This is a genomic window from Enterobacter cloacae complex sp. IR53041, assembly GCF_049238285.1.
GTDB classification, from domain to species: domain Bacteria; phylum Pseudomonadota; class Gammaproteobacteria; order Enterobacterales; family Enterobacteriaceae; genus Enterobacter; species Enterobacter roggenkampii.
The window spans coordinates 1-57,671 of sequence record NZ_JBMKHB010000008.1 but is presented as its reverse complement, the minus strand read 5'-3'; the positions used below and the strand labels follow the sequence as shown (position 1 = coordinate 57,671).

Below are 57,671 nucleotides of genomic sequence, written 5' to 3'. Positions count from 1 at the left end.
GCCACCAGGCTGGCAATCTCTTTCGTGTGGCCCGGCCTTGCCAGCGGGATTTCCGGCATGGAGCCTTCCTTCACTTCGCTGTCGTCCATGTCGTTCATCGGCGTGGCAATCGCACCCGGCGCGACGGCGTTCACCAGAATGTTGTGCTTCACCAGCTCCATCGCCATGGATTTGGTTAAGCCGCCGAGCGCGTGTTTTGCCGCCGTGTAGGCGCTCGCTTGCGGCAGAGGCGTGTGTTCATGCACCGAGGTGATGTTCACAATCCGTCCCCCTTCCCCCTGCTTCACCATCTGCCTTGCGGCTATCTGTGAACAGAGAAACGCCCCGTCCACGTCGACGGTGAAAATATTCCGCCAGTCGTCAAACGGCATCTCGAGGAACGGCGCTTTGGTCATCGCCCCTGCATTATTGACCAGCACGTCCAGCCGGCCAAAGCGCGCAATCAGCGTCTCTATGGCCTCAGCGCCTTCCGGCAGGGTGCTTAAATCAAGATGGACAGCCTCCGCGCGCTGCCCCTGCGCTTCGACTTCACGGCAGGTTTCCAGCGCCCCTTTCTCATCCGAGTGCCAGGTGACGCCAATATCAAACCCGCGCTCTGCCAGCATCAGGGCCGTGGTTTTACCGATGCCGGAATCCGATGCGGTCACAATCGCTACTCTGGTCATACTCACCTCCTGAAAAACTGCAAAGAGGTAAGTATAGTTAATGACCTTTTTTAGCCATGATGATAGCCACCCCCCAGCGCGGAGGTCAGCTGCAGCGTGGCGTCCACATACTGCCCCTTCAGCAGCAATCCTTCGAGGTGCTCTTTAAGGGCCGGTATTCTGGCTTCACTGACCCGGGAGCCCGCAACGATCCCCGCGCTGAAACGCGCCTGCGCCAGCGCTACAACCCGTGCCGCATCTTTTTCAACCTGCTGCTGGTGGCTGTTTTTCGCCATCAGCGTTTCGACTTCACTGGCCGTGTGTGCCACCTGATTGACGGCCTCTACCACCGCTTTGTTGTAGTTGGCTACTGAAAGGTTGTTCTGCGCCTGAGCGATATCCAGCCCGGCGTTAAGCCTGCCGCTGTCGAAAATCGGCAGCGTCAGCCCGGCGGTCACGCCCATCTGCTGCGCGGACGAACGGAACAGATCGCTCAGATGGAGGGCATCCTGCTGTAAGAACGCCATCAGGTTCACGTCAGGATAAAACGCCGCTCGGGCGGCCTCCACTTCGCTCATGGAGGCTTCGATATACCAGTGCGCCTCCTGCAGATCCGGACGGCGTGCCAGCAGTTCATAGCCGAGCGTCGACGGTAGCGAGGCTTCCACCGTTGGCAAGTCGTGCCGCGTCAGCTTCACGGAGGAGGCGTTCGTCAACGCAACCAGACGCGCCTCAATGGCTTTCATTTTCCCGTTGACTTCGGCCAGCTGCTCTTCGGTTTTGCTGGCGTTGATATCCGTTTCAACGCCCTCCACGGAGGAGGTGATCCCGTGTTGATACAGCTCGCGATCGGCACCGATAATATTGTCCTGCTCATGTTTGATCTCCGCGAGGACCTCCCCAATGGCGGCCTGCGTTTGCCACTCCCAGTAGAGCCGCGCCACGCTGCTGGCCAGCAGCTGACGGGTCTGCTCCAGCTCCTCTTTTTGCGCATTCACTTTGCCAATCCGGGCTTCGACCTGCGCGCGATTTTTTCCCCACAGATCGAGATCCCAGCCTGCCGTCAGGCCAAAGGTGCCGTTGGTGTACCACGGCCCGGTCGTTCCTGCCGCCGGGTCGGTAATGGCAAAGGGCCCCATCAGCCCCTCGGCGGACATTTTCTGACGTTCCGCATCCGCTGAAAAATCGATCTGCGGACCGTCGGCAGCCATAGCCGCTTTGGCCTGGGCTTCCGCAAGCGTAATGCGCTGACGGGCAATCTGCATATCCGGCGCATCGCTTAATGCTTTCGCAATCAGCGAATTAAGTTCAGGATCGTTATATGCTTTCCACCACTCATTTTTCGGCCAGTCCTGTTGAGCCAGAACCGTCTTTACCGACGCCGCCGTGGTTTGCGTTTTAATGGGAGATACCGTGGCATGTTCAGGCGCGCAGGCAGCCAGAATAAATGCAAAGGGAACACTCAGAGATAAAATAAGAGAACGTTTCATGACGCCATAAACTCAAAAAATAAAGGCGCAAATTACGCTTGATTCTCTTTATTTTTTTAGTAATGCGTGGCAATGCGTAAATTGTCATAGATTTAAATATACGGAAAAATATTCACCAAAATTATTATTTAAATTGAATTATGCAAATAAAAAATAATCAACCCGACAGGGTGAACATCCCCTGTCAGGTTGATCGCTTTATTAAACTTTCAGCGAAGCGCCTTTTGTCGCAATAACCTCTTTATACCAGTAGAAACTTTTCTTACGGCTGCGCGCCAGCGTGCCTTTCCCGCTGTCATCGCGATCGACGTAAATAAAGCCGTAGCGCTTAGAGAGTTCAGCTTTTGATGCGCTCACCAGGTCGATGGGCCCCCAGCTGGTGTAGCCCATCACCTCAACGCCGTCTTCGATCGCTTCCCGCACCTGCACCAGGTGATCGTTGAGATAGCTGATGCGGTAGTCATCCTGCACCGTGCCGTCTGCGTCCGGTTTATCCTTCGCCCCGAGGCCATTTTCCACGATAAACAGCGGCTTCTGATAGCGATCCCAGAGCACGTTTAGCAGAGTACGCAGGCCGATGGGGTCAATCTGCCAGCCCCATTCGGAACTGGCCAGATGCGGGTTTGGCACCATGCTCAGGATATTGCCGCGCGCCTGCTGGTTGAGGGCGTCATCCGCGGTGACGCAGCCCGTCATGTAGTAGCTGAAGGAGATAAAATCGACGGTAGATTTCAGCGCCTCGCGGTCGGCGTCAGTGACCTCTAGCTGAATGCCGTTGTCGCGGAAGAAGCGCTGCATATACCCCGGGTAGGCGCCGCGGCACTGCACGTCGCCAAAGAATTGCCACGCGCGGTTTTCCTGCAGCGTCTCCAGAACATCTTCCGGCTTGCAGGTCAGCGGATACATCAGGCCGCCCAGCAGCATGTTGCCGATTCTGGCATCCGGGATAATCTCATGGCAGGCCTTCACCGCCAGCGCGCTGGCCACCAGCTGGTGGTGGATCGCCTGGTACACCTCCCCTTTGCTGCTGGTTTCCGGCAGACCGACGCCGGTCATCGGCGCGTGCAGAGACATATTGATCTCGTTGAAAGTCAGCCACAGCTTAATCTTCTCTTTGTAGCGCGCAAACACGGTACGGGCATAGCGCTCAAAGAAGCCGATAGTCTGACGGCTGCCCCACCCGCCGTACTGCTTCACCAGCCCCCACGGCATTTCATAGTGCGACAGCGTCACCAGCGGCGTGATGTTGTGCGCGGCCAGCTCGTCAAACAACCGGTCGTAAAACGCCAGCCCCGCCTCGTTCGGCTGCTGCTCGTCACCGTTCGGAAAAATGCGGGTCCAGGCAATGGAGACGCGCAGGCAGCTAAAGCCCATCTCGGCGAACAGCTTGATGTCTTCCGGGTAGCGATGATAGAAGTCGATGGCGACATCCTTGATGCCGCTGTCCCCAGGGACGCGCTCAACTACCGGGCCGAAGACACCCTGCGGCTGAACGTCAGAGGTGGACAGCCCTTTCCCCTCCTCCAGATACGCACCCTCTATCTGATTCGCGGCAACCGCGCCGCCCCATAAAAAATCGTCCGGGAAAGTTTTCATCACATTCTCCTGTTATTGATGACTGACGCTGAGTAACGGCGCACCGGCAATGACGGACGTTGCCGCCAGGGTCGCCACCTCGCGATACTCGTCGCTGTTACTGATAATAATCGGGGTCGCCAGGTCGTATCCGGCATCGATAATCGCCTGTCGGTCAAACTCCAGCAGCAGATCGCCGGGCTGCACCTTGTCACCGACCTTCACATGGGTGGTAAACGGCCTGCCGTCGAGCTTCACGGTGTCGATACCCACGTGGATCAACACTTCAATCCCGCTGTTACTGAGCAGGCCGATGGCGTGTTTGGTCTGGAACAGCGAAGCCACCACACCGGCAAATGGGGCAACCACTTTGTTATCGGAGGGAATAATCGCGGCGCCGCTGCCCAGCAGGCCGCTGGCAAACGTGGTATCCGGCACCTGGTCGAGAGCAAGAACGGTACCGGTCATCGGCGATAGCACATCGTTTTCGCCCGCGGAGACCACATTCTCTGGCGCGGTGTTTCCTGGCATACCGGCGAGCAGCGTCAGGCCGCAGCTCAGCACCAGCGCCACCACCGTGCCGATAATGCCTCCCCACAGCGTGGCGTCCACGCCGCCCGGCGGAATCATCTGGGCGATGGTAAAGATATTGGCGAAGCCGAAGGAGTAAACGTGGGTGTCACTGAAGCCGACAATCGCCCCACCGATAGCGCCAGCCACGCAGCCAAAGATAAACGGACGGCGCAGCGGCAGGTTTACGCCATACACTGCGGGTTCGGTGATACCAAAAATACCTGCCGTCACGGATGAACCGGCCAGCATTTTCTGACGCGCATCGCGGGTACGCAGGAAAATGCCCAGCGCCGCCCCCACCTGGCCAAACACCGCAGGCAAAAGCATGGGCAGCATGGAGTCATGCCCCAGCACCGCCAGGTTGTTGATCATCAGCGGCACCAGCCCCCAGTGCAGGCCAAAAATAACGCAGACCTGCCACAGCGCGCCCATCGCCGCGCCCGCCAGCCACGGTGCCAGAACGTAAATAGTCTGATAGCCGTTCGCCAGCATCTGGCTCAGCCAGGTCGCCAGCGGCCCGATGACGAGGAAAGTCAGCGGCACGGTCACGGCCAGACAGATCAGCGGCGCGAAGAAGTTTTTCATCGAGGAAGGCAGCAGCCTGGTGCTCTGTTTTTCCAGCCAGCAGCTGACCCACGCGGCGAGAATAATCGGGATCACCGACGCGCTGTAGTTGAACCACGTGACGGGGATGCCCAAAAAGGCTTCCGATACCGCCCCCGGCTGCTGGCTGGCGTTAAATGCCGCAATCATCACCGGATGGGTGAGCGCCCCGCCGATCACCATGGTAATAAACGGGTTGCCGCCGAACTTTTTCCCGGCGGTATAGCCCAGCACCAGCGGGAAGAAGAAAAACAGCGCATCGCTGGCGGCAAACCAGATTTTATACGTGCCGCTCTCGGTCGTGAGCCAGCCGCAGACCACGGCCAGCGCCAGCAGCCCCTTCAGAATACCGGACGCGGCCAGAATGCCGATAAATGGGGTAAAGATCCCGGAGACGATGTCAATCAGGCGGCCCAGCAGGTTCCCCTTTTCGCCCTTCTCTTCCACGACAGGGGCGTCGTCGGTCAGGCCTGCTTCATTGCGCACTGCCTGCCAGACGTCGTGAACGTGGTTGCCAATCACCACCTGAAACTGGCCGCCGCTTTCGACCACCATGATCACGCCCGGGTTTTTCTTGAGCCCTTCCGCATCCGCCCGTTGATTCTCTTTCAGTTTGAAGCGAAGCCGGGTCGCGCAGTGCACAAGACTGACGATGTTCTCTTTTCCGCCAACGTGGCCGAGAATATCCTTCGCTAACGCCTGGTATTCCATCTCGATTTCCTTACATCCGATGCCCGCAGGCACCTGTTGACTGAGTACAAAAATAAAAAAACCCGAGAACGACCTTCTGACGAAGGCCGCGCTCAGGTTTTGCCTGCGTGATGCAGTAACAATCCTGTTTTGAGGCTTAACGCCCCTCTTTTCTCACCCGCTCGATATGAATGGCGAGGAACATAATTTCTTCGGTTGTCAGCTCACGCTGATAGCTTTTGTTCAGGTGCTGCGCAATTTTCTCGGCGCATTTCCACGCCTTCGCGTAGTTGTCTTTGACTGCCGTATGCAGGGAGACATCGTCATCTTCCACCACGGTGCGGGTGAGCATCCGCTGGGCAAAAAACTTCAGGTGGGTGACAAAACGCTGGTAGCTGAGCGACTCTTCGTCATACTCAAGCTGCAGCTGATACTTCACCAGCTGCAGGATCTCCTGCATCACCCGCGTCACGTGCATCACCTCCGGCATTTCGCTGTTGAGCTGCGCGGTAACCAGATGCAGCGCGATAAAACCGGCCTCATCCTCCTCCAGTTCGACATTAAGGCGTCTGGCGATAATGGCCCGCGCCTCCTGCCCTAGTTCGAACTCCTTCGGATACAGCCGTTTAATATCCCACAGCAGCACGTTTTTGATGGCCAACCCGTTCTTCTGCCGCTCAATCGCAAAGTAGCAGTGATCGGTGAGGGTGATATACAAGCTCTCCTGCAGCTTGCCCAGCCGCTGCGCCGCCAGCCCGATGATGCGGTCGCAGGTGGTCATCACCTCCAGCGGAATCTGACTCAGCAGCTCGCCGAGCCGACGCACCAGTTCATCGCTTTGTAACGCAAACACCTTTTCAACCCGCGCGGTATCCAGCGCTTCACCGACGCGCTTCTGAAAGGCCAGCCCACGGCCCATCACCACCTGTTCGCGCCCGCGCTCATCCTGAACAACCACCACGTTATTATTGAGTATCTTGGCGATTTTCATCTGAACCCCAGAAACAAAAAAACCTGACCTCCGGCAGATGCCAGAAAATCAGGTTTTGCCTGCCTAAGCAGTAACAATCCAGTTCTGGCACTCTAACAGTTTCATTCGTAGCCTCAATGCGTCACGCGTCAGAAACGTGACGCGGATCGAACTTGCTACCGTGATATCAGAAGGTCACCACCGTTTTCAGCTCGGTGACCCAGGCATCCTGGGTGCGACTGACCCCGCCGGGATGGTGCCAGTACTGAATGCCCGGCTGCAGTTCAAGCCATGACACCGGACGAAAGCGGTAGTAAAACTCGCCGTTCAGGGAATGGCCCGGCACCGGGTGCCAGGCCGGATTGTTGTAGTCGCTCACGCCGCTCAGGCTGTTCAGGTAACGCTGGTTGCGGGCGTACTGGCTGCTCATATCAATCCAGGTTAAGCCAAAGCCAATCCAGTCTTCCGGTCGCGCATCAAACAGCCCGCGGTAGCGCAGCGAGGCGGCATAAACCTGATGCATGTAGTTAGTGCTCTGATCCGCAAGGCTCATGCTGAACGAGGTGCTCACCCCGCGATTCGGGTCATCCTGATGCTGCGTAAGCTGCTGGTTCAGCCCGGCGTACATGAACCAGGTCCGGCTGTGGGTATCGAATCCGTCCGGGTCCGTCGCGCCCGCCCCGCCGGATTTGCCGCGATAGAGATCGGTTTGCGGCGCGTTGGTAAACACCACGCCCAGGTTGTACGCGCCCGGCAGGCCGTTAATCAGCGGACGCGCTTCGATTTCAACCGGCAGTAAGACCCCTTTGCTGCCCTTCGTCGACCAGCTCCAGGCATGGCTGCGGCTGGCGGCCTGCGGATTCTGCTCCATCACGCCGCCTTTTAAGGTCAGCGTCGGCGTGAGTTTATAGGCAAGCGTGGTGCCCCAGGTGTGCACGTTCCAGTTGTTCCAGGTCAGCGAGTTGGCTGACTTTCCGCCGCACTGGGACAGCAGCTGAAAATCACAGGGGATAATTTGATCGAAGGTTTGCACCTTGTTCATCATCCCGATGCGCCAGGTCAGACGCCGGTCGTCAAAGCTGCGGGCAAAGGTCAGCCAGCCCAGACGGGTAATCGACTGCCCGCCCCAGCTCTCCTGGGTCAGATCGTTGAAGTTGACGCGCGGGTCCTGCACGCGTTTGGTGGTGAGATCGTCATTGTGGTTGCGGTTGACGATGTTCCCCTCGATACGCGCGTCCGGGATACCGGTCCAGCGCTCCAGGTCCTGGTTGAAGGTCAGCGCGAACTGGTCAATATAGGCCACGTGGGAGTCGTGGTTATATCCGCCACCGCCGTTCCAGCCAATTTCATTCAGGTATCCGAGGTTATAGGTAAAACCGTTATCGTTAAGGATTTTACGTATGCCGAGCATTTCGCCCAGCACAGGCTCCGGCGGAGCTTCAAACCCTAATACCGTACCGTTCCAGTCTTGCGCCATCGACAGCGGGGATATCGCCAATAAGGCGAACGCATAGAGTTTATTTTTATATGCCATGATAACAACCTGTGATTGAGTATTGAGTGCGTAACCGGCCGCAGGAAATTTTTCTATTTCCTGTCGCTATTTCTTTTTTTAAAAATCATTAAAAAGCGCTAAGCCAAATATCTCTCCTGCGTAAATGACAGGCAAAAAAAAACCTAAGCGCCCCACAGCGAAAATGCTGTGGAACGCTTAGGTTTTGCCTGTTAACCAGTCACAATCCTGCGTTGAAAACAGTGGCACCTTAACACCGTCGCGCCACGTTGAAAACCTGAACTGTTTTCTGTTTTAAAAAAGTGTGAGCAATTTAACGCTTATTATTTGGACTGAATCACCCGCGCAATATCAGCCGACGTCTGTAAAGTACGAATCTCCTGAAATAATTCCAGCGCTTCCTCGTACTCTTTGCGTAAATAACTCAGCCACTGCTTAATACGCGCGACGTGATACAAACCGGTGTCGCCCTGCTTTTCCAGACGGCTGTATTTTTGCAGCAGCGTGACGACATCTGCCCAGGGCATACGCGGTTCGTTATATTTCACCACCCGGCTGAGGTTGGGCACATTCAGCGCGCCGCGGCCGATCATTACCGCATCGCAGCCGGTGGCCTGCAGACAGGCCTGCGCGCTCTCGTAGTCCCAGATTTCGCCGTTGGCGATCACCGGAATGGAGAGGCGTTTGCGGATCTCACCGATCGCCTGCCAGTTTATGCGATCGGCTTTGTAGCCATCTTCTTTAGTGCGGCCATGCACCACCAGCTCGGTGGCCCCGGCCTGCTGCACCGCATCGGCGATCTCGAACTGTCGGGCATCGCTGTCCCACCCCAGGCGCACCTTTACCGTCACCGGCAAATGCGCGGGCACGGCCTCGCGCATGGCTTTCGCGCCGCGGTAAATCAGCTCAGGATCTTTCAGCAACGTCGCCCCGCCGCCGCTGCCGTTCACCAGCTTCGACGGACAGCCGCAGTTGAGATCTACCCCGTAAGAGCCCAGCTCAACCGCGCGGGCGGCGTTTTCCGCCAGCCATTCAGGGTACTGGCCGAGGAGCTGAATCCGCACCAGCGTGCCGGAAGAGGTCCGGCTCTGGTTGTGCAGCTCGGGGCAAAGCCGGAAGAAGGATTTTACCGGCAACAGCATATCGACCACGCGCAAAAACTCCGTCACGCAGAGATCGTAGTCGTTCACCTCGGTCAGAAGCTCGCGCACGAGGGAGTCGAGCACGCCTTCCATTGGGGCCAGTAAAACACGCATAGCAGTACCTGTGAAAAAAGACGCGCTATAGTAGCCGCTCTCTATATCGCTGGGAAGCGCTTCTGTTCAGGCAGAAAGTCACCCGGCGTTGCCCCAACAATGGCGCGAAACGCCGCCGCAAATGCCGCCGGGCCGGAAAACCCCAGCATCCAGGCCACCTGCTTAACCGGGTATCCGTTGGCGAGGAGATCCAGCGAGGCACAAATCCTTGCGCGCTGTCGCCAGGCCCGGAAGCTAAAGCCGGTATCGTTGATAAACGCACGTGAAAATGTGCGTTCTGACATCGCGGCCCGTTCCGCCAGCCTTTCCAGAGAGAGATCCCAGAGATTGTTGGCAATGAGGTCACAGGCCACGCGATGTAAGCGCTCATCCACGGGCATCGGCAGTTCGACTGAAATCTGCTGCGTCTCGCTGAGGATGTCGAGCAGCAAAACGGCCATGCTGCGCTGGCTTGCCGGCCGGTATTCCGCGCTGAACAGCCCGGCAATCAGCTCTTTGAACAACGCTGTGGCCATAATCACGTGAACCTCGTCTTTCCGCTTAAAAGGTTCGCATTGCGAAATCAGTGCCGGGCTAAACCAGACCGCGCGAAGCTCCGTTGCGGATAACACGCTGTAGGTATGCTCCTGAAAGGGAGGGATCCACAGCGCGCGCTGCGGCGGTATGACCCAGCGTTTGCTGCCGGTTTCGACCAGCATGACTCCTTTGATGGCAAACAAAAGTTGTCCCTGCGAATGCTGGTGAGGCGGATCGATTTCGCCGCGCGTATAGCGAATTGCCCCTCTTGACCATCCGATAGCATCGTCGTGAATTGGCGTTTTATCGATAACGGTTGGCATTTCACATTCCTCCCTTCCTCTTATGATGCTGCTTGTACACGTAACCAGAGAGAGACGCAATGCACATCCATTTTATTATTCATGAACATTTCGAGGCGCCAGGCGCCTATGAAATCTGGGGGAAAAGTCGCGGCTGCAGTCTGAGCTACACCAGAGTGTATCAGGGCGATCCGTTACCTGAGGCGCTGGGGCACACAGACCTGCTTATCATCATGGGAGGCCCGCAGTCCCCCGCCACCACGCGTGAGGAATGCCCCTGGTTTGATGCGCAGGCGGAAAAGGCACTCATCAGCCGCGCGATAGAGGAAGGTAAAACGGTGATAGGCGTTTGTCTGGGCTCACAGCTTATCGGCGAAGCGCTGGGCGCCGCGTTTTGCCACAGCCCGGAAAAAGAGATCGGCAAATTTCCCGTCAGGCTCACAGATGCAGGCAAGGCGAACCCGCTGTTTGAGGACTTTGGCAGCGTGCTGAACGTCGGTCACTGGCATAACGACATGCCTGGGTTGACGCCGCAGGCTAAGGTTCTGGCATACAGCGAGGGCTGTCCCCGCCAGATCGTGCAATACAGCGAACGGGTTTACGGTTTCCAGTGCCATATGGAGCTGACGCCGGAGGTGGTAGAGTTGCTGATTGAGCATTCGCAGAATGACCTCCTCCGTGCGGGTGAATTCCGTTTTGTCGAAACGGCGGAAAAACTCCGCTCGCATGATTATCGCGAAATGAACCAGGTGCTGTTTTCTTTTCTCGATAAACTGACCGCCTGACGCTGATGCCTTCTCTGGCGCGTTACTTCGCCAGCGCAATCCCTTTCCTCTAAACTGTAGCCTGTACCAGTAAGGTGATACCGGACGTTCCATTCCGGAATGTCTGGTATGCTCAAAATTCATGATGTGATCCGTGGCACATTTTTAGGTTTAATTGTATGATGAATGCGTTTCAGCAAGGACTATCACCATGAGCAAATCATTGAACATTATCTGGCAATATCTGCGCGCATTCGTCCTGATTTACGCCTGCCTGTATGCCGGGATTTTCATCGCGTCGCTGCTGCCCATCACCATTCCCGGCAGCATTATCGGCATGCTGATCCTCTTCGTGCTGCTGGCGCTGCAAATCCTGCCTGCAAAGTGGGTCAATCCCGGCTGCTTCGTCCTCATTCGCTATATGGCGCTGCTTTTCGTGCCTATCGGCGTCGGGGTCATGCAGTATTTTGATTTGCTCAAAGCCCAGTTCGGCCCGATTGTTGTTTCCTGCGCGGTGAGTACGCTGGTGGTTTTCCTGGTGGTGAGCTGGAGTTCACATCTGGTGCATGGCGAACGTAACGTGATTGGGGAGAAAACAAAAAAATGATGGACAATATCTGGTGGTCCCTGCCGCTCACCCTTGCAGTCTTTTTCGCCGCACGTAAGCTTGCCGCGCGTTTCAAAATGCCCTTGCTGAACCCCCTGCTGGTGGCGATGGTGGTGATTATTCCGTTCCTGCTGCTCACCGGCATTCCTTACGAACGCTACTTTGCCGGCAGCAAAATCTTAAACGACCTGCTGCAGCCTGCCGTCGTGGCGCTGGCGTTTCCTTTATACGAGCAGCTGCACCAGATCCGCGCCCGCTGGAAATCCATCATTACCATCTGTTTTGTGGGTAGCCTGGTGGCGATGATCACCGGCACGTCGGTGGCGCTGCTGATGGGCGCTTCCCCACAGATTGCGGCGTCAATCCTGCCTAAATCGGTGACCACGCCTATCGCGATGGCGGTTGGGGGCAGCCTCGGCGGCATTCCGGCCATCAGCGCGATGTGCGTCATTTTCGTCGGTATTCTCGGCGCGGTGTTTGGCCACACCCTGCTGAACGCGATGCGTATTCATACTAAGGCGGCACGGGGGCTCTCGATGGGCACCGCCTCGCACGCGCTGGGCACTGCCCGCTGCGCGGAGCTGGATTATCAGGAAGGGGCGTTTAGCTCCCTGGCGCTGGTGATCTGCGGGATTATTACCTCCCTGCTGGCCCCGTTCATTTTCCCGCTGATTCTGGTAGTGATGGGCTAAAATTTGCGATGCGTCGCGCAAATTTCATTTTGATTTCATAAGTTGCATACATAATGAGAAGTGGATCACATATAAAGCCCTGACGGCTCCGTAAACTACCGATCCATTAACCTTTATGAGGCAAACGCCATGCACCCACGTTTTCAAGCTGCTTTCGCCCAGCTTGCAGAGAATTTGCAGTCAGCCCTTGCTCCCGTTCTGGCAGATGCGCACTTCCCCGCCCTGCTGACCGCGGAGCAGGTCACGATGCTGAAACAGGCAACGGGACTGGACGAAGACGCGCTGGCTTTCGCACTGCTTCCTCTGGCTGCCGCCTGCGCGCGAGCCGATCTCTCCCACTTCAACGTCGGGGCCATTGCGCGCGGCGTCAGCGGCACCTGGTACTTCGGCGGCAACATGGAGTTCCTGGGCGCAACCATGCAGCAGACCGTGCACGCCGAGCAGAGCGCCATCAGCCACGCCTGGCTGCGCGGTGAAAAAGCCCTGAGCGCCATAACCGTTAACTACACTCCGTGCGGCCACTGCCGTCAGTTTATGAACGAGCTGAACAGCGGGCTGCAGCTGCGCATCAATCTGCCGGGTCGCGCGCCGCACACGCTGGCGGATTACCTGCCTGATGCGTTTGGCCCGAAAGATCTGGAGATCAAAACCCTGCTGATGGACGAGCAGAACCACGGTTTCGCCCTGTCCGGCGATGACCTGAGCCAGGCGGCGATTACCGCCGCCAACAAGAGCCACACGCCGTACAGCAAATCCCCAAGCGGCGTGGCGCTGCAGTGCCGCGATGGCCGAATCTTCACCGGCAGCTATGCGGAAAACGCCGCGTTTAACCCAACGCTGCCGCCGCTGCAGGGCGCACTCAACCTGCTGAGCCTGAACGGCTATGATTATCCTGACATTCAGCGCGCTATTTTGGCAGAAATTGCTGATGCGCCGCTGATTCAGTGGGATGCCACTGCCGCAACGCTTAAAGCGCTGGGCTGTACAACGATTGACCGCGTGCTGCTGGCGTAACCCTTCCGGCGGGCAGAAATGCCCGCCAGTTTGTTGAAAAACCCCTCAGTTGAGTCGCTGTTTCTTGCGCTAACCAGGCGGGTAAAGTAGCCTGAGTTAAATTTCACCTTCGGTACGAGCCATCTGCATGTTAAAGCGCGTTTTTTACAGCCTGTCTGTCCTGGTCGGCATACTGCTGTTGATCGTGCTCGGCCTCGACCGCTGGATGAGCTGGAAAACCGCCCCCTATATCTTTGACGACCTGCAGGACCTGCCCTATCGTCAGGTTGGCGTGGTGCTCGGCACCGCCAAGTACTACCGCACCGGCGTCATCAACCAGTATTACCGTTACCGCATTCAGGGCGCGCTGAACGCCTACAACAGCGGCAAGGTGAACTACCTGCTGCTGAGCGGCGATAACGCTCTGCAAAGCTATAACGAGCCGGTGACGATGCGTAAGGACCTGATTGCCGCGGGCGTGGATCCTGCCGATATCGTGCTCGACTACGCGGGCTTCCGCACCCTGGACTCCATCGTCCGCACGCGCAAAGTCTTCGACACCAACGACTTCATCATCATCACCCAGCGCTTCCACTGCGAGCGCGCGCTGTTTATCGCCCTGCACATGGGCATTCAGGCGCAGTGCTACGCGGTGCCGTCGCCAAAAGATATGCTGAGCGTGCGCGTCCGCGAGTTCGGCGCCCGCTTTGGTGCCCTGGCCGATCTGTATATCTTTAAGCGCGAACCGCGCTTTTTAGGCCCGCTGGTGCCGATTCCGGCGATGCACGAAGTGCCGGAAGACGCGCAGGGTTATCCGGCCGTCACGCCCGAGCAGCTGCTGGATATGCAGAAAAAAGAGAAATAACGGGACCGCCTTTATACTTTCTTTACGCCGGGCCTGACGCTTTTTATCTCCCCTTTACGTCGGCTCTTTTAAGCTGAGTTCACTGCCGCTACGGCTTCATTGAAGAATGACTATGAACTCGATAATGAATGCGTTTTTCCTCAAAAGTCTCCGCCCGTACTTTAACTTTCCCGGCTTATCACTCCCTGGCGCACTTAATTCTGGCCTCTGGCTGGATGAAAAAATTGACGCCCTGCAGCACAACGTTGCCGTGGAAGTGGCCGATTATCTGGAACGTTACCCGCAGACGAAACATGTTGACGTTTACCTGAACGATATCAACGGCACGATGCGCGGCAAGCGCCTCTCGGTAGAGAGCATGCTGAGCCTGGAAAAAGGCTGTTATTTTCCGCTTTCCGTCTACTCCATGGACCAGAAGGGAAACATCGCCGCCCCGCTTTATGATGAACCCGACCGGCTGTGCGTCCCTGTCGCCGGCTCTTTGCGTCCCTGTCCGCAGGATCCAGAGCACACGGCGCAGATCCTGCTGACGATGAAGGACAGCGACGGTAACCCCTGCCCGCTTGAGCCGCGCGCGATACTGCAGAACGTCGTGGCCCGCTTCCACCAGCACGGCCTCTTCCCGGTGATTGCCCCGGAAATCGAGTTCTATCTGACGGGACAGGGCGATCGCGATCCGCAAAATCAGGGCTGTTTTCACATGGATACCTCGTCGGCGCACGCGGCGCTGTTTGACGAGCTGGAACAGCTGGCGCACCTGCAGCGCATCCCGCTGTCAGGGGTGGTAGCGGAAGCCGAGTCCGGACAGTACGAATTAAACCTGAAGCACAGCCAACGCGTCGTAGAGGTGTGTGATAACGTGCTGGCCCTGCGCCGCCTGACCCGCTATGTCGCTGAAAAGCACGGTCTTCAGGCTAACTTTATGGCTAAGCCTTTCAGCCAGCTCTCCGGCAGCGGTTTGCACATCCATTTCAGCCTGAACAACAGCCGTGGCGAAAACGTTTTTGCCTCGCCGGTGAACGCGCTGAGCAGCATGATGCGTTTGTGCATCGCGGGCCAGCTGGCGCTAATGCCCGCCTCCGTCGCCATTCTTGCGCCGGGGGTCAACGCGTTTCGTCGCCTGCGTAAAAACCTGACGGAACCCGTCTTTAACTCCTGGGGCTATAACACCCGCTCCGCCGCCTTGCGTATTCCCTGCTCGGATGACGGCAACCGTCGTATCGAGTACCGGCTGGCCGGGGCCGATGCGAATCCGTATCTGGTGGCGGCCACTATCCTGACCGGCATGCTGTACGGGCTGGAACATATCGACGAGGGGGATCTCCCTGAACCGCAGCACGACCAACCCGAACTGCCGCTGTTCCAGCAGGAGGCGATTGAGGCCTTTGCCCGCTGTCAGTATCTCACCGACAGCCTGGGCGACGCCTTTTCCGAACAGTGGGTCGCCTGCAAGCTTTCTGAACTCGACTGGTTTGAGCGGATTGTGACGCAGGAGGAGTCCCATCTGGCATAGGGCATAAAAAAGCCCGCTCGGTGAGCGGGCCGGGTATGGCGAGTGACGATTACTTCTTACGGGCGTACTTCAGTGAATCCAGCGCAACCGCGAAGATAATGATGGCGCCCTTGATGATGTACTGCCAGTACGGGTTCACGCCGATGTAGGTCAACCCGTAGTTGATGACGGTGAAGATGATCACACCGGTTACCACGCCGAGTACGGTACCCACGCCGCCGCTGAAGGAGACGCCGCCCACCACGCAGGCTGCGATCGCATCCAGCTCGTACATGAAGCCAAGGTTGTTCGTTGCAGAGCCGATGCGGCCCGCTTCCAGCATCCCGCCGAAGGCGTAGAACACCCCGGACAGGGCATAGATGATGAGCAGATTCAGGGCAACGTTTACGCCGGAGACTTTCGCCGCTTCCGGGTTACCGCCGATAGCGAAGATGTTTTTGCCAAAGCGCGTTTTGTTCCACAGGATCCAGACGAAGGCGACCGCAATCAGCGCATAGAAGGTGATATACGACAGGCGGAAGCTACCGAGCGCGATAAACCCTTGCGTAAAGGTCGAGAAGCCGCTGTCAAAGCCCGAGATGGGCGAAGCACCGACGAAGTCGTAGTACAGGGAGTTGATACCGTAAACGATGATCATCGTGCCCAGGGTGGTGATGAATGGCGTCACGTTCAGATAGGCGATGATAATACCGTTGATCAGACCAATCACCGCACCGATGGCGCAGACAATCAGGATCACCACGAAAATCGGCATGGTGGCCATTTCCGGGAAGACCTTGTTGGCGTTTTCCATCGACTGCAGCAGGGTTGCCGCGATAACCGCCGCCAGACCTACCTGACGACCGGCAGAAAGGTCCGTCCCCTGGGTCACGATCAGGCCCGCCACACCCAGCGCAATGATAATACGCACGGAGGACTGGGTCAGAATGTTACTCAGGTTCAGCAGGCTTAAGAACGTAGGGTCCTGGAAAATGATGATTGCCAGCAAGACTAAAAGAACAACGTAAATACCGCCTTCTTTCAGGTAAGTGAGAAAACTTTTTTTATTTAACGCACTCATGAGGAGCCCCTGATCTTAAAGGTGCAAAGACGCAAGACGCAAAATTTCGTTTTGCGTTGTCGTTTTGGTGTCAACAATACCGGCGACGAGACCATTGCTCATAACCAGAATACGGTCTGTGATCCCTAACAGTTCCGGCATTTCGGAAGAAATGATAATGATCCCTTTATTCTTTTTCGCCAGCTCGGCAATCAGCTGATAAATTTCAAACTTCGCGCCGACGTCAATACCGCGGGTCGGCTCATCCAGCATCAGGATTTCGGGCTGCGTTAATAACCAACGGCCAATAATCACTTTCTGCTGGTTACCGCCTGACAGCGAACCAATCTGGGTGCGGTGGCCTGGCGTTTTCACGCGCATGGAGTCAATCACCCACTGGGTATCGCTTTTCATGCGGGAATTATCCAACAGCCCAACTTTGTTTTTGTAATTGCGAATGTTAGAAATTAACGAGTTAAAGTTAATATCCAGATAAGCATAAATACCGGTCGAACGACGCTCTTCCGTCACCAGCGCAAAACCATTATTAATGGCTTCGTTGGCGTTGTGGTTATTGATTTTCTTACCGTGCAGCGTAATGGTGCCTTCGGCTTTCTCACGAATGCCAAACAGGGTTTCCACGATATCGGTACGCTTTGCCCCCACCAGCCCGGCAATCCCCAGGATTTCACCCTTGTGCAGGTCGAAGGAGACATCGCGGATAGACGGCTGACGCAATGAGGTCAGATTGCGCACTTCCAGAATCACTTCACCTGGCTTGTTTTCTTTGTCCGGGAAGCGCTGGTTCAGGGAACGGCCGACCATCATGGCGATGATCTTGTCCATGTCCAGCCCTTCCAGCGGCTGCGTGGCAATCCACTGTCCGTCGCGCAGGATGGTGATCTCATCGCACAGCTGGAAGATCTCTTCCATTTTGTGGGAGATGTACACAATGCCGCAGCCGCGATCTTTCAGCTTACGAATAATGGTAAAAAGGTGGTTAACCTCTTTTTCCGTTAATGAGGATGTCGGTTCGTCCATGATGACAATTTTCGCATCATAGGAGAACGCTTTGGCAATTTCGATCATCTGCATCTGGGAGACGGATAATGTTCCCACGCGGGCGCGCGGATCGATATCAATATCCAGCTCGTCGAAAATTGCCTTGGTGTCGCGATACATTTTGTCCTGATCGACAAAGACACCTTTGGTGGGATAACGCCCCAACCACATGTTATCCATGACTGAACGCTGCAGCACCAGGTTTAATTCCTGGTGAACCATCGAGATACCGTTTTCCAGTGCTTCTTTCGCTGAATGGAAATCGATCTCTTTCCCCTGAAAAAGAATGCTGCCAGAATCTTTTTGATAGATCCCAAAAAGACATTTTAATAATGTTGATTTACCCGCACCGTTCTCCCCCATTAAGGCATGAATAGAGTGAGGACGCACTTTTAAATTAACATTATCGAGTGCCTTAACGCCGGGAAATGACTTGTTGATACCGCTCATTTCCAACAGGTATTCACCGGATGACTGAGTTGTTGTGCTGACCATAATTATACCTTGTTGGCCTCGCATATCGCGTTATAAAAGGGCGCAACGAATTGCGCCCAGTGGAGACAGTACCGCTTACTTATTTACCGATAAACTCAGCCAGGTTGGACTGGTCTACGCCCACGTAAGGTACGCGAACGATTTTGTTGTCAATTTTCCAGTTGGTGCCATCTGCCGCACCTTTGCCATCGGCCAGGTTTTTCGCCAGATCGAAGGTGGCTTTCGCCTGGTTGTTGGCATCGTTCAGCACGGTACCGGCCATCGCACCGGATTTAACCAGCGCCAGCGCTTCTGGCAGCGCATCTACGCCGAATACCGGGATAGAGGATTTGTTGTGTGCTTTCAGCGCTTCTACCGCACCCATTGCCATCGCATCGTTGTTGGCGATAACCACTTCGATTTTGTTGGCGTTAGGGCCGGACAGCCACGCGTCCATCTTATCTTTCGCCTGAGCGGTATCCCACATCGCGGTATCTAACGCCAGCTGCTGGGTTTTCAGGCCCTTGTCGTTCAGCTCTTTGATAACGTAGGTGGTACGCGCTTCAGCATCCGGGTGGCCAGGTTCGCCTTTCAGCAGCACGAACTGAATCTGACCGTCTTTGTTCAGGTCCCAGTTCGGGTTCGCCGCCCAGTGTTTCGCGATCAGATCGCCCTGAATAATACCGGACTCTTTGGAGTCGGTACCGACGTAATACGCTTTGTCGTAGCTATCCAGCGCCTTACGGGAAGGTTCTTTGTTGAAGAAGACGATCGGCACGTTCTGGCCGCGCGCTTTTTCAATAACCGTGCCTGCTGCAGCCGGGTCAACCAGGTTGATGGCCAGGGCTTTCACGCCTTTCGCCAGCAGAACGTCGATCTGGTCGTTCTGTTTGGACTGGTCATTCTGGGAGTCGTTCATCAGCAGCTGAACGTCTGGCGCTGCTTTCGCATCTTTCTCAATCGCTTTACGCACAACAGACATGAAGTTGTCGTCGTATTTATAGATGGTCACACCAATACGGGTATCCGCAGCGTGCGCTGCTGCACCAAAAAGCATGCTTGCCATTACAGCAGACAGGGTCAACACCTTCTTATTCATGGTATCTCCGGTTTTTTTTATGCAGGGTAGTTCTTGTGAATAACGAGCGGCGGGCAGATGTTAATAAAACGTTACTGACAGCCGAGGTTCACTTATAAAATTTCTCTCTTCCGTGTTCGGTAACGCTCCAGAAATGCGTTTTATTCGTTGTTTGCGGCACATTGGCTATAGTGAAAGTGAATAATCACTGTTACATAGCGTTTCAGCCCCTAAAACGCTGACATCATAGTCAGCGCCTTGTTAAGATACTGTGAATTTACTCACAGATTGAAAACGGTTACATCACCACATGTAATCAGTTAGTGATCGGAACCACAATTTGCCGGGCCGCGACGGAGTGGCGACGCACTAAAGTCGGCATGAAACAGTGTGTTGCCCCCGGATCCAGCATGCCTGCGGCCCCCTGTAACGCCAGCTCAGTCGCCAGTTTCGCCATAGAGGCAATCGGGTAGCGCACCGTTGTCAGCTGCGGGTCGGTGTAACGGGCAATCGGGATATCATCGAAACCAATGAGTGATAAATGCTGTGGCACCGCAATGCCGTTATCCTTCAGCGCCGTCAGGGCGCCTGCCGCCATGCTGTCGTTATAGGCAAACACCGCAGACAGCTGCAGATTGCGGCCCAGCAGCTCTACCATCGCCGCTTCACCGCCCTGCATGTCCGGCGTGCCGGTTCCCACCCAGCTCTCGGATGGCGTAATGCCGTGCTCTTTCAGGGCGTTTTGCCACCCCTCGCGCCGCAGTTCGTCATCTTCAATCGCGTGGCTGGAGGCCAGATAACCGATCCGCTGATGCCCGTTGTTGATGAGCATTTTCGTGGCCATCATGGCGCCGCTGACGTTATCCAGCCCGACGCAGCGGTGGGCATAGCCGGGGACGATGCGGTTGATCAGCACCATGCCCGGGATCTGCTCCATCAATCCGGTTAGCTCTTCATCGCTTAAGGCTTTTGAGTGAACAATCAAGGCGTTACAGCGCTGGCGGATCAGCACTTCAATGGCATGGCGTTCTTTTTCCGCCTCATGATAGCTATTGCCGATCAGGACATATTTCTCATGCTGCTGGGCGACCATATCGACCGCTTTCACCAGTGCGCCGAAAAAGGCATCCGAGACATCCATCACCACCACGCCGATGGTGTCGCTGACCTGCGTCGCAAGCGCCTGGGCATTGGCATTTGGCCGGTACCCGAGCTGGGTCACGGCTTTCATTACGGTTTCTCGGGTTTCAGGGCTGACCAGCGCGCTATTGTTCAGCACGCGTGAGACGGTAGCCACAGAAACGCCCGCCTGACGGGCGACGTCACGAATGGTGATCATATTCACCATCCTTCAAAGGATTGCAGCAACTCACAGACACCCCCTGTGTTTAGCAAGGTGGCTATTTTGGCAGCGAGAGAAAGGGGACTACGTGAAGAAGCTCACAGTCATGAAAACGCTTACATCCGTTTTGTTAATGATTGTGATCCAGATCGTTATCTGGATGTATTTTTCAATGATATCCCTGAAGCACGTGCGTTTAACTGACGCCATACCCACTCCAGCGGTCCCTGGCGGAAATAGCGTAGCCAGAGCACAGAAAACGCCAGGTTTACTGCCCAGACCGGAATAACAAACGCCAGCAGAGTAAGGCGGTCGAATTTCATAAACAGGCCAAAGCGATAGAAAAGCGTGGTGCAGATTAGCGTTTGCAGGAGGTAATTGCTTAACGCCATGCGTCCCACGCAGGCGATAGCGCTGACCATCCACAGACGAGAAAGCGAGGGCCAGAAGCCGTAGATCAGCGCCGCGTAGCCGATGGTCTGGAACGGTGCGCTCAGTTCACGCGGCACCTGGAGCAGGAACGCGCACCAGCGGTAATCCCAGTGGATATGCCACTGCGCTATCACCGCCGGGAGGTTAATCAGCACGCCGAGCAGCACCAGACCGGCGCCTGTGCGACGATAGTGACGCAGGCTGAATTCCCCTTTCAGCCAGCCGGTGCGCATCAGTGACGCGCCCATCAGCATCATGCCCGCCAGCTGCCAGCCGTATTGCGCGCCCAGCGCGAGGAGGTTATCCCCCAGCATATCCGCGCGGTTGCTTATCGCTTCCGTACCGCCCTTCAGCTTCCAGAACTGTTCGTACTGCAGGTTAGCGGCATCCGGGATCCAGGCACGATTCGTCGTCTCCCCGGAGATCATCCCCAGCAGCAGCAGTACCCCCAGCCCCATGACATAGAGCATCACGCCGGTGTTGAACAGGCTTTTAACGCTGTGCGCATCGCGAATGAGGCGCCAGCAGATGAGCCCGACTAACCCATACGCGAGAAGAATATCGCCGTCCCAGAAGAACAGGCCATGGATAAAACCGAGGATAACCAGCAGCGTCAGGCGCGACTGGATCCAGCGCGTACCACGTTTGAGGAGAAGCTGCAGGCCTGCGCCAAACAGCAGGGCGAAGAGCGTAAGGAATTTGACCTGCGCAAAGAGATCGAGTATTGCCCAGGTCCAGGCATCACTGCGGGTAATGTCGCCATACCACGCGGGATTGAGATACGCCGCCTTCGGCAAACCGAAGGCGGTGATATTAAGCAGCAGGATACCGAGAATGGCGACGCCGCGAACAAAATCGAGCGTGACGTTTCGCTCCATGGTCCCTGCCCTGTCAAACTTAGTTGTGGTGACGTACGGCGCGCAGGAACTCCTGGCGGGTATTCTGGCTCGATTTAAACAGACCGCCCAGCGAGGTTGTGGTGGTCGCACTGGTGGCATCGCGCACGCCGCGCGCTTTCACGCAGTAGTGAACCGCGTCGATAGAGACGGCCACGTTATTAGTGCCCAGCAGCGTTTGCAGCGCGGTCAGGATCTGCTGGGTCAGGCGCTCCTGCACCTGCGGACGCTGAGCGAAGAACTGCACGATGCGGTTGATCTTCGACAGACCAATCACCGTATCTTTGGGGATATACGCCACGGTCGCTTTACCGTCGATGGTCACGAAATGGTGTTCGCAGGTGCTGGTCAGCGTGATATCGCGGACCGTTACCATCTCATCCACTTTCATCTTGTTTTCAATGACGGTGATTTTCGGGAAGTTGGCGTAATCCAGGCCGGAGAAAATTTCGTCGACGTACATTTTCGCGATGCGGTGCGGCGTCTCCATCAGACTGTCGTCACTCAGATCGAGATTCAGCAGCTCCATGATGTCGGTCATGTGACCGGCAATCAGACGCTTGCGGGTTTCATTGTCCAAATCCTGTACGGGCGGACGCAGTGGCGTTTCAAGACCGCGCGCAACCAGGGCTTCGTGGACCAGGGCAGCTTCTTTACTGAGTGATGACATTTTGTTCTCCTGCAGGTGTGGCGTCTTTTGCCCTCGTTGTGGCAAAAGTATGCGTTCATTGTGCGTGAGGCGGCGCACATAATCCAGTATTCACGACGATAATTATTGCGATTGCTGTTGCCTTTCAGCGTGACGATTCCAGACAAGCGCTCCTCCAACAAACAGCGCAATGCCCGCCAGCCCCAGCGCGGGCTCCAGCCGGTGGGTAAGCCAGGTTGATAACGCCGAGGTGACCGGACCAATCAACTGCCTAATCGCATACCCGGTGGTGAGCAGGCCCGCCATATAACGCGTGTGGTTTGGCGCCAGCTCGCGGCCGTATAAAAGAGAGAGCTGCACGGCACACAAAAAGCCGCCCCCCACCAGCAGCCCGCCCGTCAGCAGCCCGCCCGTCAGCAGCCCGCCAATCCCCGGCAGCAGCCAGGCCGCCAGCACGCCTGCGCCCTGTAACCACAGTACGATCGCCAGCCTGCGGTTAGCCGTTGAGGTATGGCGTAACAGAATACTGAGCGCGATGCCCACCACGGCAGCGAGACCAAAAATCGGCCAGACAAACTGGGCAAACAGGCTGCCGGGAAAACGCACGGCCGCCATTTGCGACAGGAAGGTCGCCGGGAGGATATAGCCAAACCCGGCCAGGCTGTAGCTCCAGACCAGACGCCTTAAATCCGCCGTCAGCACCAGCGGCTCCGGCGCGGTGCCGGGTCGATGGAGCTGCCCGGATCGCGGCAGGTAGCGCGCCACCAGCGCAATCAGCACCAGCGCCAGCACGCCGTAGATTTGCCATGCCGCCCCGGCCGACAGGGACTTCGCCTGAATATAGACGGCGAGCAGCCCGCTCAGGGCAATGCCCGCCCCCGGTCCGGCAAAGACAGCCGCACTGAGCCCCGGTTTCCCCAGCTGTCCCAGCCGCTCGTTGGTCCAGGCAGCAATCAGCACCATTGACCAGCCGCTCATGCAGCCAATCACAAAGCGCAGCAGGCCGTGCACGACGGCGTTCTCCGCCGCCGCGGAGAGCAGCGTCAGCGCCACCGCGCCGGTGATGCCCAGCCAGAGGCGCGTTTCAACGAAGCGGTGCGCACGCATCGCATCCCACGCTCCCACCAGATAGCCCAGATAATTCATCGCCGCCACCAGACCCGCGCTGGTCAGCGTAAGCTGTCCGGCAGCAATCATCAGCGGTACCTGAGGCGTAAAGGCAAAGCGCCCTATCCCCATCGCCACCACCAGAACGACAAACCCACTGAGCGCAATACGCAGCGCCATGACCGCTCCAATTGTTAAAGAAAAGTAAATTTATGATGCAGCATCTCGCCGCCTGGCGAAAGTGAAAGTTACTCACAGGTCAATGAAAAGGCTGTATTATGGGTTTTATGAATACGCATTCTCATTAAGGAGCCCTGCATGGAACTGCTCGAAGAGCACCGTTGTTTTGAAGGTCGACAGCAGCGCTGGCGGCACGACTCCACCTCTCTGAACTGTGCAATGACGTTCAGCATTTTCCTGCCGCCGACGGAAAACCCGCCGGTTTTGTTCTGGCTTTCCGGCCTGACCTGTAACGACGAAAACTTCACCACCAAAGCGGGCGCGCAGCGTATTGCCGCCGAGCTGGGCATTGCGCTGGTGATGCCAGACACCAGCCCGCGTGGCGACGATGTGGCCGACGATGCCGGATACGACCTGGGCAAAGGCGCCGGATTTTATCTCAATGCGACCGAGCAGCCCTGGGCGCGCCACTACCGCATGTATGATTACCTTCGGGATGAACTTCCTGCGCTGGTGCAGTCGCAGTTTGCGGTTGGCGAGCGCTGCGCGATCAGCGGCCACTCGATGGGCGGACACGGGGCGCTCATCATGGCGCTGAAAAATCCGGGGAAATACGTCAGCGTGTCGGCATTTGCACCAATTGTGAACCCAACACAGGTGCCGTGGGGGCAGAAAGCCTTCACACACTATCTGGGTGAGGATGCGGAAAAATGGCAGGCATGGGACAGCTGCGCGCTGATGCTGGCCAGCAAAGCTGAAGAAGCCATTCCTACCCTTATCGATCAGGGTGATGCGGACCAGTTCCTCGCCGGTCAGCTGCAGCCTGCGGTGCTGGCAGAAGCGGCACGCCAGAAAGACTGGCCGCTGACGCTGCGCATTCAGCCGGGATACGATCACAGCTATTACTTCATCGCGTCATTTATTGAGGATCATCTCCGCTTCCATGCGGAGCATTTGTTTGCATAAGCACCGCCTGTTTTGCCCGGTGGCGCTTCGCTTACCGGGCCTACGGGCCTGTGCCCTTATGTAGGCCGGGTAAGGCGCAGCCGCCACCCGGCACATGGCTGAATCAGAACTTATAATCCACGCCGACAAAGTAGCGACGGCCATCTTCCGTGTAGCTGTAATCGTCGCGGCTCAGATCTTTGTCCAGCAGGTTCTGCACGCCCGCGCGCAGCTTCACGCTTTTGGTTGCCTGCCACGCGGCGCCGGTATTCCAGATAACATAGCCACCCGGCGTTGGGTCGCTGCTGGTCAGCGCGCGTTTCTCACCGGTGTAGTTGCCCTGAACATAGAACGACCAGTCCTGCGTCGCCTTCCAGTCAACGGTCCCGTTGGCGGTGTGGAACGGCAGATCGGACAGCGGTTTGTTGCCGCCGTTGCTGATATCACGACCGTCGTTGTAGGTGTAGTTCAGCGTCACTTTCCAGTCGTCCGCCAGCGGGAATTTCAGCTCGGTCTCCACCCCGCGGATGCGCGCCTTGTTGACGTTGTAGTAGCGGAAAATCGGTTCACCGTCTGCATTCAGGCCAACGTAGTTAGGGTAGCTCTGCGCCTGCTTCGCATTGGCCGTACGGCTGATGCTGATGCGGTCATCGACGTTATTCTGGAAGGTGGTCACGCTGGCCTGCACGCCCTCTAACCAGCCCTCTTCCCCGCTGTAGTACAGGCCGAATTCGAAGCTCTCGCTGGTTTCCGGCTTCAGATCCGGGTTACCGACAATCTCACAGGCACCGCGGCACGAGCCGGTGACCCAGTCCGGGCTCAGCTGCAGCAGTGACGGCGCTTTAAACGCGGTCGCCCAGCCCCCTTTCACCGTGACGGTATCGGTCGCGTTGTAGACCAGATAGGCGCGCGGGCTCCAGTGGTCGCCGTAGGTATCATGGTCGTCCATACGGATGCCGGTGGTCAGCGCCAGAGGTTCAAAAATACGCCACTCGTCCTCCAGGAACAGGGCATACTGGCTTGTCGACGTACTGCTGCTGGAGCCGCCCGTCAGGTTGACCGGATCCTTCAGCTTATCGTGACGCCATTCGCCGCCGAAGGTCATCAGCTGGTTGATGTCGCCCAGCGGCAGCACGTATTTCCCGTCTACCGCGTTGCTCTCGGAGGTGATCGGATTGCTGTTGCCCGGGTTTTTGTTATCCACCTTCTCGCCGTAAACCTTCAGCTCGCTGTTGCCGATGCCCCAGCGGCCGTTGTGGCTGAGAGAGTAGTTCTGACGCTCAAGGCGGTTTTTGTCGAGGGAATCCGAGTCACGATCCTGACGGTCGAAACCGTAGCCCGCCGTAAAGTCGTGATTTTCAGACGGCGTCCAGGCGAACTCCACATTCGCATCGCGGCTGGTGAAGCCTTCAATGCGCGGTGTTTCACCGCTCGCCGTGGTAGAAGATTTCTGCTGACCGTCTTTCTCACGCTTTGCGAGGCTACCGTAGGCTTTCAGCCCCAGCAGGCCGTCCACCAGCGGACCGCTGGTATAGAACTGGCCGTCGTACGTATCACCACGATCGCGATGTTCCTGAATTGTGGAATCAGCGCTCAGGGTGCCCGTCCATTTCTGGCCGATTTTTTTGGTGATAATGTTCACCACGCCGCCCAGCGCATCGGAGCCATAAAGCGAGGACATCGGCCCACGCACGACTTCGATTCGTTCGATGGCGTCAACCGGCACCCAGTTGAGGTCGAAATCATTATGGCGGAACACTGCGTTACGGGAATTGACGCGCTTGCCGTCGATCAGGATCAGCGTGTAGCTGCTGTCCAGCCCGCGAATACTTACCCCTTTACGGTTGTCCCCTTCGCTCGTGAGCTGCACGCCCGGCACATCCCGTAACACATCTTTCAGATTTTGAACGGGTTTGCGCTGCAAATCTTCCTGGGTAATCACGCTGATGCTTGCCGGTGCGTCTTTCAGGTTTTGCTCGGTCGCGGAAGCCGTGACAACCATTGTGTCGCCGGATTCCGCTGCGATAACAGGCAGGGCCAGGGACATTGCGGACGCACAAAGTCCTCCCCTGACGAAGGGATTCAACCTAAACATTCCATATCTCCATGAGGTAAATACAACTCAATCAAATCATCATTGCTCACAGCGTCTTCCTTGCCGCCCACATCTCCGGTGGGTCGGTGACACGCTTATTTTTGATAACGATAAAGCAAACGATAATTATTATCAATTAAATTGTTAAGAAATATATCTTTGTTTCAGGGGGCGGAAATAAAAAAGCCCGCTCAAACGAGCGGGCTAAAGAGAGAGGAAGTGCGATTATTGTTTAAATCGTTCCGGGAATTCCATTTCACTGTAGCGAACGAAGTGTGTTCCTTTCGTCAGCTTGTAACCAAACCAGATGACGAGGAACAGCGGAATACCAATGTAGGTTGCCGTGACGGCGCCCCAGTCAATGGTGTCCGCCAGGAACGCTTCATAGTTCTGTCCCAGCGTAATAATCAGGCACAGAATGAAGGCGAAAATGGGACCCAGCGGGAAGAACCCTGAGCGATACGGCAGCTGGCTAACGTCATAACCCTGTTTGACGTAGCCACGGCGGAAACGATAGTGGCTAATGGCAATCCCCAGCCAGGCAATAAAGCCCGTCATCCCGGAGGTGTTAAGCAGCCACAGGTACACCGTCTGGTTGCCAAACATAGAAGTCAGGAAGCACAGACCGGCAATCACCGTTGTGGCGTAAAGCGCGTTGCGCGGTACGCCGCCACGGGACAGCTTCGCGAAAATACGCGGTGCTTTACCGTCGCATGCCAGCGTGTAGAGCATACGTGTGGACGCGTACATTCCGGAATTACCGGCAGAAAGTACGGCGGTCAGGATAACGGCGTTCATCACTGCTGCGGCTGAAAGCAGGCCGGCATGCTGGAAGACCAGCGTGAACGGGCTGACGCTAATGTCTTTGACGTCATTACGCAGCAGGCTTGGATCGGTGTACGGAATGATCAGGCTGATAATCAGGATCGCGAACACATAGAACAGCAGGATACGCCAGAAGACCTGACGAACCGCGCGCGGAATATTCTTCTCCGGGTTTTCTGACTCACCGGCAGCAATGCCAATCAGCTCGGTTCCCTGGAAGGAGAAGCCGACAATCATTGCCACGCCAATCATTGCCGACAGTCCACCGGCAAACGGCGCATCGCCTATTGTCCAGTTACTCCAGCCCGCAGGTTCAGCGCCCTTGAAAATACCAACGATCATCGCCACACCGACGACGATAAAGATGATGACGGTTGCCACTTTGATCAAAGAGAACCAGTATTCCGCTTCGCCGAAACCGCGCACGGAGATGTAGTTCAGCAGGAAGATGACGGCCAGGAACAGGGCGCTCCAGATCCAGCCCGGCGTATCCGGGAACCACCAGTTCATCACCAGCTGTGCGGCGACAAGGTCAACGGCGATGGTGACCGCCCAGTTGTACCAGTAGTTCCAGCCCAGCGCGAAGCCGAAGCCTTCTTCAACATATTTTTGACCGTAGGTCGAGAACGAACCGGATACCGGCATGTACGCGGCCAGTTCGCCGAGACTGGTCATCAGGAAGTACACCATCAGGCCAATCAGGATATAAGAGAAAAGTGCCCCACCCGGGCCGGCTGCCGAAATCGTTGCGCCAGAGGCAACGAAAAGACCTGTACCGATGGAGCCGCCAATGGCGATCATCGTCAGGTGACGCGCCTTGAGTTCACGACGTAGCGTGGGCGCTTCTGTGGTTTTAATTTCTGAAACCATATGAAAATGCTGTCCATTTAATAAATGAGGCGCGATTGTAGCAGACGATCCGCGTTCCTTCCGGCAGAAATACTCAGTTATAAGAGAGCTTCATGACGCGGCCAGGATTATAAGTAAAGCATAATTTTTCCCTCTTCCCTTTGGGGTGAGGGACGCTGTCAGATTTCGCAATAGCGCAGAAAACGCTGCAGGGAGCTGGAAAGGTGTTTCTGGCGATGATGAATGCACCACAGCGTGCGCACCAGTTTCGGAAGCGGAACGGGAATCTCCACCAGCGATCCGGTTTCCAGCTGTTCGGCAATAACGCGCCGGGAAAGACAGCTGATACCCAACCCGTGGCGCACCGCGTGCTTAATCGCCTCTGAGTTCCCCAATTCCATCCCCAGCTGGAAATGCGGCAGATGGGACAGCAGCAGATAATCGACAATTTCACGCGTGCCGGAGCCCTGCTCGCGCAGGATCCACTGCGCCTGCGCCAGCCGCTCCAGCGTCACCTCGCCCTGCAATAACGACGAGGCCGGGGATGCAAACACCACCAGCTCGTCTTCCAGCCAGGGCTCGGCAATGATATCGACGTTGTGGCAGGGTCCTTCGATGAGGCCGATATCCACGCGGAAGTCGATCACCGCGTTGATGACGTCCTGGCTATTGCCCACGCTCATCTCCAGCGGCAGGGTGGGAAAATCCCGGCGGTAGCGGGCGATCACCTCCGGGAGAATGTAGTTCCCGATGGTGCTGCTGGCGTAGACGCGGATCGCGCCGTTATCTTCGCGGAACAGCTGTTCGATTTCGATAGCCTGCTCCAGCAGCGCCAGCGCGCGTGGATAAAGAAGACGACCGTGTTCGTTGACCACCAGACGCTTCCCTACCCTGTCGAAAAGCTGAACGCCCAGCTGTCCTTCAAGATCGGTCAACGCCGCGCTGACCGCAGACTGCGAGAGCGCCAGCATTTGTGACGCCTGGGTCGTCGAGCCGCTTTTCAGCACCTCAGCAAACACTTCCAGCTGACGCAAAGTAATGTGCATGGTTGCTTACCACTTATATAGATTAATTATAAGTATATAATCAATTTTATTTTTAAGCCAGACCGCCGTAACCTTTAGCCAGACAAAGGAGAAGGTTATGTCAGAAATCACCTTACAACATCATCGTACAGTGTGGCACTTCGTGCCGGGTCTTGCGCTCAGCGCCGCAGTGACCGCCGTCGCGCTATGGGGCGGCAGCATCCCGGCCATCGCAGGCGCAGGTTTCAGCGCGCTGACGCTCGCCATTTTGCTCGGCATGGTCGTGGGTAACACCGTTTATCCACATATCTGGAAATCCTGCGACGGCGGCGTGATCTTTGCCAAGCAGCATCTGCTGCGTCTTGGGATCATTCTTTATGGCTTTCGTCTCACCTTTTCGCAGATTGCGGATGTGGGTGCGAGCGGGATCGCCATCGACGTTCTGACCCTAACCAGCACCTTTTTACTGGCCTGCTTTATCGGTCAGAAAGTGTTTGGCCTGGACAGGCAAACCAGCTGGCTGATCGGTGCCGGGAGCAGTATCTGTGGCGCAGCGGCGGTGCTGGCAACGGAGCCGGTCGTGAAAGCCGAAGCCAGCAAGGTAACGGTTGCCGTCGCGACGGTGGTGATCTTCGGTACGCTGGCGATTTTCCTCTACCCGGCCATGTATCCGCTGGTCGCCCACTGGTTTAGCCCGGAAACCTACGGCATCTATATCGGCTCGACCATGCACGAAGTGGCCCAGGTGGTCGCAGCAGGACATGCCATTAACCCGGACGCCGAAAACGCGGCGGTGATTGCCAAAATGCTGCGCGTGATGATGCTGGCGCCGTTTCTGATTTTCCTGGCCGCACGGGTTAAACAGCTGGCACCGGCTGGCGGCAGCGAGAAGAGCAAAATCACCATTCCGTGGTTTGCGATCCTGTTCATCGTGGTCGCTATCTTTAACTCCTTCCACCTGCTGCCGAAAGCGGTGGTGGATATGCTGGTGACGCTGGATACCGTACTGCTGGCGATGGCCATGGCGGCGCTGGGGGTGACCACGCACGTCAGCGCGCTGAAAAAAGCCGGTGCGAAACCGCTGCTGATGGCGCTGGTGCTCTTCATCTGGCTGATTGTCGGCGGTGGCGCAATTAACCTCGCGGTCCATAGCCTGATGGCATAAACCACTACATCCTTCTCCTGTTAACCCGCTATCATAGGCATTTCGGGTTAACAGGAGTCCCTTTATGAAATATGTTGGAGCGCACGTTAGCGCTGCAGGTGGCCTTGCCAATGCCGCCATTCGTGCCGCCGAAATTGAGGCGACCGCTTTCGCCCTGTTCACCAAAAATCAGCGCCAGTGGCGCGCCGCACCGCTCACCGCTGAGGTGATTGATGATTTCAAAGCCGCCTGTGAGAAATACCGCTACGGGCCCGGCCAGATCCTCCCCCACGACAGCTACCTGATCAACCTCGGTCACCCGGTTGAAGAAGCGCTGGAAAAATCCCGCGAGGCGTTTCTGGATGAAGTGCAGCGCTGCGAACAGCTGGGGCTGACGCTGCTGAACTTCCATCCGGGCAGCCATCTGATGCAGATCGACGAAGATGCCTGCCTGGCGCGCATTGCAGAGTCCATTAACATCACTCTGGATAAAACCAAAGGCGTGACGGCGGTGATTGAGAACACCGCTGGTCAGGGCAGCAACCTCGGCTTTAAGTTCGAACATCTGGCTGCGATTATCGACGGCGTGGAGGACAAATCCCGCGTCGGCGTATGCATTGATACCTGCCACGCGTTTGCCGCCGGTTATGACCTGCGCACCACCGAGGCAACAAAAAACACGTTTGATGAGTTCGAGCGCATTGTGGGCTTTAAGTACCTGCGCGGAATGCACTTAAACGATGCGAAAAGCGCCTTTGGTAGCCGCGTTGACCGCCATCACAGCCTGGGCGAAGGCAACATTGGCCACGATGCGTTTCGCTTTATCATGCAGGACGCTCGCTTCGACGGTATTCCGATGGTGCTGGAAACCATCAATCCGGACATCTGGGCAGAAGAGATTGCCTGGCTGAAGGCACAGCAAACCGCTGAACAGGCGGCATAAAAAAAGCCGGGTTGCATTAGCACCCGGCTTTTTTATTGCTTACCGCTTACGCTGCTTTCGCCACAACTTCCGCTTCCGGACGTTTCAGCACCGCGTAAGAGAGGCCCGCCACCAGCGTACCGGCAACAATCGCCAGCAGGTAGCCCAGTACCGGGGTGATGGCGCCAGGGATCAGCAGCACGAACAGACCGCCGTGTGGTGCCATCAGTTTTGCGCCAATCGCCATGGAGATCGCCCCCGTCACGGCACCACCTGCGATACAGCACGGCAGCACACGCATTGGGTCACGCGCCGCGAACGGAATCGCGCCTTCGGTGATGAAGCACAGACCCAGCACCAGCGCGGCTTTGCCGCCTTCCTGCTGCGCTTTATCGAACTTACGACGGGCAATAATCGTCGCCAGGCCGAGCGCCAGCGGAGGCACCATGCCTGCCGCCATGATGGCTGCCATTGGCGCGTAGGTCTGGGTACTCAGCAGGCCAACACCAAAGGCGTACGCCGCTTTGTTCACCGGACCACCCATGTCGGTACACATCATGCCGCCGAGGATCGCGCCCAGCAGAACCGCGTTCGCGGTGCCCATGGTCTGCAGCCAGTGGGTCAGACCCGCCAGGATGCCCGCTACCGGCTTACCAATCAGGTAAATCATCGCCAGCCCGACCACCAGGCTGGAAATCAGCGGGATGATCAGGATCGGCTTCAGCGCTTCCATACTCTGCGGCAGCTTCAGCTTAGAGCTAATCAGCTTCGCGACGTAACCGGCGAGGAAGCCCGCGATGATACCGCCGATAAAGCCAGAACCGGTGCTCACGGCCAGCATACCGCCGATAAGACCCGGGGTCAGACCCGGGCGGTCAGCAATGGAGAAGGCAATAAAGCCCGCCAGTACCGGCACCATCAGGGCGAAGGCTGAGCCCCCGCCGATCTGCATCAGCGCTGCCGCCAGCGTTCCTTCTTCTTTAAACGCGGTGATACCAAACGCGAACGAGAGCGCGATACACAGACCGCCCGCGACCACCATCGGCAGCATGTAAGACACGCCGGTCAGCAGGTGGCGATAGGCGCCTGCGGACTCTTTCTTCCCTTCCGTCGCGGTCTGGCGCGCGCCGGTTGCCTGATACGGCTTCGCTTCCACCAGCGCTTTATCAAACTCCTGCGCGGTCTTTTTCAGCGCCAGACCGGTGGAGGTACGGTACATTGGCTTACCGGCAAATTTCGCGAGGTCCACTTCGATATCCGCCGCCACAATCACCAGATCGGCCTCCGCCACTTCTTCAGGGGTGATCGCATTGCCGGCACCGACGGAGCCGCGCGTTTCAACTTTTACCCACCAGCCGCGTTTTTTTGCTTCGGTTTCAATGGCTTCAGCCGCCATAAAGGTGTGAGCCACCCCCGTCGGACAGGCCGTCACCGCCACAATGCGTTTCGGGCCCGTGGCCGCAGCCGGTGCCGTCGCGACAGGCGGGCTGTAGACAGACGCGTGACCTTTTGCTTCGCTCAGGAACAGTTCCGGATGTGCCACCGCGCGATTAATATCGCCCAGCCACACTTTTTTGCCGTTCAGCGCACTGTCAGCCGGGATGTTGTCGCCCAGGACAATGGCCAGTTCGGCATCGCCCGGGTTATCAGTCATCTCGAGATGTGCTTTGTTCGCCGCCGCTCCCAGCAAGGTCTTCGCCATATAGGCGCGTGCCTGTCCGAGACCGGAGTCAATGATCAGCAGCGTTTTCATTATTCCTCTCCTGCTGTTAGTTAAAAGGTTTTAAGTCAACGCGCGCCATCATCGCGGCTAACTGGGTACGATCGGTAATACCGACATTGCTCTGGCTGACGGCCAGGGCAGCAACGGCAGTGGCAAGACGTAAAGTATGTTCACTGGATTCCCGCATCAGCAGACCATAAATCAGTCCGCCAACCATGGAATCCCCTGCGCCAACGGTACTCACAACCTCCATTGACGGCGGTTTGGCGATCCATTCGCCAGACGCGTTAACCCACAACGCGCCTTCTGCACCAAGCGAGATCACCACGTGAGCGATACCCTGCTCGCGCAGCGCATGGGCAGCGTCAATCACATCTTTTAATTCTGGCAGCTTACGGCCCGCCCAGATCTCCAGCTCGCGGCGATTCGGCTTCACCAGCCACGGAGAGGCTTTGAGACCCGCGACCAGCGCGTCACGGCTGCTGTCAAAAATAATGCATGGGCACTGGCTGCGCAGGCGCGTCATCCAGTCGGTAAACGCTTCTGGGCTGACGCCGGACGGCAGGCTGCCGCTGACGCACACCATGTCGAACTGGCCCAGCCAGGTCAGCGAGTCGTTGACAAAGCGTTCCCAGTCTGACGGCGTCACTTCGAAGCCCGAGAAGTTCAGATCGGTCACTTCACCGTCTTTCTCCGTCAGCTTAACGTTGATACGGGTACGGCCCTGAACAACCTGGAAACGGTTGGCAATGCCCAGCTCGCTGAACAGCTGCTGGAAACCATCCTGGTTGTCTTTACCGAGGAATCCGCCCACGGTGACATCGATACCGAGATCCTTGAGCACTTTCGCGACGTTAATCCCTTTGCCCGCAGCATGCAGGCCGGTGGTACGCACGAGGTTAACTTCGCCGCGCTCAATTTCCGGGCAAAACCCCACCAGGTCATAAGCCGGGTTCAGCGTAATAGTCGCAACACGTCTGCTCATTATGCGCCCTCCCCCAGACCCGCCGCGATGGCATCGCCAATCGCTTTCAGCGCCTGTTCAGCATCGGCACCCTGCGCGGTGAAACGCAGACGGTGGCCTTTCTTCACGCCCAGCGCGACCACTTTCATCAGACTACGGCCGTTGGCCGGTTTGCCCGTGCCGTCAAGATTCGCCACGGTAATCTCACTCTCGAATTGTTTAATGGTATTCACCAGCATGGTACCCGGACGGGCATGCAGGCCGTGCTCGTTACGCACCACGAACTCCGCGGTTAGCACGTCATCCGTCAGCGCATCATCACTGGTCAGCAGTGCCAGCACGGTGGACGCATCAGCGTTCAGCAGTTTTTCAGCTTTGTTGTTCAGCAGCAGATCGCCAAGACGCTTCAGCACGGAAACCGGCTGTTCATCAGCCATCGCGACGGTCACCAGCATGGCTGCGCGCTCGCCTTCTACCTCAAACGCCGTGGCAGCACGGCTCACGGCAATCGCACTGCGCAGGTTGCCTTCAGCACTGTCGTTCAGCCAGATGCCCTGACCCAGATTCAACGGCTTATCGTTAATCACGCGCGTCACAAAGGTGGCATCCGCCGCGCCGGCCTCTTTCAGACGACCCGCGTTCAGCGCCTGCAGCGTCACCAGATCGGAAGCAACCACATCCAGCGTCAGCGTTTCATTATCCAGTTTCAGCGCTTCACTCTGTTTTTCGCCCATCAGCAAGGCGCGCAGCTCTTCCGCGGTGGTGGCGGATTTAAGCTGTTCAGCCACCGCGTCATCGCTCAGGACATGCGTCAGCTGACGCAGCAGACCTAAATGTTCATCGCTGCTGGCCGCGATACCGATGGCCACATAGGCCACCTGACCGTCGCCCCAGAGCACGCCCTGCGGGAACTGATACACCTTAACGCCGGTTTTCAGCACCTGATCGCGGGTGTCGGTGGTACCGTGCGGAATGGCAATGCCATTGCCGAGGAAGGTTGAAGTCTGCTGCTCGCGGGCCAGCATGCCGTTGACATAGCCGTCCGCGACGTTACCCGCCTGCACAAGCGCAGCGGCAACCTGGCGAATAGCCTCTTCTTTATCCCCGGCCTGAGCGCCCGGGTGGATATCCTGAACAGATAACTGGAACATGGTTCTCCACTCCTGCTGAACTTGAATCGTTTCAGCTTTAATGAGAAAAAATGCGCTAGCCTGCTCCGTTTGTTAAAACAAGATAGCGCTGAAACGTTTCAAAAAGTCTTGCGCTTTCTGCTGTACCTTGCAAGTAAACTCGTCTTTCTGATATCAGAATTTAGAGATACAGCACATTTCTTCTTCATTGAGCTGAATTTTGCTGAAGTTCAGCAAGTCAGTTTCAGCTAAGGTCAGCAGCGTGAGATGCAAGTTGAAATGCCATTTTGATTTTTCGTGGCATCATTGACCGCACCCACTGTTTATTTTTTAGATGACGGCGTACACTCCGCCCCTCTCTGCTACTCGCTAATTATAAAACATGCATAACATCCCTGCGGCTGCCTCGCCGAAGCCCTTTGATTTGACCTCAGCGGCCTTCCTGATTGTTGCCTTCTTCACGGGCATTGCCGGTGCGTTACAGACGCCGACGCTGAGCTTATTTTTGACCAATGAGGTTCATGTTCGTCCGGCGCTGGTTGGCTTCTTTTTTACCGGAAGCGCCATCATCGGCATCCTGGTCAGTCAGTTCCTGGCGGGGCGATCCGACAGAAAAGGCGATCGTAAAAGCCTGATCGTTTTCTGCTGCCTGCTGGGGGTCATGGCCTGTGTTCTGTTTGCCTGGAACCGCAACTACTTCATTCTGCTTTTCGTCGGGGTATTCCTGAGCAGCTTTGGTTCGACGGCGAACCCACAGCTGTTCGCGCTTGCCCGCGAACACGCCGACCATACCGGACGTGAAGCGGTGATGTTCAGTTCTGTCCTGCGTGCACAGGTGTCGCTGGCGTGGGTGATTGGCCCGCCGCTGGCTTACGCGCTGGCGATGGGTTTTGGCTTTACGGTGATGTACCTGAGCGCGGCGGTCGCGTTTGTGGCGTGTGGCGCGCTGGTGTGGTTCTTCCTGCCGTCCATGCGCAAAGAGCCCAAAGTGGCAACGGGCGTGCTGGAAGCGCCGCGCCGTAACCGCCGCGATGCCCTGCTCCTGTTCGCGATCTGCACGCTGATGTGGGGCACCAATAGCCTCTATATCATCAATATGCCGCTGTTTATTATTAATGAACTGCACCTGTCGGAGAAGCTGGCGGGGATCATGATGGGCACCGCGGCCGGGCTTGAGATCCCGACCATGCTTATCGCAGGCTATTACGCAAAGCGCTTCGGGAAACGTTTTTTAATGCGCATCGCCGCCGTCGCCGGTCTGCTGTTCTATCTCGGCATGCTGACGGTACATACCCCCGGGCTATTGCTGGCGTTACAGCTGCTGAACGCCATCTATATTGGCATTCTCGCCGGGATAGGCATGCTCTATTTCCAGGATCTGATGCCGGGTCAGGCAGGCTCTGCCACCACCCTTTATACTAACACCACCCGCGTGGGCTGGATTATTGCCGGCTCAATGGCCGGTGTCGTGGCCGAAATCTGGAGCTATCACACGGTGTTCTGGATTGCGCTGGTGATGTGTACGCTGACGATAGGCTGTCTGGCGAAGATTAAAGACGTTTAAGGTGCGGTGAGCGATTCAAGCTCAAGAAGGTACGTCATCGCCTGCTCGCGCGTGCTGCCACACATTTCGGCCGTGGGCTGAAGCCCGGAGCAGACCTTCGGACGCAGCGGTGAGCCAAAGATCATGCACAGGTTGGTTTCCGAGAGCTGAACGCAGCGGGTATTGGCAGGCTTGCCCTCGGGCATTCCTGGAATGGGGCTTGAAATGGACGGTGCAGTACAGCACGCGCCACAATCGGGACGGCAATCCATAAATGCTCTCTTTCGCTGGCGGATGCCCGTACAGTCGGGCATCGCGCGCACAGTAACACCTTTTGCGTATTGATAGCAAAAGCCACGAATTCCTCTTGCCTGAAAGGCCGCGCGCGAGTAATTTGGCGCGATATTTTTTACCTCCCGTAAACAGGATTACTGCAATGCCAAGAGCGAACGAAATTAAGAAAGGTATGGTACTGAATTACAACGGCAAACTGCTGATTGTGAAAGATATCGATATTCAGGCACCAAGCGCCCGTGGTGCAGCTACGCTGTACAAAATGCGTTTCGCCGATGTGCGTACCGGCCTGAAGGTGGAAGAGCGCTTTAAAGGTGACGATATCGTCGATACCGTCACCCTGACCCGTCGCTATGTTGATTTCTCCTACATCGACGGCAACGAATATGTTTTCATGGACAAAGAAGATTACACCCCGTACATCTTCACCAAAGATCAGATTGAAGAAGAGCTGCTGTTCATCCCGGAAGGCGGTATGCCAGACATGCAGGTTCTGACCTGGGACGGTGTGCTGTTGGCCCTGGAACTGCCTCAGACGGTCGATCTGGAAATCGTTGAAACGGCACCTGGCATCAAAGGCGCATCCGCAAGTGCCCGCAACAAACCGGCGACCCTGACGACCGGCCTGGTTGTGCAGGTACCGGAATACCTCTCTGCAGGCGAGAAGATCCGCATCCATATCGAAGAAAAACGCTATATGGGCCGCGCTGACTGATTGCGGCATTTGTCGGGTGGCGCTACGCTTACCCGACCTACGAAAAAACCGGCCCTGAAGCCGGTTTTTGTGTTTTTGTAGTCCGGGTAAGGCGAAGCCGCCACCCGGCAATTCCGGTTACAGCAGCTCTGGATACTTCGTCATCTTCAGCGCCAGCTCAACGCCGCGCACTTCCGCCATCCCTTTAAGACGGCCAATCGCCGAATAACCCGGGTTAGTTTTCTTACGCAGATCGTCCAGCATCTGATGGCCGTGGTCAGGACGGAACGGAATAGGACGCACATCACCAATCTGCTTGCGACGCGCCTCTTCCGCCAGAATGGCGTCTACCACCGCCACCATATTCACATCACCGCCCAGGTGCGCCGCCTCGTGGAAGGTTTTTGGGTTCTCTTCACGGCAGGTCGCGCGCAGATGCGTGAAGTGGATACGATCGCCGAAGGTTTCAATCATCCGCACCAGGTCGTTATCCGCCCGCACACCGTAGGAGCCGGTACACATGGTGAAGCCGTTATAGATGCTGTCGACCGTCTCTTTCAGCCACTGCATATCTTCAATCGTGGACACGATACGCGGCAGGCCGAGGATTGGACGCGGTGGATCGTCCGGATGTACGGCCAGGCGAACCCCTACCTCTTCCGCAACCGGCACGATAGCGCGCAGGAAATACGCCATGTTTTCACGCAGCTGCTGCTTATCAATATCGCCGTATTCCGCCAGGCGGGCGCGGAACTGATCCAGCGTATACCCTTCTTCAGCCCCCGGCAGGCCCGCAATAATATTACGGGTCAGCTTTTCGATATCTGCGTCACTGGCGGCGTTAAACCACGCGAGCGCCTGCTGCTGCTCTTCCGCGGTGTAATCCGCGTCGGCGCCAGGGCGTTTCAGAATGTGCAGTTCGAATGCCGCAAAGGCAATCTGGTCGAAACGCAGCGCTTTCGACCCGTCCGGCATCTGATATTCAAGGTCGGTTCGCGTCCAGTCCAGGATAGGCATGAAGTTGTAGCAAACCGTATCAATGCCGCAGGCCGCAAGGTTACGGATGCTCTGCTGGTAGTTAGCAATCCAGGTCTGGTACTCCCCTGAATGGGTTTTGATATCTTCATGAACCGGAATGCTTTCTACCACAGACCAGGTTAATCCCTTCTCCGCCAGCAGCGCCTGACGCGTCTGTATTTCCTCTACCGGCCAGACCTGACCGTTAGGAATATGATGCAGCGCCGTGACGACACCCGTTGCGCCAGCCTGACGCACATCATCAAGAGAAACCGGATCGTTCGGCCCGTACCAACGCCAGGTTTGTTCCATTGCCTCACCCTCTTAAGTTGTTATACCAATATGTGCTACTGCAATGACGACTACCATACATGTTTGCCGTGAAGGGTCAATACACCGCCACAGATTGATTGATCATACTCACATAACGGGGATATTTACGGCTCACCAATTTTATTTGCTGTCATATAACTTTACACTGGCATTGTTAATTAATGGTTAATCAGGTGTGTATCTCATGAAGACAATTGCCTCCACCGCCCTTCCTGCCCGGGTTCAGCAACCTCGCTACGATCGCCAGTCATTACGCTCCCGCATCGTCCACTTTGGCTTTGGCGCGTTTCACCGTGCGCACCAGGCATTGTTAACAAACCGGGTGCTGAATGAAAAAGGCGGCGACTGGGGGATTTGTGAGATTAGCCTTTTCAGCGGCGATGTGCTGATGAGCCAGCTGCGCGCGCAGGATCATCTGTTCACCGTGCTGGAAAAAGGGGCTGAAGGAAATGAGGCCATTATCGTCGGTGCTGTCCATGAATGCCTGAACGCAAAGCTGGACTCTCTGCCCGCCATTATTGAGAAATTTTGCGAGCCTCAGGTTGCGATTGTCTCGCTCACCATCACGGAAAAAGGCTATTGCATCGATCCCGCGACCGGAAAACTCGATCTGAATAACCCCCGGATCGTCCACGACCTTGAAAACCCCTCCGAGCCACATTCGGCCCCTGGGATCCTGGTCGAAGCCCTCCACCGCCGCCGCGAGCGCGGCTTACCTGCGTTTACCGTGCTGTCCTGCGACAATATCCCTGACAACGGGCACGTGGTGAAAAACGCGGTGCTGGGCATGGCGCAAAAACGTTCCGCAGGGTTATCTGAATGGATTGATAGCCACGTGAGTTTCCCGGGGACGATGGTCGACAGGATTGTGCCCGCCGCAACGGAGGCCTCGCTGGCGGAAATCACCGACGCGCTCGGCGTGGAAGATCCGTGCGCCATCAGCTGCGAGCCGTTCATTCAGTGGGTCGTAGAAGATAATTTTGTCGCCGGGCGTCCCGAGTGGGAAGTGGCGGGTGTCCAGATGGTGCAGGATGTGCTGCCTTGGGAGCAGATGAAATTACGCATGCTCAACGGCAGCCACTCTTTCCTGGCGTATCTGGGGTACCTCGCGGGCTACGCCCATATAAATGAATGCATGGAGGACGCGGCGTTCCGTGAAGCCGCCCGTCGGCTGATGCTGGACGAGCAGGCCCCCACGTTGCGCATCAAGGATGTCGACCTCACGGCATACGCCGATAGTCTGATCGAACGCTTTGCCAACCCGGCCCTCCAGCATCGGACCTGGCAAATCGCGATGGACGGTAGCCAGAAGCTGCCCCAGAGAATGCTGGACGGGATCCGCGTTCATCTTGAGCGAAATACACCGTGGTCCCTGCTGGCCCTGGGCGTGGCCGGCTGGATACGCTACGTCAGCGGTACCGACGAACGCGGAAACGCGATTGACGTTCGCGATCCCCTCAGCGATAAAATCCGCGCCATCGTCAACGCCAGCAGCGACGCCAACCGCGTCCACGCGCTGCTGGGGCTGAGTGAGGTCTTCGGTCACGATCTTGCGCGTAATCGCATTTTTGTGGAGGCTGTCAGCCAGGCCTATGAGCGCATTACCCGCCACGGCGCGCGTCAGGCTGTTATCGAAACGTTAAATCTTTAACGATTATTGCGCTTAATGCGAACGGATGAGGCCTCCGTTCGCCCTTCCCCTTCTCACGGGGCCCGTTTTTCGCCAGGATAGAGAACAGTGTTATAGCATCACAATTCTCATCCGGAGCGCACGTGACCAAAACCAATCTCATCACCGGTTTTCTCGGCAGCGGTAAAACCACCTCGATTCTCCACCTGCTGGCGAATAAAGATCCGGCCGAGAAGTGGGCCGTGCTGGTCAATGAATTTGGCGAGGTGGGCATTGACGGCGCGTTGCTGTCATCCAGCGGTGCGATGATTAAAGAGATCCCCGGCGGATGCATGTGCTGCGTCAATGGCCTGCCGATGCAGGTCGGGCTCAATACCCTGCTGCGTCAGGGCAAACCTGACCGCCTGCTGATTGAACCCACCGGGCTGGGTCATCCGAAGCAGATCCTCGATTTATTGACCGCCCCGGTTTACGAGCCGTGGATCGATCTGCGCGCCACCCTGTGCCTGCTCGATCCGCGTCAGCTTCTGGATGACAGGGCGGTGGCCAACGAGAACTTCCGCGATCAGCTCGCCTCGGCGGACGTTATCGTCGCCAACAAGGAAGATCGCGCCACGCCTGAAAGCCAGGCCGCGCTGGAGGCGTGGTGGCAACATTTTGGCGGCAATCGCACGCGGGTGCAGACCACGCAGGGGAATATTGATAGCACCCTGCTTGACCTGCCTCGTCTGAACCTCACCGAGCTGCCTGCCAGCGCGGATCATGCGCACAGCCATCCGGTTAAGCAGGGTCTGGCAGCCCTGAGCCTGCCGGAGCACCAGCGCTGGCGTCGTAACCTGAACAGCGGCCAGGGATACCAGGCCTGCGGATGGATTTTCGATGCTGAGACCGTTTTCGATACTATCGGGATTCTGGAGTGGGCCCGCCTTGCGCCCGTCGATCGCGTGAAAGGGATCATGCGCACGCCGGACGGACTGGTGCGGATCAACCGCCAGGGCGACGATTTCTTCATTGAAACGCAGAACGTGGCGCCGCCTGACAGCCGAATAGAGTTAATTAGTGCGGTTAACGCCGACTGGAATGCCCTCCAGTCCAGCCTGTTGAGGATTCGTTTAAGTTCGGGCGGCTAACGTTGCCCCAGTTTTCACTCTATGCAGAACGTTATGACAACTCGATTTCCCCTGATATTACTGCTTAATGTCGCCGGTCTGGCGCTTTTCTTCTCCTGGTATATCCCGGCGAATCATGGTTTCTGGTTCCCCCTGGATTCTGGCCTCTTTCACTTCTTCAACCAGGCGCTGGTGAAGAGCGACGCATTCCTGTGGCTGGTGGCCATCACCAACAACCGCGCCTTCGACGGCTTCTCGCTGCTGGCCATGGGCTGCCTGATGCTCTCTTTCTGGCTGAAAGAGGATAAAGCGGGACGTCGGCGTATTCTGATTATCGGTCTGGTAATGCTGCTGTTTGCTGTCGTCGTTAATCAGCTGGCTACCGCGATTATTCCGGTTAAGCGTTCCAGCCCTACGCTCTTTTTCACCGATATTTATCGCGTCAGTGAGCTGCTGCATATTCCAACAAAAGATGCGTCGAAGGACAGTTTCCCCGGCGATCACGGCATGATGCTGCTCATTTTTTCCGCAGTCATGCTTCGCTATTTCGGCCGAAAAGCGTTTGCCATAGCCCTGATTATTTTTGTGGTTTTTGCCTTCCCGCGCGTAATGATTGGCGCTCACTGGTTCACCGATATTGCTGTCGGTTCGCTCTCCGTTGCGCTGATTGCGCTGCCGTGGTGTTTAATGACCCCGCTGAGCGACAGGATAATAGCGTTGTTCGATCGCTATCTTCCCGGTAGAGCGCAACAACAATTAAACAAATAACTAACCTAAATTAACGTGAGCTATCAGGGATCGACATGATCCCCGATAGCCTTCCCGCCACGATCTTTTCCCTCTGTCATATTCCTGTCATCACATTCATGATAAAAATGAAGCAATTGCACGATCACGCGTCGGATCTGACCGCATTTTAAGCAATTACGGATTTTTACTTTCTGTATCACATTTTCTTATAAAAAAAAGGCTTTTTTTACTCGCAATACCCCTGGCAATCGGTTAATCTCGAACTCGTTTTGCCCCATAGGGATAATTATTTCGATGGTGAATAATTTTGTGCGCTATGCCACAAATGTGACCAGAAAGAATTGTCTCGATGTGAACAGATAATTAGTCTCGTCACGTTTGGCATTTTTATAACGATATTTGTCGTTAAGGACTTCAAGGGAAAATAAACAAAATGGTCAAATCTCAACCGTTTCTGAGATATATCTTGCGGGGGATCCCGGCGATAGCAGTCGCGGTACTGTTATCTGCATGTAGTACATCGAACACCGCGAAGAATATGCATCCTGAGACGCGTGTTGTGGGAATGGAAGATTCCTCTTCACTGCAAGCCTCTCAGGATGAATTTGAAAATATGGTACGTAATCTGGACGTGAAGTCCCGCATTATGGACCAGTATGCTGACTGGAAAGGCGTGCGTTATCGTCTTGGCGGCAGCACGAAAACAGGTATTGATTGTTCCGGTTTTGTACAGCGTACGTTCCGCGAGCAATTTGGGTTAGATCTTCCGCGTTCAACCTATGAACAGCAGGAGATGGGCAAGTCGATTTCACGTACCAAACTGCGCACCGGTGATTTAGTTCTGTTCCGCGCGGGGTCTACAGGTCGACATGTTGGCATCTACATTGGTAATGACCAGTTCGTACATGCCTCCACCAGCAGCGGTGTGACCATTTCCAGCATGAACGAACCGTACTGGAAGAAGCGTTATAACGAAGCGCGCCGCGTACTGACCCGCAGTTAATATAACTATTGTATCGTTGGTTATCCCTTGGCTGGCGATATGATGAAAAAAAGCACTGCTTCGGCAGTGTTTTTTTTTGCCCGTTACACTGAATACATCAAGCGGCTTTTCAGGAATCACGACGTCTATGCTCACCCGCTACTTCTCCAGTAATCGTAAAATACTGATCCTCAGTATTATCACGGGTCTCATCACCGCCCTGCTCCTGGGTTCCCTGCAATTTTCGTGGAGTTACCACAAGCGGGAAGTCAAATTCGACACCCTGGTGAATGATGTGAGCGCCTACATGGGGAGCTATTTCGAAGACCTAAAAAAAGCGGTCAATGTCCTCCAGCCTCTCACGCTGAACACGTGCCAGGACGTCAACCAGGAACTCACCTCACGCGCGGCCTTCAGCATTAACGTTCGCGCCTTCCTGCTGGTCCGGGACAAGATGGCATTCTGCTCCTCGGCAACAGGCCCGATGAATGCACCGATGGAGACGCTCATACCTGAGCTGAACATCAATAAACAGATCTATATGGCGTTGCTTCCGGGTACCCCCATGCTGCCTGATGAACCTGCGATTGCGATCTGGTACCGCAACCCATTAGTGAAGGACGGCGGGGTGTTCACTTCTGTGAATATTAATCTGACGCCTTACCTGCTCTATACTGAGCGCCAGGACGAATTCGCGGGTATCGCTATCATTATCGGCGATAACGCCTTGTCGACGCGGTCCAGCACGCTGGTTCATACCCGCGACTTGCATGACATCCCGGTCCGCACGGCGACACTGAAAGACCTCCCCCTGACCATCAACCTGTATGCGGACGCATGGACCAGCGATGAAATTCTCTACGCGCTGTTCTTCGGGCTGGTATGCGGGATTTGTGCCGGATCGCTTAACTACTACATCCTCAGCATTCGGCTCAACCCGGGTAAAGAAATTTTAAGCGCTATCAAGCGCGGTCAGTTTTATGTGGTTTATCAGCCCGTCGTCGATGCCAAATCGCTCAGGATGACCGGGCTCGAAGTCCTGATGCGCTGGAAGCACCCGACAATGGGGGAAATTCCGCCGGACGCGTTTATCAATTTTGCCGAAGCACAGAAGCTGATTGTCCCGCTGACGCTGCATCTCTTTGACCTTATCATTCACGATGCTCCCGTGTTACAAACGCTGTTACCTCCGGGCGCAAAGGTGGGTATTAACATTGCACCGGGGCATCTGCATGCGGAAAGCTTCAAGGACGATATGCGCACCTTCAAAGCCCTGCTGCCGCCGGATTACTTCCAGATCGTGCTGGAAATTACCGAGCGCGATATGCTCAACCATCGGGAAGCCAACACCCTTTTCGAATGGCTGCATAACGAAGGGTTTGAAATCGCCATTGATGATTTTGGTACCGGCCACAGCGCGCTGATTTACCTTGAGCATTTCACCATGGACTACCTCAAAATCGACCGTGGTTTTGTTAATGCGATCGGTACCGAGACCGTGACGTCGCCGGTGCTGGATGCCGTTCTGACGCTGGCAAGACGACTGAATATGTCGACCGTCGCCGAAGGGGTAGAGACGCCGGAACAGGCGGCCTGGCTGCGCGAACACGGCGTTAACTTCCTGCAGGGATACTGGATTAGCCGCCCGATGCCGCTGGCGCAGTTCCGCGAATGGCGGCCTGATATTTCGCCCGAAGGCGATTAATTTCACATTGCCCGTGACGTCACTTATTATTCAGCTTAACCGAGCCGGTCTGTAGAGAGGGAGCTGCCGCGAGATGCTTATGCGCTTTATGTTGCTGATGTTGGCATTCACGAGCCTGTCCAGCCAGGCGCAAACCATCAAAGAGAATATCGCCTTCGCGGTGATTGGCGAGCCGAAATACGCGGTCAATTTTACGCACTTCGATTACGTCAACCCAGCCGCGCCAAAAGGCGGTAAGGTCACGCTTTCCGCCACGGGAACCTTCGACAACTTCAACCGCTACGCCCTGCGCGGCGTGGCGGCCGCGCGAACGGAATCGCTTTACGATACGCTCTTTGTCACCTCCGATGACGAGCCCGGCAGCTACTATCCGCTGATTGCCGAGAACGTACGTTACGCCGATAACTTCGCCTGGGCGGAAATCTCGCTGAACCCGCGGGCACGTTTTCACGATGGCACACCGGTGAAGGCCAGCGACGTTGCGTTCACCTTCCATAAATTCATGACCGAAGGCGTCCCCCAGTTCCGCATCGTATATAAAGGCGCGTCGGTCAGAGCCATCGCGCCGCTCACTGTGCGCATTGAGCTGAGCGAACCGAACAAAGAGAATATGCTCAGCCTGTTCTCGCTGCCGGTGATGCCGGAATCGTTCTGGAAAAATCATAAGCTGAGCGACCCGCTTTCAACGCCTCCTCTGGCTGGCGGCCCCTACCGCATTACCGACTGGCGAATGGGGCAATATGTCGTTTATTCCCGCGTCAAAGACTATTGGGCGGCCAATCTGCCGGTCAACCGCGGACGCTGGAACTTCGACACCCTTCGCTATGATTACTACCTCGACGATAACGTGGCGTTTGAAGCGTTCAAAGCCGGGGCATTCGATTTGCGCGTCGAGAGCAGCGCCAAAAACTGGGCGACCCGCTATATCGGGAAAAATTTCGCCAAAGGCTATATCGTCAAAGACGAACACAAAAATGAATCTGCCCAGGACACCCGCTGGCTGGCGTTTAATATTCAGCGTCCGGTATTCAATGACCGCCGGGTGCGGGAAGCCATCTCCCTGGCCTTTGATTTTGAGTGGATGAACAAAGCGCTGTTTTACGGGGCTTATAGCCGCGCCAACAGCTATTTTCAGAATACCGAATACGCCGCGCGCGATTATCCGAAAGCCGACGAACTGGTCCTGCTGGCCCCCCTTAAAGCAGAGGTACCGCCAGAGGTGTTTACAACGGTGTTTCAGCCGCCCGCATCGAAGGGTGACGGTTACGACCGCGACAACCTGCTCAAAGCCAGCAAGCTGCTGGATGACGCAGGCTGGCACCTGAAGAACCAAAAACGTGTGGATGCCAAAACGGGCAAGCCACTCAGCTTTGAGCTGCTGCTCTCGTCCGGGGGCAACGACCAGTGGGTGCTGCCGTTTAAGCACAACCTTGAGCGGCTGGGCGTGACCATGAACATTCGCCAGGTCGATAACGCGCAGATCACCAGCCGCATGCGCAGCCGTGATTACGACATGATGCAGCGCCTGTGGCCCGCGCAGCCGTGGCCTAGCTCGGACCTGCAAATCTCCTGGGCCTCCAGCTACATCGACTCCTCGTACAATGCGCCGGGGGTAAAAAGCCCGGCGATTGATGCGCTGATTGCGAAAATCGTGGCGGCGCAGGGGGATAAAGACAAGCTCGTGCCGCTCGGGCGCGCCCTCGACAGGGTCTTAACCTGGAACTACTACATGCTGCCGATGTGGTATATGGGCGAAGATCGCCTTGCGCGCTGGGATAAGTTCTCCGTGCCTGCCGTGCGCCCGGTCTATTCTCTGGGCTTTGACACCTGGTGGTATGACGTTAACAAAGCCGCCAGACTTCCCGCTGAGCGGCGATAAGGAATTATCATGGGTGCCTATCTTCTCCGCCGTCTGCTGCTGGTCATCCCCACCCTGTGGACCATCATCACGATTAACTTTTTTATTGTGCAAATCGCTCCTGGCGGGCCGGTCGATCAGGCCATTGCCGCTATTGAATTTGGCAACAGCGGCGGCATGCCGGGCGGCGGCGGCGAAGGGATGGGCGCCAGCCATGCGCGAACTGGCGTAGGGAATATCAGCGAAAGCCATTACCGCGGGGGACGCGGGCTGGATCCGGAGGTGATCGCCGAGATCACCCACCGCTACGGCTTTGATAAACCGATTCACGAGCGCTATTTCAAAATGCTCTGGGATTACATCCGCTTTGATTTTGGCGATAGCCTGTTCCGCAGTGCGTCAGTGCTGACGCTGATCAAGCAAAGCCTGCCGGTTTCGATCACGCTCGGGCTGTGGGGTACGCTGATCATCTATCTGGTCTCTATACCGCTTGGGATCCGCAAAGCGGTGTACAACGGCAGCCGGTTCGATATCTGGAGCAGCACGTTCATCATTATCGGCTATGCCATCCCGGCGTTTCTGTTCGCCGTTCTGCTGATCGTCTTTTTTGCCGGGGGCAGTTATTTTGATCTCTTCCCGCTGCGGGGGCTCGTCTCCGCCGATTTCAGCTCCCTGCCGTGGTACCAGAAAATCACCGACTACCTCTGGCATATCACGCTGCCTGTTCTGGCCACGGTCATTGGCGGGTTTGCGGCCCTGACCATGTTGACCAAAAACGCCTTTCTCGATGAAATTCGTAAACAGTACGTCGTCACGGCCCGCGCTAAAGGCGTGAGCGAGAAGCAGATCATGTGGAAGCACGTGTTCCGCAACGCCATGCTGCTGGTGATCGCCGGATTTCCGGCCACGTTCATCAGTATGTTTTTTACCGGCTCGCTGCTGATAGAGGTGATGTTCTCGCTTAACGGTCTGGGCCTGCTGGGCTATGAGGCCACCGTGTCGCGTGATTATCCGGTAATGTTCGGCACGCTCTATATTTTCACCCTGATTGGCCTGCTGCTGAATATCATCAGCGATATCAGCTATACGCTGGTCGATCCCCGAATCGATTTTGAGGGCCGATGATGCCGCGTTTAAGCCCCGTCAACCAGGCCCGCTGGGCCCGCTTTCGCCACAACCGCCGCGGCTACTGGTCGCTGTGGATTTTTGCCGTGCTGTTTGTCTTAAGCCTGTTTTCAGAACTGATCGCTAACGATAAACCGTTGCTGGTGCATTTTAACGACCGCTGGTACGTGCCGGTCATCGCCAATTACAACGAAAGCGACTTTGGCGGCCCGTTTGCGACGCCGGCGGAGTATCAGGATCCGTGGCTTCGCCAGCAGATTGAGCAGCACGGCTGGGCGCTCTGGGCGCCGGTGCGTTTTGGCGCAAACAGCATTAACTTCGCCACCACGACCCCCTTCCCTTCCCCGCCCTCCGCGCAAAACTGGCTGGGAACGGATGCAAACGGCGGCGACGTGCTGGCGCGCATCCTGTATGGCACGCGTATTTCGCTTCTCTTTGGGCTGATGCTGACGATCTTCTCCAGCGTGATGGGCGTCGTGGCGGGCGCCATTCAGGGCTACTACGGCGGGAAAATTGACCTCTGGGGCCAGCGGGTGATTGAGGTCTGGTCAGGCATGCCGACGCTCTTTCTGATCATCCTGCTTTCCAGCGTCGTACAGCCCAACTTCTGGTGGCTATTAGGCATCACCGTCCTGTTCGGCTGGATGGCGCTGGTCGGTGTGGTCAGGGCCGAGTTTCTGCGCACCCGTAATTTCGACTATATTCGCGCCGCGCAGGCGCTTGGCGTGAGCGACCGCGGGATCATCTTCCGCCATATGCTGCCCAACGCCGTGGTGGCAACGCTCACCTTCCTGCCGTTTATTCTGTGCAGCTCCATCACCACCCTCACCTCACTGGATTTTCTCGGTTTCGGGCTACCGTTGGGTTCCCCGTCGCTCGGCGAACTGCTGCTGCAGGGCAAGAACAACCTGCAGGCGCCGTGGTTAGGCATCGCCGCCTTTCTTTCCGTGGCCGTGCTGCTGTCGCTGCTGATTTTTATTGGCGAAGCCGTGCGCGATGCCTTTGATCCGAACAAGGCGGTTTAAAATGACCCAGCCCCTGCTCCGTATTGATAACCTGTCGATTGCCTTTTCAAAACAGGACGAGACGCGCACCGTGGTCAGCGACCTGACGCTGCAGATCCAGCGCGGTGAAACGCTGGCCCTGGTGGGTGAGTCGGGTTCAGGCAAGAGCGTCTCGGCGCTCTCCATCCTGCGGCTGCTGCCTTCTCCGCCGGTGAGCTACCCGCAAGGGGATATCCTTTTTCACGACCGTTCGCTGCTGCACGCCGACGAACAGACCCTGCGCGGCATTCGCGGCAACAAAATCGCGATGATCTTCCAGGAGCCGATGGTGTCGCTTAACCCTCTGCACAGCCTGGAAAAACAGCTCTATGAAGTGCTCTCCCTGCACCGTGGGATGCGCAAAGAGGCCGCGCGGGGAGAAATTCTGGATTGTCTTGAGCGCACAGGCATACGCAATGCGGCCAAACGGCTGAATGATTTTCCGCATCAGCTCTCCGGCGGCGAACGCCAGCGCGTGATGATCGCCATGGCGCTGCTGACGCGCCCCGAGCTGTTGATTGCCGACGAGCCCACAACGGCGCTGGACGTGACGGTACAGGCGCAAATACTGACGCTGCTGCGGGACCTGCGTGACGAGCTAAACATGAGCCTGCTGTTTATCACGCACAACCTGAGCATTGTGAGAAAGCTGGCCGACAGCGTCGCGGTGATGCAAAACGGCCGCTGTGTTGAACAGAATGCGGCGTCCACGCTGCTGAGCGCGCCGCAACACCCCTATACGCAGCGCCTGCTCGACAGCGAACCCTCCGGCGACCCGGTTCCCCTCGACGCTGACAGCACGCCGCTGCTGCGCGTTGAGGATCTGTCCGTCTCGTTCCCGATCCGCAAAGGTATTCTGCGCCGCATTGTCGATCGCAACCCGGTGTTAAAAAATATCCGCTTCTCGCTGCGCCCGGGCGAATCCCTCGGGCTGGTGGGCGAATCCGGCTCGGGTAAAAGCACCACCGGTCTGGCGCTGCTGCGCTTAATTGCCTCACAGGGCGAAATCCTGTTTGACGGCATGCCGCTGCACCGCTGGAACCGGCGGCAGATGCTGCCCGTACGTCCTCGCATGCAGGTGGTCTTTCAGGATCCCAACTCCTCGCTTAACCCGCGGCTCAGCGTGTTACAGATTGTCGAAGAGGGCCTGCGCGTCCATCAGCCCGGCCTGAGCGCGCAGCAGCGTGAGCAGGAGGTCATGCGGGTAATGGTTGAAGTGGGTTTAGATCCCGAGACGCGCCACCGCTATCCTGCGGAATTTTCCGGCGGGCAGCGCCAGCGTATCGCTATTGCCCGCGCGCTGATCCTGAAACCAGAGCTAATTATTCTGGATGAACCGACGTCGTCTCTGGACAGGACCGTACAGGCGCAGATCCTGGCGCTGCTTAAAGGGCTACAGGAAAAGCACCGGCTGGCCTATATCTTTATCAGCCATGATTTGCAGGTGGTGCGGGCGCTATGCCATCAGGTGATTGTGTTGCGACAGGGAGAGGTGGTCGAGCAGGGAGAGTGCCAGCGCGTATTTAGCGCGCCAACGCAGCGCTACACGCGCCAGCTGTTGTCGTCAGACTAGCGCTCAGAATGGATACTGGCCGGAGAAAGGCTCTGCAATAGCAACGCCAAAATTTTTCAGGCGGCAGGTGGCAGCAAACTCGTCCTGGCTTTTCACAAACAGGCACGGCTCCCCTTCGCATTCCAGCACGGAGCTGTCCACTTCGATATCCGTCAGGGCCTGACTGAGACGCTCCATCACCCGCCATGCATTTTCATCGCTCGGGCTCAGCAGCTTGAGCGCCACCAGGCAGTTTTCACAGCCCGCGACGTTTTGCGGAATCGGTTCAACTTTCGAACCAGCAAAACCCGCCGACCAGCGATAGCTCTGGGGCAAGCGATGGACAATAGAAAGTTGTAATGTATTCACGTTCGTTCCCCGGAAGCAAAATTTACTTCACAATTTATTTACATTTATAGTAACACATCATCGCAAGCCTGCACTATTCAGCACTTTTTTATCGGTATTCAGGCTCGCGTCGGCGCTATATGTACCCGTTTCTGCGATCTAACTCAACCTTTTTGAATACAATGATGTGACTTTTTACACAAATAGATTTTACATAAAATAAACAAACACGGCATAAACGAACGGGGGTTTGGTTGATATGCATCAACAAAAAAGGCCCTGCCGGGCCCTCCAGACTGCTGGCAATGTCTCCTGGCTGAAAAGTCAGTCTAAAGCTGACGTGAATTTGCGCATGCGCAAATCACTAACCTTTCTCTCCGGTTTCTGACACGCTGCTTTTATACCGACTAATTACTATTGCCCCGCAAGTAGTTTTATCTCCCTGCAGAACGCGACGTTGACCATTAACAGTGACATGGCTCGACCCAATTAATATGGCCTCTTTACCGCATTGAGGGCAATCGAACTTATGGCCGGTAACGACCATTGGAGCACGGTCAACGGTGTGCGTGTAAATGCCCTGTACAATTGAACCGCCGTGCGTCGTGGTATCTCCCACTAAAATGAATCGCTGATTCATTCGTATCCGTCCTTGAATGAAATGTCTTTAAGTACAGTTAAAATTATGATGAAGCATATTTATACAGATAACCATTCAAAATCAATGGTCTTAGGTTGTATGGTTTGTAACCTATCGTGAACTTAATGCAAATTCACGATTGCTGAAAGATCAGTCATGTGACTGTAAAGGACACCTATGAATGGACGCGAAATACGGTTATCTACTGAACCGGTGGTATTCAATCCAGAAGAAAGTCTGAATAAATATCTCCTGAACATCAGCCATTCTGACTTGATTGCCGATGTGGAATCATTCACCGGCGAAGAAGCACTGAGTACCCCCTATCGTTACACCATCCGTTTTACCTCAACCACAGCTGATGCTGAAGCCTTTCATATCGTGCAGAAAGAAGCATCATTTATTCTTCGAGCCAACAACCCTGCCTGGTCGACCTATTTTCCCGATCGCGGGAAATGGGTGGCTTTGCGTAAAATCCCTGGTGTCATAACCGAGATCAGCAGGATCAGTAGCAGTGCTGACGAAACGCTGTACGAAGCCGTGCTGGAACATCCTCTGGCACTACTAAACGCCCGGTATCGCAGCGCTATCTATCAGAATGTCTCTGTACCCGAACTGGTTAAGCGTATCCTCAAAGAACACGGCTTTGAGGGATATAAAATCAATGTTGACCTGCTTCACTGGGAATATCCGCAGCGGGAGATGATCGTTCAGTGGAAGGAGAGCGATCTGGCGTTCATCCAACGCTTGCTGTCTGAAGTGGGAATATGGTTCCGGTTCGAACTGCATCCCGACCATGACAATATTGTTGTTATCGTGTTCGGAGATTCCGGGGCGCACTATGTGCACAACCACAAGATCGCGGCAATCAACCCGGCAGGAACCGTAGGCAATAGCTACAGCCTGCGAAAAATGACAACCAGGCATGCCATCGTACCCGGCTCGGTCGACGTGCGTAACTACAACTATCGGGAGAGTCGACGTTTCAGGACACTCGAAACCCAGGCCGATAAATCCCGACAGCCAGAACTGGTTTACGGTGGCGAATATCACTACGCGGATAATCATCTGGTATCCGGCGATCGTTACGCGACAGGCAAAGGCCAACAGGCCGAAACCAGTTGGCACTATGCCCGAATTCGTCATGAATGCCTGCTTAGCAATATGATTACGCTGGAAGCCGTAGCCGACGATCCCGCTATTGTGCCGGGCTTCGATCTCGATATCACCGGCACCAAACCAGCCGCCTTTGACAAAGGGATGGTTGTTACCAGCATTCGCTCTACAGGGTCACGAAAGAGCAGTTTTCAAAGTGAAATTAAAGGGATTCCCTACAGCGAGATCTGGTGCTATCGCCCTGAGCGTCTGCCACGCCCAATCATCACAGGCACAATCCCGGCGAGAGTATCAGGGATAAGTCTTAACGATCGGCTTTCCCGAATTGATAATCATGGCCGTTATCGGGTGCGGTTTAACTTTGACCAGGCTGAATGGAAAAAGGGCCTGGAGAGTATGCCAGTCAGGTTAGGGAGACAATACGCCGGTGATACTTATGGGATACATTTCCCGCTCCTCGATAATACGGAAGTTGGCATTGCGTTTGAAAATGGCGACCCGGAACGTCCGTTCATAGCGCATGCCTTCCATGATGATATTAATCCTGATTTAGTCACTGACCGAAACAGCACGCGCAACGTCATCAGGACGCCACGAAATAACAAACTTCGGATGGAGGATAAGAAAGGCCAGGAACACATCAAAGTTGCGACGGAGTACGGTAAGTCACAGCTGAATCTGGGCCACCTGGTAGACGCATCTGGCAAGCCGCGCGGCGAAGGCGTTGAGTTACGCACAGACAAGCAGGCTTCATTGCGTTCTGCTGAAGGTTTTCACATCACCACAGAAGCACAATCAAAAGCGACCGGCCATCAAAATGACATGGCCGCGACCATAGCGCAGCTTGAATCTGCGTTACAACTGGCCCACTCGCTTCAGGCTAGCTCTGAAATAGCTGACACGCCAGCCGCCGATCTGTCGCCGGTGACTGAACTTCGGCAGCGAGTCGCAAAACCAGAAGATGCCACGCTCTCCCTGCATGGTGAAACCGGCATAGCGCTCACCTCTCCTCAATCAGTCTTGCTGCATGCCGGGGAGAACATGATCACAACGGCCAGGCAGGACATGAATGCCAACGCCTTCCGTCGCATGACTCTGGCCGCAGGGGAAGTTTTCTCCGTATTCGTTCGCAAAGCAGGTATGGTGCTTACCGCTGCAAAAGGGTCGATTCGCCTGACTGCTCAGAAGGGGGAGATTAACGCTGTCGCTAATCAGAACATTAATCTGACCAGTTCACAGGGCAAAATTGTCCTGAATGCGAAGGATGAACTGTTGTTGATGTGCGCAGGCGCGGGCATTCGTCTTAAGCAGGGTGAAATCGAATTTATTGCCCCGCATTACGTCCGTTTTAAAGCACCTGCCGTCGATTACATGGCGAAGGCAAGCCTCGACCACCTGAAACCTACCTTTGCTGAAGGTGTACTGGCTCAGCAGTTCCGGCTACATGCTCCTGACGACCAGGATCATATTCTCAAAGGTCAACGTTTCAGGCTCCATAAAAAGGGCGAAGTCATTGAGGGGATCACCGATGATAACGGTGAATCGCCGCTCCTGAACACGTCTGAACTTGATACCTGGTCACTCGAATTAGTCCATGAGTCAGAAGCACCGGAGGGAACCGTATGAGTGAGTCAACTGATGCGCAGAACGCCAGCCCGTTTGATGAAGCCCCAGAACCTCACGATCCGCAAAGTTACGGCGCACACAACAAGCGTTTCCTGGCGCAGCAGTGTATCGGTGTTCCGGTAAATGCGGGTAAACCAATGTACACCACCAACTGCCCCGTTCACCGTCCAATGCCAGGCATTGTGATTCTGGTTCATGGTGTGAATGACGTGGGGGAAGCCTATCAGAACCAGGAGCGCGGTATTATCGAAGGGCTGAAAAAGCGGCTTGGCCGCGATGACCTATGGCCGTATGAGTGGGAAGAAAAAACCTATAAAATCCGTAACGCGGAAGGGGTAATGGAGGATTGTACCGATACACAGAAAAAGCAAATGGTCTGCTCCAGTACTCCCGTGCGTTCGCCTGTGATCCCGTTTTATTGGGGCTATCGCCCTGTTGATAAGGCTATGTGGGAGGATGACCAGCGCCAGTACCGTGAAGCCATGCGCAAGAGCGGTAATAGCTCAGAAACCCCCTTACCCTATGATGCTTATCGTGAAAATGACCCGGCGATCTTAAAACGATTCGGCGGTAAGTATGCGATGGACTGCTTTCACAATACTCTGGACTTGAATGGCGTCTGGGGAGGCGGAACGTTCGCCAATGCCACGACCAGCATCCCTGATATGCTTGGGCCGGGAGCCGGTGGCGCAGCGCTGGGCGCGGTGGGCTTTTTGAGCCGGAGTGAACTGGCAAATGGCGGTGACTTTACCCATCCGGTATACAGCAACCCACACCGTATTTATCAGTTTTATGCCGCGCAGCGGCTGGCAAATCTGATAATAACAATTCGGCGAACCCCGGCAACGCGCAACGACACGATTAACATTGTTGCGCACAGCCAGGGAACTATTATCACGATGTTGGCAAACATGCTGGTCAAGCAAGCAGAACTGGCCCCAGCTGATTGCGTGATCCTCAATCACTCGCCTTATTCTCTTGAAAATCGCTGGCTGGAGAACGGCCAGCCAGGCCACCACCAGACGGACGCTGCCCGACAGCAGACCTTTGAGAATTTCTGCCGCCTGATGGCAACGAATGAAAAATATGCGACCAGCGGCGACGGCCTAATGACTGCCGCAGATCAACAAACGCTGCTCGACACGATGGCCCTCCCGCGCAAGGAGTTCAGCCGTAACTGGTATGATTCGCCTTTAAATCAGCGTAATAACTTCGGCAAAGTCTATAACTATTTCTGCCCGAATGATGGAACCGTATCACTGCTTCCCATTCAGGGTTTCGGCTGGCGCGGGGTTCCACAAAAGCTGGCTGACGCTATCCCCAATTTGCGCCAGCGTGTTTTTTTCCAGGACAGCAGTGTCGGTCTTGCGCCAGATGGAAAACCGTTTCGTAAGCCTGCTGCGGGAAAAGGTGATTTCGCTTATTCCTCGCTGACAAACGCAACCTGGGATTACAGCGATGTGGTGCCGAACGGCGAAGCCCTGCCTGAGCCGTTTATTTTCACGCTGATGGGGCAACTAAACCCGCTCGATACGAATGCTGATAAAGATAACGCCTACAAAGCCCCTGTCGGGGGGAATGACATTATGGTTTCGTATAACGCCAAAGCAGGAGCAACCAGCAACTTCCGACGTACAAAGGAAGAGGTTTTTGACTGCCCCCCGTATGAACCGTTCAAACATCTTCGGCCCGGCCATGTACTGACGAAAAACGAAATCAGCACGCTCAAGTATTGGCGCAATATCGATATCGTCAGCGGTGAAGTTACCGGCGTTAACGACGCTAATAAAAAGATCGTCGTTCGTCGTAATTTGACCGAAGCCGAACTGCACAAGCTATTCAGCTCTTCAGACGATGTGATGTTCAGCCAGCATTCATCAATCGTCATGTCACCTAAAGTACCTGAACTGGCGATGGCCTATGACCTGGCTATCGGCCCCTGTAAGTCGTTTGATTTTGAGCATGGTGCATTTTGGCGGGAATTAATCGCATTGGCCGACTGGCGCAATTGGTCAACAGACAGTTATGCAAGGAATTATTATCGAACGGGTGAGCTACGATTTGAGACAACCAAAAAGTATATGAATAAACCAGATTCAGTCTTACCTACCGGCGAGTATGGGGTGGTGAACCAGTTTATGAATGCAGCCCGTGTGATTCCTGCTCGCTACCCTGAAGTTCATAACCGTGAAGTGGCAAATCTGCAATGGCCGATGCCACCCGTCGCAGGATTTAACACAGTACCCTCTGAGCCGAAAAGGAAAGCCGGATGATAAATAAAACAGCTGCTCATGCAATGCTGGCCGGGCTGATGCTGATGGCGGGATGCACACAGGCGCAGGACGCGCCTACGCAGGTGATATACCGCTTTGACGACCATCGTTACCTGGAACTGAAGGGATGGAACTGTGAGGGCGCGTTGTACTACGTTGACCCGGTGCGCGGTATACGCTCAGAAGTTTCCAGCCAGTTTTACCGGGCATTTGCTGGCAAATATGTGCACCCCTCCGAGCGCTACATTGCCATTCCGTCCTGGGATACGGATGCCTTCGCTGTTTCAAAAGATTACGGAAAAACCTGGCAATCAGCACCGTTTAACACCGGTTTTCATACGGTCGAACCGGACGGCTCAAACAGCCCATCCAGAGAAAACATGCTCTCGTTCACGGTCGTTAACGATCAGGGCTTTCTCTTAACCCGCCAGGGCAATCTCTACATGAGCTCAAAGCCCTTCGATGACCCGCGGATTTTGCCCGGTGGTCCGGGTATTGATTATGTCGATGAAGACGGTGATAAGCATCACCTTCGACCGGGTTTTGCCGGGCCAAAATGGGGGCTGTCATATATTCCACCCAAAAC

At 55.9% G+C, this 57,671-nt stretch carries 47 protein-coding genes and 1 pseudogene (1 of these 48 running past the window's edge); 23 read left to right on the top strand and 25 right to left on the bottom strand.

The genetic code is table 11. The annotated features are described in order from the left end of the window. The 8 genes and pseudogenes from ACOTXF_RS08000 to ACOTXF_RS07965 all read right to left on the bottom strand — a co-directional run. On the bottom strand, positions 1 to 665 hold the 5' portion of the coding sequence (locus tag ACOTXF_RS08000; protein ID WP_008500906.1) for an SDR family oxidoreductase. Its footprint begins 100 nt before the window's first position; only the first 665 of its 765 coding nucleotides appear in the window; it begins with the start codon at positions 663 to 665; its stop codon lies off the left edge, out of view. 50 nt (positions 666 to 715) lie between these two features. Next, positions 716 to 2,134, bottom strand: a complete 1,419-nt coding sequence (gene mdtQ, locus ACOTXF_RS07995; protein ID WP_234115149.1) for a multidrug resistance outer membrane protein MdtQ — start codon at positions 2,132 to 2,134, stop codon at positions 716 to 718. Positions 2,135 to 2,335: 201 nt separating this feature from the next. After that, on the bottom strand, positions 2,336 to 3,730 hold the full coding sequence (locus tag ACOTXF_RS07990; RefSeq protein ID WP_232926862.1) for a glycoside hydrolase family 1 protein: 1,395 nt from the start codon (positions 3,728 to 3,730) through the stop codon (positions 2,336 to 2,338). A gap of 12 nt (positions 3,731 to 3,742) precedes the next feature. Beyond that, positions 3,743 to 5,708 (bottom strand): annotated as a pseudogene (bglF, locus tag ACOTXF_RS07985) (PTS beta-glucoside transporter subunit IIABC). A 24-nt stretch (positions 5,709 to 5,732) separates the two neighbouring features. Further along, positions 5,733 to 6,566 (bottom strand): BglG family transcription antiterminator LicT, encoded by an 834-nt coding sequence (licT, locus tag ACOTXF_RS07980; RefSeq protein WP_023293816.1) that lies wholly within the window; start codon positions 6,564 to 6,566, stop codon positions 5,733 to 5,735. A gap of 166 nt (positions 6,567 to 6,732) precedes the next feature. Beyond that, positions 6,733 to 8,022: a carbohydrate porin gene (locus ACOTXF_RS07975; RefSeq protein ID WP_370974561.1), complete on the bottom strand. Its 1,290-nt coding sequence runs from the start codon at positions 8,020 to 8,022 to the stop codon at positions 6,733 to 6,735. A 359-nt stretch (positions 8,023 to 8,381) separates the two neighbouring features. Beyond that, positions 8,382 to 9,314 carry a tRNA dihydrouridine(16) synthase DusC gene (gene dusC / locus ACOTXF_RS07970; RefSeq protein ID WP_008500912.1) on the bottom strand — a complete coding sequence of 311 codons (933 nt, stop codon included), beginning with the start codon at positions 9,312 to 9,314 and terminating at the stop codon, positions 8,382 to 8,384. Positions 9,315 to 9,355: 41 nt separating this feature from the next. Continuing rightward, a complete protein-coding gene (locus ACOTXF_RS07965; RefSeq protein ID WP_045418504.1) occupies positions 9,356 to 10,153 on the bottom strand; it encodes an AraC family transcriptional regulator in 798 nt (265 codons plus the stop codon). A gap of 59 nt (positions 10,154 to 10,212) precedes the next feature. Here ACOTXF_RS07965 and ACOTXF_RS07960 point away from each other — a divergent pair, with 59 nt between their 5' ends. From ACOTXF_RS07960 to ACOTXF_RS07935, 6 genes are all read left to right on the top strand, one after another. Then, entirely contained in the window at positions 10,213 to 10,917 is a 705-nt protein-coding gene (locus tag ACOTXF_RS07960) for a type 1 glutamine amidotransferase (RefSeq protein ID WP_045418501.1), read from the top strand. Between the two features lie 190 nt (positions 10,918 to 11,107). Then, complete coding sequence (locus ACOTXF_RS07955; protein ID WP_014884558.1) at positions 11,108 to 11,503, top strand: CidA/LrgA family protein; 396 nt, start codon at positions 11,108 to 11,110, stop codon at positions 11,501 to 11,503. Next, positions 11,500 to 12,195 (top strand): CidB/LrgB family autolysis modulator, encoded by a 696-nt coding sequence (locus ACOTXF_RS07950; protein WP_032675200.1) that lies wholly within the window; start codon positions 11,500 to 11,502, stop codon positions 12,193 to 12,195. Before ACOTXF_RS07955 ends, ACOTXF_RS07950 begins: the two co-directional genes overlap by 4 nt. Before the next feature lie 129 nt (positions 12,196 to 12,324). Then, positions 12,325 to 13,209: a cytidine deaminase gene (gene cdd, locus ACOTXF_RS07945; RefSeq protein WP_023616716.1), complete on the top strand. Its 885-nt coding sequence runs from the start codon at positions 12,325 to 12,327 to the stop codon at positions 13,207 to 13,209. Between the two features lie 127 nt (positions 13,210 to 13,336). Further along, entirely contained in the window at positions 13,337 to 14,053 is a 717-nt protein-coding gene (gene sanA / locus ACOTXF_RS07940; RefSeq protein ID WP_008500918.1) for an outer membrane permeability protein SanA, read from the top strand. A 124-nt stretch (positions 14,054 to 14,177) separates the two neighbouring features. Further along, on the top strand, positions 14,178 to 15,566 hold the full coding sequence (locus ACOTXF_RS07935) for a glutamine synthetase family protein (protein ID WP_045419023.1): 1,389 nt from the start codon (positions 14,178 to 14,180) through the stop codon (positions 15,564 to 15,566). 49 nt (positions 15,567 to 15,615) lie between these two features. On the opposite strand, the gene mglC is transcribed toward ACOTXF_RS07935, so the two are convergent. From mglC to ACOTXF_RS07900, 7 genes are all read right to left on the bottom strand, one after another. Further along, positions 15,616 to 16,626: a galactose/methyl galactoside ABC transporter permease MglC gene (mglC, locus tag ACOTXF_RS07930; protein ID WP_008500921.1), complete on the bottom strand. Its 1,011-nt coding sequence runs from the start codon at positions 16,624 to 16,626 to the stop codon at positions 15,616 to 15,618. Between the two features lie 15 nt (positions 16,627 to 16,641). Further along, entirely contained in the window at positions 16,642 to 18,162 is a 1,521-nt protein-coding gene (gene mglA / locus ACOTXF_RS07925) for a galactose/methyl galactoside ABC transporter ATP-binding protein MglA (protein ID WP_008500922.1), read from the bottom strand. Positions 18,163 to 18,241: 79 nt separating this feature from the next. After that, positions 18,242 to 19,240 carry a galactose/glucose ABC transporter substrate-binding protein MglB gene (gene mglB, locus ACOTXF_RS07920; protein ID WP_008500923.1) on the bottom strand — a complete coding sequence of 333 codons (999 nt, stop codon included), beginning with the start codon at positions 19,238 to 19,240 and terminating at the stop codon, positions 18,242 to 18,244. Between the two features lie 295 nt (positions 19,241 to 19,535). Then, the gene (gene galS, locus ACOTXF_RS07915; RefSeq protein WP_008500924.1) at positions 19,536 to 20,558 is read right to left on the bottom strand and encodes an HTH-type transcriptional regulator GalS; all 1,023 of its coding nucleotides are present in this window, start codon (positions 20,556 to 20,558) and stop codon (positions 19,536 to 19,538) included. A gap of 155 nt (positions 20,559 to 20,713) precedes the next feature. Continuing rightward, positions 20,714 to 21,871, bottom strand: a complete 1,158-nt coding sequence (gene yeiB, locus ACOTXF_RS07910) for a DUF418 domain-containing protein YeiB (RefSeq protein ID WP_045418498.1) — start codon at positions 21,869 to 21,871, stop codon at positions 20,714 to 20,716. 19 nt (positions 21,872 to 21,890) lie between these two features. Further along, positions 21,891 to 22,559, bottom strand: a complete 669-nt coding sequence (gene folE / locus ACOTXF_RS07905) for a GTP cyclohydrolase I FolE (protein ID WP_008500927.1) — start codon at positions 22,557 to 22,559, stop codon at positions 21,891 to 21,893. Between the two features lie 102 nt (positions 22,560 to 22,661). Continuing rightward, on the bottom strand, positions 22,662 to 23,825 hold the full coding sequence (locus ACOTXF_RS07900) for a YbfB/YjiJ family MFS transporter (RefSeq protein ID WP_316937067.1): 1,164 nt from the start codon (positions 23,823 to 23,825) through the stop codon (positions 22,662 to 22,664). A gap of 138 nt (positions 23,826 to 23,963) precedes the next feature. Here ACOTXF_RS07900 and fghA point away from each other — a divergent pair, with 138 nt between their 5' ends. Continuing rightward, entirely contained in the window at positions 23,964 to 24,791 is an 828-nt protein-coding gene (gene fghA / locus ACOTXF_RS07895) for an S-formylglutathione hydrolase (protein WP_021241508.1), read from the top strand. Positions 24,792 to 24,894: 103 nt separating this feature from the next. Here fghA and cirA read toward each other — a convergent pair whose 3' ends face one another. From cirA to yieE, 3 genes are all read right to left on the bottom strand, one after another. Beyond that, the gene (gene cirA, locus ACOTXF_RS07890; RefSeq protein ID WP_045407653.1) at positions 24,895 to 26,865 is read right to left on the bottom strand and encodes a catecholate siderophore receptor CirA; all 1,971 of its coding nucleotides are present in this window, start codon (positions 26,863 to 26,865) and stop codon (positions 24,895 to 24,897) included. Between the two features lie 225 nt (positions 26,866 to 27,090). Continuing rightward, positions 27,091 to 28,560: an amino acid permease gene (locus tag ACOTXF_RS07885; RefSeq protein ID WP_045418493.1), complete on the bottom strand. Its 1,470-nt coding sequence runs from the start codon at positions 28,558 to 28,560 to the stop codon at positions 27,091 to 27,093. A gap of 158 nt (positions 28,561 to 28,718) precedes the next feature. Continuing rightward, positions 28,719 to 29,585: a DNA-binding transcriptional regulator YeiE gene (gene yieE / locus ACOTXF_RS07880; protein ID WP_008500932.1), complete on the bottom strand. Its 867-nt coding sequence runs from the start codon at positions 29,583 to 29,585 to the stop codon at positions 28,719 to 28,721. Positions 29,586 to 29,682: 97 nt separating this feature from the next. On the opposite strand from yieE, the gene ACOTXF_RS07875 reads away from it, so the two are divergent. Together ACOTXF_RS07875 and nfo are read left to right on the top strand one after the other, a co-directional pair. Further along, the gene (locus ACOTXF_RS07875; RefSeq protein WP_023294037.1) at positions 29,683 to 30,729 is read left to right on the top strand and encodes a YeiH family protein; all 1,047 of its coding nucleotides are present in this window, start codon (positions 29,683 to 29,685) and stop codon (positions 30,727 to 30,729) included. Positions 30,730 to 30,793: 64 nt separating this feature from the next. Then, on the top strand, positions 30,794 to 31,651 hold the full coding sequence (nfo, locus tag ACOTXF_RS07870) for a deoxyribonuclease IV (protein WP_023294038.1): 858 nt from the start codon (positions 30,794 to 30,796) through the stop codon (positions 31,649 to 31,651). Positions 31,652 to 31,697: 46 nt separating this feature from the next. On the opposite strand, the gene fruA is transcribed toward nfo, so the two are convergent. Genes fruA through fruB form a run of 3 tightly spaced genes read right to left on the bottom strand, consistent with a single transcriptional unit; the run spans position 31,698 to position 35,468 of the window. Further along, positions 31,698 to 33,383 carry a PTS fructose transporter subunit IIBC gene (gene fruA / locus ACOTXF_RS07865; RefSeq protein ID WP_045418492.1) on the bottom strand — a complete coding sequence of 562 codons (1,686 nt, stop codon included), beginning with the start codon at positions 33,381 to 33,383 and terminating at the stop codon, positions 31,698 to 31,700. A gap of 16 nt (positions 33,384 to 33,399) precedes the next feature. Next, positions 33,400 to 34,338, bottom strand: a complete 939-nt coding sequence (fruK, locus tag ACOTXF_RS07860; RefSeq protein WP_008500936.1) for a 1-phosphofructokinase — start codon at positions 34,336 to 34,338, stop codon at positions 33,400 to 33,402. Then, on the bottom strand, positions 34,338 to 35,468 hold the full coding sequence (gene fruB, locus ACOTXF_RS07855; RefSeq protein ID WP_039025028.1) for a fused PTS fructose transporter subunit IIA/HPr protein: 1,131 nt from the start codon (positions 35,466 to 35,468) through the stop codon (positions 34,338 to 34,340). Before fruB ends, fruK begins: the two co-directional genes overlap by 1 nt. 361 nt (positions 35,469 to 35,829) lie before the next feature. On the opposite strand from fruB, the gene setB reads away from it, so the two are divergent. Beyond that, on the top strand, positions 35,830 to 37,011 hold the full coding sequence (gene setB / locus ACOTXF_RS07850) for a sugar efflux transporter SetB (protein WP_045418489.1): 1,182 nt from the start codon (positions 35,830 to 35,832) through the stop codon (positions 37,009 to 37,011). Here the strand turns inward: setB and ACOTXF_RS07845 are convergent. Then, positions 37,008 to 37,262 (bottom strand): YkgJ family cysteine cluster protein, encoded by a 255-nt coding sequence (locus ACOTXF_RS07845; protein WP_045908692.1) that lies wholly within the window; start codon positions 37,260 to 37,262, stop codon positions 37,008 to 37,010. The genes setB and ACOTXF_RS07845 overlap by 4 nt on opposite strands. Before the next feature lie 164 nt (positions 37,263 to 37,426). Between ACOTXF_RS07845 and yeiP the strand changes: the two genes are divergently transcribed. Continuing rightward, entirely contained in the window at positions 37,427 to 37,999 is a 573-nt protein-coding gene (gene yeiP, locus ACOTXF_RS07840) for an elongation factor P-like protein YeiP (RefSeq protein ID WP_008500940.1), read from the top strand. A 117-nt stretch (positions 38,000 to 38,116) separates the two neighbouring features. Here yeiP and uxuA read toward each other — a convergent pair whose 3' ends face one another. Continuing rightward, entirely contained in the window at positions 38,117 to 39,307 is a 1,191-nt protein-coding gene (uxuA, locus tag ACOTXF_RS07835) for a mannonate dehydratase (protein ID WP_045414639.1), read from the bottom strand. A 205-nt stretch (positions 39,308 to 39,512) separates the two neighbouring features. Here uxuA and ACOTXF_RS07830 point away from each other — a divergent pair, with 205 nt between their 5' ends. The 9 genes from ACOTXF_RS07830 to yejF all read left to right on the top strand — a co-directional run bounded on the left by ACOTXF_RS07830 (position 39,513) and on the right by yejF (position 51,103). Further along, positions 39,513 to 40,979, top strand: a complete 1,467-nt coding sequence (locus tag ACOTXF_RS07830) for a mannitol dehydrogenase family protein (RefSeq protein ID WP_047747614.1) — start codon at positions 39,513 to 39,515, stop codon at positions 40,977 to 40,979. A gap of 122 nt (positions 40,980 to 41,101) precedes the next feature. Continuing rightward, positions 41,102 to 42,088: a CobW family GTP-binding protein gene (locus ACOTXF_RS07825; RefSeq protein ID WP_045414643.1), complete on the top strand. Its 987-nt coding sequence runs from the start codon at positions 41,102 to 41,104 to the stop codon at positions 42,086 to 42,088. A gap of 33 nt (positions 42,089 to 42,121) precedes the next feature. After that, positions 42,122 to 42,835, top strand: a complete 714-nt coding sequence (locus tag ACOTXF_RS07820; protein ID WP_164882804.1) for a phosphatase PAP2 family protein — start codon at positions 42,122 to 42,124, stop codon at positions 42,833 to 42,835. Between the two features lie 415 nt (positions 42,836 to 43,250). Next, the gene (gene mepS, locus ACOTXF_RS07815; protein ID WP_008500946.1) at positions 43,251 to 43,820 is read left to right on the top strand and encodes a bifunctional murein DD-endopeptidase/murein LD-carboxypeptidase; all 570 of its coding nucleotides are present in this window, start codon (positions 43,251 to 43,253) and stop codon (positions 43,818 to 43,820) included. 127 nt (positions 43,821 to 43,947) lie between these two features. Beyond that, on the top strand, positions 43,948 to 45,504 hold the full coding sequence (locus tag ACOTXF_RS07810) for a cyclic di-GMP phosphodiesterase (protein ID WP_232926867.1): 1,557 nt from the start codon (positions 43,948 to 43,950) through the stop codon (positions 45,502 to 45,504). Positions 45,505 to 45,577: 73 nt separating this feature from the next. Continuing rightward, positions 45,578 to 47,383, top strand: a complete 1,806-nt coding sequence (locus ACOTXF_RS07805) for an extracellular solute-binding protein (protein ID WP_008500948.1) — start codon at positions 45,578 to 45,580, stop codon at positions 47,381 to 47,383. Between the two features lie 9 nt (positions 47,384 to 47,392). Continuing rightward, the gene (locus ACOTXF_RS07800; protein ID WP_316937069.1) at positions 47,393 to 48,487 is read left to right on the top strand and encodes a microcin C ABC transporter permease YejB; all 1,095 of its coding nucleotides are present in this window, start codon (positions 47,393 to 47,395) and stop codon (positions 48,485 to 48,487) included. After that, on the top strand, positions 48,487 to 49,512 hold the full coding sequence (locus ACOTXF_RS07795; RefSeq protein ID WP_008500950.1) for an ABC transporter permease: 1,026 nt from the start codon (positions 48,487 to 48,489) through the stop codon (positions 49,510 to 49,512). Before ACOTXF_RS07800 ends, ACOTXF_RS07795 begins: the two co-directional genes overlap by 1 nt. 1 nt (position 49,513) lies before the next feature. Beyond that, positions 49,514 to 51,103 carry a microcin C ABC transporter ATP-binding protein YejF gene (gene yejF / locus ACOTXF_RS07790; protein ID WP_048962777.1) on the top strand — a complete coding sequence of 530 codons (1,590 nt, stop codon included), beginning with the start codon at positions 49,514 to 49,516 and terminating at the stop codon, positions 51,101 to 51,103. Between the two features lie 3 nt (positions 51,104 to 51,106). Here yejF and ACOTXF_RS07785 read toward each other — a convergent pair whose 3' ends face one another. Together ACOTXF_RS07785 and ACOTXF_RS07780 are read right to left on the bottom strand one after the other, a co-directional pair. Further along, positions 51,107 to 51,451, bottom strand: a complete 345-nt coding sequence (locus tag ACOTXF_RS07785; RefSeq protein ID WP_008500952.1) for a YejG family protein — start codon at positions 51,449 to 51,451, stop codon at positions 51,107 to 51,109. 343 nt (positions 51,452 to 51,794) lie between these two features. Beyond that, positions 51,795 to 52,070 carry a PAAR domain-containing protein gene (locus tag ACOTXF_RS07780; protein WP_072050719.1) on the bottom strand — a complete coding sequence of 92 codons (276 nt, stop codon included), beginning with the start codon at positions 52,068 to 52,070 and terminating at the stop codon, positions 51,795 to 51,797. 177 nt (positions 52,071 to 52,247) lie between these two features. Between ACOTXF_RS07780 and ACOTXF_RS07775 the strand changes: the two genes are divergently transcribed. The 3 genes from ACOTXF_RS07775 to ACOTXF_RS07765 form a co-directional block, all read left to right on the top strand. After that, the gene (locus ACOTXF_RS07775) at positions 52,248 to 54,812 is read left to right on the top strand and encodes a type VI secretion system Vgr family protein (protein WP_045414649.1); all 2,565 of its coding nucleotides are present in this window, start codon (positions 52,248 to 52,250) and stop codon (positions 54,810 to 54,812) included. Continuing rightward, the gene (locus ACOTXF_RS07770; protein WP_102063242.1) at positions 54,809 to 57,085 is read left to right on the top strand and encodes a T6SS effector phospholipase Tle3 domain-containing protein; all 2,277 of its coding nucleotides are present in this window, start codon (positions 54,809 to 54,811) and stop codon (positions 57,083 to 57,085) included. Before ACOTXF_RS07775 ends, ACOTXF_RS07770 begins: the two co-directional genes overlap by 4 nt. Beyond that, positions 57,082 to 57,671 (top strand): T6SS immunity protein Tli3 family protein (locus ACOTXF_RS07765; RefSeq protein ID WP_421635258.1); only part of this gene is annotated, 590 nt, incomplete at its 3' end. The genes ACOTXF_RS07770 and ACOTXF_RS07765, both read left to right, overlap by 4 nt.

Coding starts and splice junctions, on each gene's coding strand:
- ACOTXF_RS07935 (WP_045419023.1), top strand. CDS start 14,178: ATGAATGCGTTTTTCCTCAAAAGTCTCCGCCCGTACTTTAACTTTCCC.
- ACOTXF_RS07875 (WP_023294037.1), top strand. CDS start 29,683: ATGTCAGAAATCACCTTACAACATCATCGTACAGTGTGGCACTTCGTG.
- ACOTXF_RS07965 (WP_045418504.1), bottom strand. CDS start 10,153: ATGCCAACCGTTATCGATAAAACGCCAATTCACGACGATGCTATCGGA.
- cirA (WP_045407653.1), bottom strand. CDS start 26,865: ATGTTTAGGTTGAATCCCTTCGTCAGGGGAGGACTTTGTGCGTCCGCA.
- ACOTXF_RS07820 (WP_164882804.1), top strand. CDS start 42,122: ATGACAACTCGATTTCCCCTGATATTACTGCTTAATGTCGCCGGTCTG.
- setB (WP_045418489.1), top strand. CDS start 35,830: ATGCATAACATCCCTGCGGCTGCCTCGCCGAAGCCCTTTGATTTGACC.
- fruK (WP_008500936.1), bottom strand. CDS start 34,338: ATGAGCAGACGTGTTGCGACTATTACGCTGAACCCGGCTTATGACCTG.
- ACOTXF_RS07950 (WP_032675200.1), top strand. CDS start 11,500: ATGATGGACAATATCTGGTGGTCCCTGCCGCTCACCCTTGCAGTCTTT.
- ACOTXF_RS07900 (WP_316937067.1), bottom strand. CDS start 23,825: ATGGCGCTGCGTATTGCGCTCAGTGGGTTTGTCGTTCTGGTGGTGGCG.
- mglB (WP_008500923.1), bottom strand. CDS start 19,240: ATGAATAAGAAGGTGTTGACCCTGTCTGCTGTAATGGCAAGCATGCTT.
- ACOTXF_RS07885 (WP_045418493.1), bottom strand. CDS start 28,560: ATGGTTTCAGAAATTAAAACCACAGAAGCGCCCACGCTACGTCGTGAA.
- fghA (WP_021241508.1), top strand. CDS start 23,964: ATGGAACTGCTCGAAGAGCACCGTTGTTTTGAAGGTCGACAGCAGCGC.
- yeiB (WP_045418498.1), bottom strand. CDS start 21,871: ATGGAGCGAAACGTCACGCTCGATTTTGTTCGCGGCGTCGCCATTCTC.
- ACOTXF_RS07955 (WP_014884558.1), top strand. CDS start 11,108: ATGAGCAAATCATTGAACATTATCTGGCAATATCTGCGCGCATTCGTC.
- cdd (WP_023616716.1), top strand. CDS start 12,325: ATGCACCCACGTTTTCAAGCTGCTTTCGCCCAGCTTGCAGAGAATTTG.
- mepS (WP_008500946.1), top strand. CDS start 43,251: ATGGTCAAATCTCAACCGTTTCTGAGATATATCTTGCGGGGGATCCCG.
- uxuA (WP_045414639.1), bottom strand. CDS start 39,307: ATGGAACAAACCTGGCGTTGGTACGGGCCGAACGATCCGGTTTCTCTT.
- ACOTXF_RS07960 (WP_045418501.1), top strand. CDS start 10,213: ATGCACATCCATTTTATTATTCATGAACATTTCGAGGCGCCAGGCGCC.
- ACOTXF_RS07780 (WP_072050719.1), bottom strand. CDS start 52,070: ATGAATCAGCGATTCATTTTAGTGGGAGATACCACGACGCACGGCGGT.
- ACOTXF_RS07805 (WP_008500948.1), top strand. CDS start 45,578: ATGCTTATGCGCTTTATGTTGCTGATGTTGGCATTCACGAGCCTGTCC.
- sanA (WP_008500918.1), top strand. CDS start 13,337: ATGTTAAAGCGCGTTTTTTACAGCCTGTCTGTCCTGGTCGGCATACTG.
- dusC (WP_008500912.1), bottom strand. CDS start 9,314: ATGCGTGTTTTACTGGCCCCAATGGAAGGCGTGCTCGACTCCCTCGTG.
- ACOTXF_RS07845 (WP_045908692.1), bottom strand. CDS start 37,262: ATGGATTGCCGTCCCGATTGTGGCGCGTGCTGTACTGCACCGTCCATT.
- yeiP (WP_008500940.1), top strand. CDS start 37,427: ATGCCAAGAGCGAACGAAATTAAGAAAGGTATGGTACTGAATTACAAC.
- fruB (WP_039025028.1), bottom strand. CDS start 35,468: ATGTTCCAGTTATCTGTTCAGGATATCCACCCGGGCGCTCAGGCCGGG.
- ACOTXF_RS07770 (WP_102063242.1), top strand. CDS start 54,809: ATGAGTGAGTCAACTGATGCGCAGAACGCCAGCCCGTTTGATGAAGCC.
- nfo (WP_023294038.1), top strand. CDS start 30,794: ATGAAATATGTTGGAGCGCACGTTAGCGCTGCAGGTGGCCTTGCCAAT.
- galS (WP_008500924.1), bottom strand. CDS start 20,558: ATGATCACCATTCGTGACGTCGCCCGTCAGGCGGGCGTTTCTGTGGCT.
- ACOTXF_RS07795 (WP_008500950.1), top strand. CDS start 48,487: ATGCCGCGTTTAAGCCCCGTCAACCAGGCCCGCTGGGCCCGCTTTCGC.
- mglA (WP_008500922.1), bottom strand. CDS start 18,162: ATGGTCAGCACAACAACTCAGTCATCCGGTGAATACCTGTTGGAAATG.
- fruA (WP_045418492.1), bottom strand. CDS start 33,383: ATGAAAACGCTGCTGATCATTGACTCCGGTCTCGGACAGGCACGCGCC.
- yieE (WP_008500932.1), bottom strand. CDS start 29,585: ATGCACATTACTTTGCGTCAGCTGGAAGTGTTTGCTGAGGTGCTGAAA.
- ACOTXF_RS07775 (WP_045414649.1), top strand. CDS start 52,248: ATGAATGGACGCGAAATACGGTTATCTACTGAACCGGTGGTATTCAAT.
- licT (WP_023293816.1), bottom strand. CDS start 6,566: ATGAAAATCGCCAAGATACTCAATAATAACGTGGTGGTTGTTCAGGAT.
- ACOTXF_RS07810 (WP_232926867.1), top strand. CDS start 43,948: ATGCTCACCCGCTACTTCTCCAGTAATCGTAAAATACTGATCCTCAGT.
- mdtQ (WP_234115149.1), bottom strand. CDS start 2,134: ATGAAACGTTCTCTTATTTTATCTCTGAGTGTTCCCTTTGCATTTATT.
- ACOTXF_RS07990 (WP_232926862.1), bottom strand. CDS start 3,730: ATGAAAACTTTCCCGGACGATTTTTTATGGGGCGGCGCGGTTGCCGCG.
- ACOTXF_RS07975 (WP_370974561.1), bottom strand. CDS start 8,022: ATGGCGCAAGACTGGAACGGTACGGTATTAGGGTTTGAAGCTCCGCCG.
- mglC (WP_008500921.1), bottom strand. CDS start 16,626: ATGAGTGCGTTAAATAAAAAAAGTTTTCTCACTTACCTGAAAGAAGGC.
- ACOTXF_RS07800 (WP_316937069.1), top strand. CDS start 47,393: ATGGGTGCCTATCTTCTCCGCCGTCTGCTGCTGGTCATCCCCACCCTG.
- yejF (WP_048962777.1), top strand. CDS start 49,514: ATGACCCAGCCCCTGCTCCGTATTGATAACCTGTCGATTGCCTTTTCA.
- ACOTXF_RS07830 (WP_047747614.1), top strand. CDS start 39,513: ATGAAGACAATTGCCTCCACCGCCCTTCCTGCCCGGGTTCAGCAACCT.
- folE (WP_008500927.1), bottom strand. CDS start 22,559: ATGTCATCACTCAGTAAAGAAGCTGCCCTGGTCCACGAAGCCCTGGTT.